Annotated in this window: 53 protein-coding genes (1 of these 53 running past the window's edge); 27 read left to right on the top strand and 26 right to left on the bottom strand. The window is 62.8% G+C overall.

Features of this window, described 5'->3' with window-relative positions; translation table 11 throughout:
* A partial coding sequence (locus J9885_RS13540) for a hypothetical protein (protein ID WP_210549772.1) occupies window positions 1–232 on the top strand: 232 nt, incomplete at its 5' end.
* Between the two features lie 132 nt (window positions 233–364).
* On the opposite strand, the gene hemG is transcribed toward J9885_RS13540, so the two are convergent.
* From hemG to pepQ, 4 genes are read right to left on the bottom strand one after another with little or no spacing between them, the layout of a single operon-like run.
* On the bottom strand, window positions 365–889 hold the full coding sequence (hemG, locus tag J9885_RS13545) for a menaquinone-dependent protoporphyrinogen IX dehydrogenase (RefSeq protein ID WP_210549773.1): 525 nt from the start codon (window positions 887–889) through the stop codon (window positions 365–367).
* A gap of 7 nt (window positions 890–896) precedes the next feature.
* On the bottom strand, window positions 897–2,354 hold the full coding sequence (locus J9885_RS13550; RefSeq protein WP_043763974.1) for a TrkH family potassium uptake protein: 1,458 nt from the start codon (window positions 2,352–2,354) through the stop codon (window positions 897–899).
* 36 nt (window positions 2,355–2,390) lie between these two features.
* Window positions 2,391–3,008 carry a YigZ family protein gene (locus J9885_RS13555; protein WP_210549774.1) on the bottom strand — a complete coding sequence of 206 codons (618 nt, stop codon included), beginning with the start codon at window positions 3,006–3,008 and terminating at the stop codon, window positions 2,391–2,393.
* The gene (pepQ, locus tag J9885_RS13560; RefSeq protein ID WP_210549775.1) at window positions 3,008–4,330 is read right to left on the bottom strand and encodes a Xaa-Pro dipeptidase; all 1,323 of its coding nucleotides are present in this window, start codon (window positions 4,328–4,330) and stop codon (window positions 3,008–3,010) included. Before pepQ ends, J9885_RS13555 begins: the two co-directional genes overlap by 1 nt.
* Before the next feature lie 196 nt (window positions 4,331–4,526).
* Between pepQ and J9885_RS13565 the strand changes: the two genes are divergently transcribed.
* From J9885_RS13565 to J9885_RS13590, 6 genes are all read left to right on the top strand, one after another.
* Window positions 4,527–6,464 (top strand): acetoacetate--CoA ligase, encoded by a 1,938-nt coding sequence (locus J9885_RS13565; protein WP_210549776.1) that lies wholly within the window; start codon window positions 4,527–4,529, stop codon window positions 6,462–6,464.
* 215 nt (window positions 6,465–6,679) lie between these two features.
* On the top strand, window positions 6,680–8,827 hold the full coding sequence (gene fadB / locus J9885_RS13570; protein ID WP_210549777.1) for a fatty acid oxidation complex subunit alpha FadB: 2,148 nt from the start codon (window positions 6,680–6,682) through the stop codon (window positions 8,825–8,827).
* Entirely contained in the window at window positions 8,828–10,012 is a 1,185-nt protein-coding gene (gene fadA / locus J9885_RS13575; RefSeq protein ID WP_210549778.1) for an acetyl-CoA C-acyltransferase FadA, read from the top strand.
* A 324-nt stretch (window positions 10,013–10,336) separates the two neighbouring features.
* The gene (locus J9885_RS13580; RefSeq protein WP_005307430.1) at window positions 10,337–11,059 is read left to right on the top strand and encodes a response regulator transcription factor; all 723 of its coding nucleotides are present in this window, start codon (window positions 10,337–10,339) and stop codon (window positions 11,057–11,059) included.
* 46 nt (window positions 11,060–11,105) lie between these two features.
* A complete protein-coding gene (locus J9885_RS13585; protein WP_043763968.1) occupies window positions 11,106–12,551 on the top strand; it encodes an ATP-binding protein in 1,446 nt (481 codons plus the stop codon).
* A 131-nt stretch (window positions 12,552–12,682) separates the two neighbouring features.
* Window positions 12,683–13,939 carry an ABC transporter substrate-binding protein gene (locus J9885_RS13590; RefSeq protein WP_210549779.1) on the top strand — a complete coding sequence of 419 codons (1,257 nt, stop codon included), beginning with the start codon at window positions 12,683–12,685 and terminating at the stop codon, window positions 13,937–13,939.
* A 44-nt stretch (window positions 13,940–13,983) separates the two neighbouring features.
* On the opposite strand, the gene J9885_RS13595 is transcribed toward J9885_RS13590, so the two are convergent.
* Window positions 13,984–14,175 carry a hypothetical protein gene (locus tag J9885_RS13595; RefSeq protein WP_043763966.1) on the bottom strand — a complete coding sequence of 64 codons (192 nt, stop codon included), beginning with the start codon at window positions 14,173–14,175 and terminating at the stop codon, window positions 13,984–13,986.
* A gap of 171 nt (window positions 14,176–14,346) precedes the next feature.
* Here J9885_RS13595 and tusA point away from each other — a divergent pair, with 171 nt between their 5' ends.
* Together tusA and J9885_RS13605 are read left to right on the top strand one after the other, a co-directional pair.
* Window positions 14,347–14,592 carry a sulfurtransferase TusA gene (gene tusA, locus J9885_RS13600; RefSeq protein ID WP_042074048.1) on the top strand — a complete coding sequence of 82 codons (246 nt, stop codon included), beginning with the start codon at window positions 14,347–14,349 and terminating at the stop codon, window positions 14,590–14,592.
* Window positions 14,593–14,611: 19 nt separating this feature from the next.
* Entirely contained in the window at window positions 14,612–14,959 is a 348-nt protein-coding gene (locus J9885_RS13605) for a RidA family protein (protein ID WP_210549780.1), read from the top strand.
* A gap of 110 nt (window positions 14,960–15,069) precedes the next feature.
* Here the strand turns inward: J9885_RS13605 and J9885_RS13610 are convergent, their stop codons facing one another.
* From J9885_RS13610 to J9885_RS13625, 4 genes are all read right to left on the bottom strand, one after another.
* Window positions 15,070–15,726, bottom strand: coding sequence for an OmpA family lipoprotein (locus tag J9885_RS13610; protein ID WP_043763963.1), 657 nt, complete (start codon window positions 15,724–15,726; stop codon window positions 15,070–15,072).
* 159 nt (window positions 15,727–15,885) lie between these two features.
* Window positions 15,886–16,128, bottom strand: coding sequence for a hypothetical protein (locus J9885_RS13615; RefSeq protein ID WP_210549781.1), 243 nt, complete (start codon window positions 16,126–16,128; stop codon window positions 15,886–15,888).
* A gap of 97 nt (window positions 16,129–16,225) precedes the next feature.
* Window positions 16,226–16,477: a hypothetical protein gene (locus tag J9885_RS13620; RefSeq protein WP_210549782.1), complete on the bottom strand. Its 252-nt coding sequence runs from the start codon at window positions 16,475–16,477 to the stop codon at window positions 16,226–16,228.
* Between the two features lie 166 nt (window positions 16,478–16,643).
* Entirely contained in the window at window positions 16,644–17,216 is a 573-nt protein-coding gene (locus J9885_RS13625; protein WP_210549783.1) for a DNA-3-methyladenine glycosylase I, read from the bottom strand.
* A gap of 188 nt (window positions 17,217–17,404) precedes the next feature.
* On the opposite strand from J9885_RS13625, the gene glyQ reads away from it, so the two are divergent.
* Window positions 17,405–18,328, top strand: a complete 924-nt coding sequence (glyQ, locus tag J9885_RS13630; protein WP_041212022.1) for a glycine--tRNA ligase subunit alpha — start codon at window positions 17,405–17,407, stop codon at window positions 18,326–18,328.
* 9 nt (window positions 18,329–18,337) lie between these two features.
* Window positions 18,338–20,407 carry a glycine--tRNA ligase subunit beta gene (glyS, locus tag J9885_RS13635; RefSeq protein WP_210549784.1) on the top strand — a complete coding sequence of 690 codons (2,070 nt, stop codon included), beginning with the start codon at window positions 18,338–18,340 and terminating at the stop codon, window positions 20,405–20,407.
* 68 nt (window positions 20,408–20,475) lie between these two features.
* On the opposite strand, the gene J9885_RS13640 is transcribed toward glyS, so the two are convergent.
* Window positions 20,476–21,273: a hypothetical protein gene (locus tag J9885_RS13640; protein WP_210549785.1), complete on the bottom strand. Its 798-nt coding sequence runs from the start codon at window positions 21,271–21,273 to the stop codon at window positions 20,476–20,478.
* 390 nt (window positions 21,274–21,663) lie between these two features.
* Here J9885_RS13640 and J9885_RS13645 point away from each other — a divergent pair, with 390 nt between their 5' ends.
* The 3 genes from J9885_RS13645 (at window position 21,664) to J9885_RS13655 (ending at window position 24,979) form a co-directional block, all read left to right on the top strand.
* Window positions 21,664–22,674: an AraC family transcriptional regulator gene (locus J9885_RS13645; RefSeq protein WP_210549786.1), complete on the top strand. Its 1,011-nt coding sequence runs from the start codon at window positions 21,664–21,666 to the stop codon at window positions 22,672–22,674.
* Window positions 22,675–22,814: 140 nt separating this feature from the next.
* Window positions 22,815–23,843: a histone deacetylase family protein gene (locus J9885_RS13650; protein WP_210549787.1), complete on the top strand. Its 1,029-nt coding sequence runs from the start codon at window positions 22,815–22,817 to the stop codon at window positions 23,841–23,843.
* A gap of 35 nt (window positions 23,844–23,878) precedes the next feature.
* The gene (locus J9885_RS13655; protein WP_210549788.1) at window positions 23,879–24,979 is read left to right on the top strand and encodes a polyamine ABC transporter substrate-binding protein; all 1,101 of its coding nucleotides are present in this window, start codon (window positions 23,879–23,881) and stop codon (window positions 24,977–24,979) included.
* Window positions 24,980–25,175: 196 nt separating this feature from the next.
* Here the strand turns inward: J9885_RS13655 and J9885_RS13660 are convergent, their stop codons facing one another.
* Complete coding sequence (locus tag J9885_RS13660) at window positions 25,176–25,730, bottom strand: hypothetical protein (protein WP_134697335.1); 555 nt, start codon at window positions 25,728–25,730, stop codon at window positions 25,176–25,178.
* Between the two features lie 309 nt (window positions 25,731–26,039).
* Between J9885_RS13660 and J9885_RS13665 the strand changes: the two genes are divergently transcribed.
* Window positions 26,040–26,441, top strand: a complete 402-nt coding sequence (locus J9885_RS13665) for a g-type lysozyme inhibitor (protein ID WP_210549789.1) — start codon at window positions 26,040–26,042, stop codon at window positions 26,439–26,441.
* A 61-nt stretch (window positions 26,442–26,502) separates the two neighbouring features.
* Here the strand turns inward: J9885_RS13665 and J9885_RS13670 are convergent, their stop codons facing one another.
* The 7 genes from J9885_RS13670 to norV all read right to left on the bottom strand — a co-directional run bounded on the left by J9885_RS13670 (window position 26,503) and on the right by norV (window position 35,492).
* Window positions 26,503–27,723, bottom strand: a complete 1,221-nt coding sequence (locus tag J9885_RS13670) for an aromatic amino acid transporter (protein WP_210549790.1) — start codon at window positions 27,721–27,723, stop codon at window positions 26,503–26,505.
* Between the two features lie 197 nt (window positions 27,724–27,920).
* The gene (locus tag J9885_RS13675) at window positions 27,921–29,135 is read right to left on the bottom strand and encodes an aromatic amino acid transporter (protein WP_210549791.1); all 1,215 of its coding nucleotides are present in this window, start codon (window positions 29,133–29,135) and stop codon (window positions 27,921–27,923) included.
* Window positions 29,136–29,205: 70 nt separating this feature from the next.
* Window positions 29,206–30,672 (bottom strand): tryptophanase, encoded by a 1,467-nt coding sequence (gene tnaA / locus J9885_RS13680; protein ID WP_210549792.1) that lies wholly within the window; start codon window positions 30,670–30,672, stop codon window positions 29,206–29,208.
* 453 nt (window positions 30,673–31,125) lie between these two features.
* Complete coding sequence (locus J9885_RS13690) at window positions 31,126–32,343, bottom strand: 4Fe-4S binding protein (protein WP_210549793.1); 1,218 nt, start codon at window positions 32,341–32,343, stop codon at window positions 31,126–31,128.
* 120 nt (window positions 32,344–32,463) lie between these two features.
* On the bottom strand, window positions 32,464–32,805 hold the full coding sequence (locus J9885_RS13695; protein ID WP_210549794.1) for a DUF1971 domain-containing protein: 342 nt from the start codon (window positions 32,803–32,805) through the stop codon (window positions 32,464–32,466).
* Window positions 32,806–32,856: 51 nt separating this feature from the next.
* Entirely contained in the window at window positions 32,857–34,008 is a 1,152-nt protein-coding gene (gene norW / locus J9885_RS13700; RefSeq protein WP_210549795.1) for an NADH:flavorubredoxin reductase NorW, read from the bottom strand.
* Window positions 34,005–35,492, bottom strand: a complete 1,488-nt coding sequence (norV, locus tag J9885_RS13705) for an anaerobic nitric oxide reductase flavorubredoxin (RefSeq protein ID WP_210549796.1) — start codon at window positions 35,490–35,492, stop codon at window positions 34,005–34,007. The genes norW and norV overlap by 4 nt, the downstream gene beginning before the upstream one ends.
* A 170-nt stretch (window positions 35,493–35,662) precedes the next feature.
* On the opposite strand from norV, the gene norR reads away from it, so the two are divergent.
* Window positions 35,663–37,189 carry a nitric oxide reductase transcriptional regulator NorR gene (gene norR, locus J9885_RS13710; RefSeq protein WP_210549797.1) on the top strand — a complete coding sequence of 509 codons (1,527 nt, stop codon included), beginning with the start codon at window positions 35,663–35,665 and terminating at the stop codon, window positions 37,187–37,189.
* 90 nt (window positions 37,190–37,279) lie between these two features.
* Here norR and J9885_RS13715 read toward each other — a convergent pair whose 3' ends face one another.
* Window positions 37,280–38,284 carry a substrate-binding domain-containing protein gene (locus J9885_RS13715; protein ID WP_042074022.1) on the bottom strand — a complete coding sequence of 335 codons (1,005 nt, stop codon included), beginning with the start codon at window positions 38,282–38,284 and terminating at the stop codon, window positions 37,280–37,282.
* 435 nt (window positions 38,285–38,719) lie between these two features.
* On the opposite strand from J9885_RS13715, the gene J9885_RS13720 reads away from it, so the two are divergent.
* The 6 genes from J9885_RS13720 to J9885_RS13745 all read left to right on the top strand — a co-directional run bounded on the left by J9885_RS13720 (window position 38,720) and on the right by J9885_RS13745 (window position 44,508).
* Window positions 38,720–39,841, top strand: a complete 1,122-nt coding sequence (locus J9885_RS13720) for a branched-chain amino acid ABC transporter substrate-binding protein (RefSeq protein WP_043763942.1) — start codon at window positions 38,720–38,722, stop codon at window positions 39,839–39,841.
* A gap of 64 nt (window positions 39,842–39,905) precedes the next feature.
* Window positions 39,906–40,832 (top strand): high-affinity branched-chain amino acid ABC transporter permease LivH, encoded by a 927-nt coding sequence (gene livH / locus J9885_RS13725; protein WP_043763940.1) that lies wholly within the window; start codon window positions 39,906–39,908, stop codon window positions 40,830–40,832.
* Window positions 40,832–42,100, top strand: a complete 1,269-nt coding sequence (locus J9885_RS13730) for a high-affinity branched-chain amino acid ABC transporter permease LivM (protein WP_210549812.1) — start codon at window positions 40,832–40,834, stop codon at window positions 42,098–42,100. The genes livH and J9885_RS13730 overlap by 1 nt, the downstream gene beginning before the upstream one ends.
* Window positions 42,097–42,870: a high-affinity branched-chain amino acid ABC transporter ATP-binding protein LivG gene (gene livG / locus J9885_RS13735; RefSeq protein ID WP_134696705.1), complete on the top strand. Its 774-nt coding sequence runs from the start codon at window positions 42,097–42,099 to the stop codon at window positions 42,868–42,870. Before J9885_RS13730 ends, livG begins: the two co-directional genes overlap by 4 nt.
* A gap of 11 nt (window positions 42,871–42,881) precedes the next feature.
* A complete protein-coding gene (locus J9885_RS13740; protein WP_043763936.1) occupies window positions 42,882–43,583 on the top strand; it encodes an ATP-binding cassette domain-containing protein in 702 nt (233 codons plus the stop codon).
* A 79-nt stretch (window positions 43,584–43,662) separates the two neighbouring features.
* Window positions 43,663–44,508 (top strand): AraC family transcriptional regulator, encoded by an 846-nt coding sequence (locus tag J9885_RS13745; protein ID WP_210549798.1) that lies wholly within the window; start codon window positions 43,663–43,665, stop codon window positions 44,506–44,508.
* On the opposite strand, the gene J9885_RS13750 is transcribed toward J9885_RS13745, so the two are convergent.
* The gene (locus J9885_RS13750) at window positions 44,487–45,080 is read right to left on the bottom strand and encodes a LysE family translocator (protein ID WP_246876957.1); all 594 of its coding nucleotides are present in this window, start codon (window positions 45,078–45,080) and stop codon (window positions 44,487–44,489) included. The genes J9885_RS13745 and J9885_RS13750 overlap by 22 nt on opposite strands.
* Before the next feature lie 164 nt (window positions 45,081–45,244).
* Here J9885_RS13750 and glpE point away from each other — a divergent pair, with 164 nt between their 5' ends.
* A complete protein-coding gene (gene glpE / locus J9885_RS13755) occupies window positions 45,245–45,568 on the top strand; it encodes a thiosulfate sulfurtransferase GlpE (RefSeq protein WP_043763931.1) in 324 nt (107 codons plus the stop codon).
* A 23-nt stretch (window positions 45,569–45,591) separates the two neighbouring features.
* Window positions 45,592–46,425 (top strand): rhomboid family intramembrane serine protease GlpG, encoded by an 834-nt coding sequence (glpG, locus tag J9885_RS13760; protein ID WP_210549814.1) that lies wholly within the window; start codon window positions 45,592–45,594, stop codon window positions 46,423–46,425.
* A 74-nt stretch (window positions 46,426–46,499) separates the two neighbouring features.
* Here glpG and J9885_RS13765 read toward each other — a convergent pair whose 3' ends face one another.
* Window positions 46,500–48,920, bottom strand: a complete 2,421-nt coding sequence (locus J9885_RS13765) for a VolA/Pla-1 family phospholipase (protein ID WP_210549799.1) — start codon at window positions 48,918–48,920, stop codon at window positions 46,500–46,502.
* Window positions 48,921–49,221: 301 nt separating this feature from the next.
* On the opposite strand from J9885_RS13765, the gene J9885_RS13770 reads away from it, so the two are divergent.
* Window positions 49,222–49,479, top strand: coding sequence for an accessory factor UbiK family protein (locus J9885_RS13770; protein WP_043763927.1), 258 nt, complete (start codon window positions 49,222–49,224; stop codon window positions 49,477–49,479).
* Window positions 49,480–49,609: 130 nt separating this feature from the next.
* On the opposite strand, the gene fre is transcribed toward J9885_RS13770, so the two are convergent.
* From fre to trxA, 5 genes are all read right to left on the bottom strand, one after another.
* Window positions 49,610–50,308 (bottom strand): NAD(P)H-flavin reductase, encoded by a 699-nt coding sequence (gene fre, locus J9885_RS13775; protein WP_210549800.1) that lies wholly within the window; start codon window positions 50,306–50,308, stop codon window positions 49,610–49,612.
* Window positions 50,309–50,463: 155 nt separating this feature from the next.
* Window positions 50,464–51,933, bottom strand: coding sequence for a 4-hydroxy-3-polyprenylbenzoate decarboxylase (ubiD, locus tag J9885_RS13780; RefSeq protein ID WP_210549801.1), 1,470 nt, complete (start codon window positions 51,931–51,933; stop codon window positions 50,464–50,466).
* A 33-nt stretch (window positions 51,934–51,966) separates the two neighbouring features.
* Window positions 51,967–52,971, bottom strand: a complete 1,005-nt coding sequence (locus J9885_RS13785) for a hypothetical protein (RefSeq protein ID WP_043763924.1) — start codon at window positions 52,969–52,971, stop codon at window positions 51,967–51,969.
* Window positions 52,972–53,079: 108 nt separating this feature from the next.
* Window positions 53,080–54,345, bottom strand: coding sequence for a transcription termination factor Rho (rho, locus tag J9885_RS13790; protein ID WP_042079206.1), 1,266 nt, complete (start codon window positions 54,343–54,345; stop codon window positions 53,080–53,082).
* A 204-nt stretch (window positions 54,346–54,549) separates the two neighbouring features.
* Window positions 54,550–54,876, bottom strand: coding sequence for a thioredoxin TrxA (gene trxA / locus J9885_RS13795; protein ID WP_042079207.1), 327 nt, complete (start codon window positions 54,874–54,876; stop codon window positions 54,550–54,552).
* A 113-nt stretch (window positions 54,877–54,989) separates the two neighbouring features.
* On the opposite strand from trxA, the gene rhlB reads away from it, so the two are divergent.
* Together rhlB and gppA are read left to right on the top strand one after the other, a co-directional pair.
* Window positions 54,990–56,279: an ATP-dependent RNA helicase RhlB gene (gene rhlB / locus J9885_RS13800; protein WP_043763923.1), complete on the top strand. Its 1,290-nt coding sequence runs from the start codon at window positions 54,990–54,992 to the stop codon at window positions 56,277–56,279.
* Between the two features lie 13 nt (window positions 56,280–56,292).
* Window positions 56,293–56,633, top strand: the beginning of a protein-coding gene (gppA, locus tag J9885_RS13805; RefSeq protein ID WP_210549802.1) for a guanosine-5'-triphosphate,3'-diphosphate diphosphatase. The gene runs 1,150 nt beyond the window's last position; the window shows 341 of its 1,491 coding nt (coding positions 1–341); it begins with the start codon at window positions 56,293–56,295; its stop codon lies beyond the right edge, outside the window.

Raw genomic sequence — 56,633 nt, forward strand, 5'->3', positions numbered from 1 at the left:
CACTTCATCAGACATTGAAAATCAAAAATTGTTTTTGATGCTCGATGCTGTGAGTGCCCACACAGATTGCTTGATTCAAATTGTTAAAGAGCGACGCAGCTTTTGGCTGCTGCGGGAGTGGCATTCTACTCAACCGCCCTCTCGAGTCAAGCCTTATTTTCACAGGCTTTTCGAGGCTACCGACTTGGCTGTTTACGTTGCCGCTTGCCGTGTCGATGGAGGCGCATTATAGGGAGCCGCGCCGCGATGGCAAGCGCAAAATTGCAAAAAATAGCGTTTTTTATCGTTTGATGATTCAAGAGCCTATTTATCAAACAAAAAGCCCTGCATCAGCAGGGCCCAAGCCAGTTTCAGCACATTGCTGCTATTTTTTTGACCAGAACTCCCTGGCGAAACTGCGCACTTTATCCCAGTCGGTAAACTCGAGGTCCTTGCTGGTATCCGTGCTCCCTCCGGTCATCTTCATGATCAACTGGATGATGCGGGTCTGCCACCAGTTGTAGCGGGAATACTGCAGCGCTCCGGCAAACACCCCCAGAGTTTTCGGCTTCCAGGGGGAGAGACGCAGGAACTTCTTCATATAGGCATTGGTCTGCGGCGTCTGCTTCTCGGGCTTGCGAGCCGTCAGGTTCACACAGAAGAAGGCGGCATTGGCCACTTCCAGCTGCTCCGCATGAGCATGGATAAAGCTGAACAGGCTGGGGTGGAAGTTGCCATAGCGAATAGAGGCGCCGATCAACACCTTGGCATATTTGCTGAGATTGCACATCGGCAGGCTGTGCAGATCATGCATGACTACTTCGCATCCTGATATTTCCTCCAGCATGACATCCACGATTTTCCGCGTTTGTCCGTCGCGAGAAGAATAAAGCACCAAAATCTTGTCCATACCAACCTCAACTACGCCAGAATGCAGGAGTAAACAGTACCAGAAGTGTGAAAATTTCCAATCGGCCAAACAACATAGCCAAGATCATTATCCATTTGGCGGCTTCAGTGGTATCAGCAAAGTGGGGCGCCACTTCCCCCAAACCCGGTCCCAGGTTATTGAGGGTCGCCACGACGGCTGAAAATGCCGTGAGTTCATCCATACCCGTCGCCATCAGCCCCAACATGCATAGAATGAAGATGATGGCATAGGCGGCAAAGAAGCCCCACACGGCCTCGATGACTCGCTCGGACAACGCCTTGTTGCCCAGCTTGATGCGATAGACAGCCTTCGGGTGGATCAGACGCTTGAGCTCCCTCATCCCCTGCAGATGCAACAGCATCAGACGCACCACCTTGATCCCGCCGCCGGTACTCCCGGCACAGCCTCCAACAAAGGAGGAGAACATCAGCAACACTGGCAGAAACAGCGGCCATTCGGCAAACCCGGCCGTGCTGAAGCCCGCCGTCGTGGCGATGGACACCGACTGGAACAGCGCATGATCCAGCGTCTCCTTCCAACTGGCGTAGTTGCTGTGTGCCATCAACACCAGGAAACAGATGAAGGTCAACACAAGCTGGATGGCGAGAAAGACCTTCACTTCGGGATCCCGCAGATAGACCCCGATCCGCAACGACCGCTGCGCGAATGCCGCAAAGTGCAGGGTGAAGTTCACCCCTGCGATCAGCAGGAAGATCACCGTGATGAGGTTGATGGTCGAGCTGTTGAAGTAGCCCATGCTGGCATCATGAGTCGAGAAACCGCCGATCGCGACGGTCGCAAAGGAGTGGCAGATGGCATCGAACAGCGTCATGCCCGCGCCCCAGAATGCCAGCGCACAGGCGATGGTGATGAACAAGTAGATATACCAGAGCGCCTTGGCCGTCTCCGCGATGCGCGGGGTCACCTTGTTGTCCTTGACCGGCCCCGGGATCTCGGCACGGTAGAGCTGCATGCCCCCGATCCCCAGCAGTGGCAGTATGGCGACGGCCAGTACGATGATCCCCATGCCCCCCAGCCATTGCAGCAACTGGCGATAGAACAGGAAGGCCTTGGGCAGCTCGTCCAATCCGGTCAGCACGGTTGCGCCCGTGGTGGTCAGCCCGGAGAAAGATTCAAAGAATGCCTCTGAAACCGACATGTCAGGCACGTCACCCAGCATGAACGGCAAGGCGCCGACGCTGCCGAGCACGGTCCAGAACAGCACGACGATGAGAAACCCCTCCCTGGAACCCAACTCCCGCTTCTTGTGACGGTTGGGAAACCAGAGTGCCACCCCGAGCAGCAAAGCAATCACAAAGGCACCGACAAATTCAGAACCGCCCCCATCCCGATAGCCAAACGCCACCAGCGCAGGCAGCAGCATGGTCGAGCTGAACAGCGCCACCAGCAAGCCAACAATGCGGATAATGCTCAGGATGTGCATTCCTGCTCCCCATCAAGAATCAAAGAGCGATGGATTCTAGCCATCTAAGGGACGAAGGGATACCCGACCCTGGGTTCGGTCGGTCAATTCTCGCGCCACCTGGGCCCACAGGGAGGCTTCCCATGCCACCCGCAGGGTGACGCTGGCACCATAGTCGGCGGCCAGCAACTGGCCATGATGGGCAGAGATCAGCGCCTCCACCGCCCCCATGTCGGTGTAGTCGCACTGGATGAGGGACGCCGTCTGCTGGCGTTTGATACGGGTCTCTAGCTGCTTCAGTGCCGCCCCCACCCCACCGCCATAGGCCTTGACCAGGCCACCGGTGCCGAGCAGGACGCCACCGTAATAGCGCACCACCACGGCGGCGACCTCGCCGAGGCCGGCGCCCATCAGCTGGGCCAGCATGGGTTTGCCCGCCGTGCCCGAGGGTTCGCCATCATCGCTGAAGCCATACACCTGGCTGTCCTGCGGGGACCCTGCGACGAAGGCCCAGCAGTGATGCCGGGCCCCGGGGTGTTGTGCTCTGATGTCATCGATCCAGGCCTTGGCGGCCGGCACTGTGGGTGTGTGGGCGATGAAGGTGATGAAGCGGCTCTTCTTGATCTCTTCACTCACCTCCACAGGCCCGACCGGTACGGGGTAATCCGCCGCCATCAGAGTCCTGCTTGCCTCGTCAGGTTCTCCACCCCGCTGGCGTGCAGGACAATGTTGTCTTCGATGCGGATGCCGCCATAGGGCCGCAGCGCCTCCACCTTGTTCCAGTTGACCCGCTTGCCCTGCTCACCCTGACGCAGGGGCTCCAGCAGGCTGTCGATGAAGTAGAGGCCTGGTTCGATCGTGAACACCTGGCCCACCTCCATCACCCGGGTGCAGCGCAGATAGGGGAACTGCTCGGGGGCAGGCAGATGGGTGCCGCGCTCGTCCTGCATGAAACCGCCGGCGTCGTGGACCTGCAGACCGAGGAAGTGACCCAGACCGTGGGGGAAGAAGACATTGGTCACGCCGGTGTGGATCATCTCGTCCACCGACATGTCCACCAGCTCGGTGGCTTGCAGCAGGCGCGCCAGCCTGTGATGCATCTGCAGGTGCAGTTCGCTGTAGCGGCGACCCGGCTTGATCTCCGCGATGATCTCCTGCTGCTGGGTGTCCAGCGCGGCGATGAGATCGGCAAACTCGCCCCGACGCCAGGCCCAGGTACGGGTAATGTCGGAGGCATAACCATGGACGTCCACCCCGGCATCGATCAGGAAGGAGTGGCGCTCCGCATCTGGCACCCGCTGGGTGGAGAGGTGGGTGTAATGCAGGATGGCCGCATTGCGGTTGATGGCGACGATGTTGCCGTAGGGCGCCTCATTGGCCCCCTGCCCGACCGCCTTCATGTAGGCCAGATTGATCTCGAACTCGCTCGCCCCCGCCATGAAGGAGTCCTTGGCCGCGATGTGACCGCGCACGCCGATGCGGTTCGCATCCCGCAGGCACTCCAGCTCATAGGGGGTCTTGTAGGCGCGATGATAGTGCAGGTAATTGAGCACAGCCTCCGGATTGGGTTGCCCCAGCCCCAGCAGCTCGGCCACCTCGAGGTGCCCTCCCAGATAGGCCCACTCCTGCTTGTTGGCAGGCAGGTGATCCGCCACCTGCTCCGGCCTCGTCAGGAAGCGGATATCGAAGAAGTCGACCCAGAAGGCGTTGGGCAGATCCGCCACTTTGTGCCAGAAGTCCACGGGCCGGTAGAACAGCAGCACCGGCTTGCTCACGCCGTCCACCAGCAACCAGCAGTGGGGGTTGTCGAGCACCGGCAACCAGGCCTTGAACTGGGGATTCACCTTGAACGGATAGTCCTGATCGTCGAGGAAGATGCGGTGGGTCTGACCCGAGTGGATGGCCAGGCCGCTGAGCCCCTGTTGTTGCAGTATGTCGCGGGTGCGCTGCTGCAGGGTATCGAGATGCTGGGCAAAAAGTTGACTGTAACTGCTCATGGCGTCCTGCTCCGGGCGAATGTGGGTTCAGCATAACATCAAGCGAATCAAGGCTCGAGCCACCAGGCCTTCGCTTCGTGAGGTAACGCATAGGTTACAGGGTTTTTGTTATTAAACGAAAACAGACAATTAACAAACAAAGAACAATTCAATACACTGCCCACAGACAGTAGATACCAGCCGTCAGGAACGACTCATGCAAAACCTTTGTCTGTGGACACCGGATCAGGACAGGATGCAGCACTCCAACCTCCATCAGTTCATGGCCGAGGTCAATCACTTCCACGGCCTGCAGCTGCGCAGCTATGCCGACCTTTATCAATGGTCGGTGGAGAAGACCACCCGCTTCTGGCCCCTGGTGTGGCAGCATTGCGGCGTCAAGGGGGAGCTCGGCAACATAGTGGCGGAGAACCGCCAGGAGATGCAGCGTGCCCGCTGGTTCCCGGACAGCCGGCTCAACTTCGCCGAAAACCTGCTGCGCCGTCAGGACGATAGCCCTGCCATCATTTCCCGCATCGAAGGAGGCCCGAGCCAGACCCTGAGTTGGCGCGAGCTGGGGGATCAGGTCGCCAGGCTGGCCCAATGGCTGCGTAGCCAGGGCATAGGCTGCGGCGATGTGGTGGCAGCCTATCTGCCCAATATTCCGGAAACCGTGGTGGCCATGCTGGCGACCACCAGCCTGGGGGCGATCTGGACCTCCACCAGCCCGGATTTCGGCGAAGCCAGCGTGGTGGAGCGCTTCGGCCAGACCCGGCCCAGGGTGCTGTTTGCAGTGGACGGCTACCGCTACGGTGGCAAGGCCATCGACATTCAGGAGAAGGTGGCCGGCGTGGTGAGCCAGATCGACAGCATAGAGCAGACGGTCATGATCCCCCTGCTGGACAACCCATTGCAGCTCGGTCACGACTGGCATCGGGTGCTCGCGAGCCAACCCGGGGCCCAGCTCGCCTTCGAGCCCATGGCCTTCAACGACCCGCTCTACATCCTCTATTCGTCCGGCACCACCGGCAAACCCAAGTGCATCGTCCACGGCATCGGCGGTACCCTGCTGCAACACTTGAAAGAGCACCAGCTGCACTGCGACATCAAGCCGGGGGAGCGCATCTTCTACTTCACCACCTGCGGCTGGATGATGTGGAACTGGCTGGTGAGCGCGCTTGCCTCCGGCGCCACCCTGGTGCTCTACGACGGCTCCCCCTTCTACCCGGACGGCAACGTACTCTGGGATCTGGCCCGTGACGAGAGCGTCGCCCTGTTCGGCACCTCCGCCAAGTATCTCGATGCCCTGCACAAGCAAGGCTACGCCCCGATCAAGACCCACTCATTGCCGCAGCTGCGCCTCATCTGCAGCACAGGTTCCGTGCTGTCGCCGGAGGGATTCGACTACGTCTATCAGGGCATCAAGGAAGATGTGCAGCTCAGCTCCATCTCCGGCGGCACCGACATCTGCTCCTGCTTCGTCATCGGCAATCCCTTGAGCCCCGTCTATCGCGGCGAAAGCCAGGGACGTGGCCTCGGCCTCGCGGTCCAGGTCTTCAACGAGGCAGGCCAGCCGGTACAGGGTGAAAAGGGCGAGCTGGTCTGCACCAAGCCGTTCCCGGCCCAGCCCATCGGCTTCTGGGGGGACGAGAGCGGTGACAAGTATCACGCCGCCTACTTCGAGCGCTTCGACAACGTCTGGTGTCACGGCGACTGGATCGAGCTGACCCCGACCGGCGGCATCCTCTTCTACGGCCGCTCCGACGCCACCCTCAACCCGGGGGGCGTGCGCATCGGCACCAGCGAGATCTATCGCTACGTCGAGCAACTGGACGAGGTGGAGGAGAGCATCGTCATCGGCCAGCAGTGGCAGCAGGACGAGCGGGTGGTGCTGTTCGTCAAGCTCAAGGCCGGTCTCAGGCTGGACGAGCCCCTGCGCGAGCGCATCCGCCAGCAGGTGCGCCAGCACTGCACCGCCCGTCACGTGCCCGCCCGCATCCTGCAGGTGGATGCCATCCCCCGCACCAAGTCCGGCAAGATAGTGGAGCTGGCGGTGCGGGAAGTGGTGCACAACCGCCCCGTCAACAACACCCATGCCCTCGCCGATCCCGAGGTATTGAACCAGTATCGCGATCGGCCAGAGCTGGCCAGCTGACACATGCCTCCTATCGGAAACAGGCGCCACAAGGCGCCTCTTTTTTGCCCGCGTTGGCCTGAGTAGTGGCAAAGGGCTTTTACTCTAAATGTGTTAAACGAATGTTTTAAATAGGTGTTGAAAATGTCTCCTTTTGGATCAATAGTGAGCCTCGCCCCCTGCTGGGGATAAAGGAGCACCACCCCCCCACCATGTGGGAACAAGGAGACACTCTCATGATCTACCAAGGCGAAACCCTGACGGTCAGCTACCTCGAAGACGGCATTGCCGAACTGAGGTTCGATGCCCCGGGTTCAGTCAACAAGCTGGATCGCGCTACCCTGCTCTCCCTGAGCGAAGCGATCGCCGCATTACAACAAGAACGTGAACTAAAAGGTCTGATCCTCACCTCCGGCAAAGACGCCTTCATCGTCGGCGCCGACATCACCGAATTCCTGGAACTGTTCGATCTGCCTCAGGAAGATCTGCTCGGCTGGCTGAAAAAGGCCAACGACATCTTCAACGCCATCGAAGATCTGCCGGTGCCGACCCTCTCCGCCATCAAGGGCCACGCCCTGGGCGGCGGCTGCGAGACCATTCTCTCCACCGACTTCCGGCTGGCCGACACCACGGCCAAGATCGGCCTGCCCGAGACCAAGCTCGGCATCATGCCGGGCTTTGGCGGCACCGTCCGTCTGCCGCGGGTGATCGGCGCCGACAACGCCCTGGAGTGGATCACTACCGGCAAGGATTACCGTGCCGATGACGCCCTCAAGGTGGGTGCCATCGATGCCGTGGTCGCCCCGGATGCGCTGCAGAGCGCCGCCGTGCAGATGATCAAGGACGCAGTCAAGGGCAAGCTGGACTGGCAGGGCCGCCGCGCCGCCAAGAAGGCCCCGCTGCGCCTCTCCAAACTGGAAGCCATGATGAGCTTCACCACCGCCGCCGGCATGGTTGCCGCCGTGGCGGGCAAACACTATCCGGCACCCATGGCCGCCGTGAAGACGGTGGAAGCCGCCGCCGGCATGGGTCGGGACGAAGCGCTGGCCGCCGAAGCCGCCACCTTCATCAAGCTGGCCAAGACCGACGTGGCCAAGGCGCTGGTCGGCATCTTCCTCAACGATCAGCACATCAAGGCACTGGCCAAGAAGGCCGCCAAGCAGGCAAACAAGGCCACCGGCCATGCCGCCGTACTGGGTGCCGGCATCATGGGGGGCGGCATCGCCTACCAGTCCGCCAGCAAGGGCATCCCGGCGGTGATGAAGGACATCAACGAGAAGGCGCTGGCACTTGGCATGGGCGAAGCCACCAAGCTGCTCAACGGCCAGCTCGAGCGCGGTCGCATCGACGGCATCAAGATGGGCCAGGTGCTCTCCGCCATCACCCCGACCCTGAGCTATGACAACGTCAAGCATGTGGACGTGGTGGTCGAGGCCGTGGTCGAGAACCCTAAAGTGAAGGCAGCCGTGCTGAGTGAAGTGGAAGGCGTGATCGGCGAAGACGCCGTGCTTGCCAGCAACACCTCCACCATCCCCATCTCCCTGCTGGCCAAGAGCCTGAAGCGCCCCGAGAACTTCTGCGGCATGCACTTCTTCAACCCGGTGCACCGCATGCCGCTGGTGGAGATCATCCGTGGCGAGCAAACCTCGGACGACACCATCAACCGCGTGGTGGCCTACGCCGCCGCCATGGGCAAGTCCCCGGTGGTGGTCAACGACTGCCCGGGCTTCTTCGTCAACCGCGTGCTCTTCCCCTACTTCTTCGGCTTCAACAAGCTGGTCGCCGATGGCGCCGACTTCGCCGCCGTCGACAAGGTGATGGAGAAGGAGTTCGGCTGGCCGATGGGCCCCGCCTACCTGCTAGACGTGGTCGGCATCGACACCGGCCACCACGCCGGTGACGTGATGGCGCAGGGCTTCCCGGCGCGCATGAGCAAGGAAGGCCGCACCGCCATCGACGTGATGTACGAAGTGAGCCGCTTCGGTCAGAAGAACGGCAAGGGCTTCTACGCCTACGAGGCCGACAAGAAGGGCAAGCCGAAGAAGGTGGTCGACGCTGCCAGCTACGAGCTGTTGGCCCCGATTGCCAAGCCGAAACAGGATTTCGACAAGGACGCCATCATCGCCCGCATGATGATCCCCATGATCAACGAGGTGGTGCTCTGTCTGGAAGAGGGCATAGTCGCCACCCCAGCCGAAGCCGACATCGCGCTGGTCTACGGTCTGGGCTTCCCTCCCTTCCGCGGCGGCGTGTTCCGCTATCTGGACACCATTGGTCTGGATCGCTACGTGGCCATGGCCGACCAGTATGCCGACCTGGGCCCGCTCTACCGCGTCAGCGACAAGCTGCGTGAGATGGCCGCCCAGGGCAAAACCTTCTACTGATTGCGGAAAGGAGATCCATTCATGAAAGACGTAGTCATTGTCGACTGTATCCGGACCCCCATGGGCCGGTCCAAGGGCGGCGCCTTCCGCAACGTGCGTGCAGAAGACTTGTCCGCGCACCTGATGAAATCCATCCTGCTGCGCAACCCCAACCTCGACCCGAACGAGATCGAGGACATCTACTGGGGCTGCGTGCAGCAGACCCTGGAGCAGGGCTTCAACATTGCCCGCAACGCCGCCTTGCTGGCCGGCATTCCGAAACAGGTGGGGGCGGTCACCGTCAACCGTCTGTGCGGCTCCTCCATGCAGGCGCTGCACGACGCCTCCCGCGCCATCCAGGTGGGTGATGGGGATATCTTCATCATCGGCGGCGTCGAGCACATGGGTCACGTGCCCATGAGCCACGGGGTGGACTTCCACCCCGGCATGGCCAAGTCGGTGGCGAAAGCCTCCGGCATGATGGGACTGACCGCCGAGATGCTCGGCAAGCTGCACGGCATCAGCCGTCAACAGCAGGACGAGTTTGCGGCCCGCTCCCACCGCCGTGCCCACGCCGCCACCGTGGAAGGCCGTTTCGCCAGGGAGATCGTCGGGCTGGAGGGGCACGACGCCAGCGGCGCCCGCTTCTTCTACGACTATGACGAGGTGATCCGCCCGGAGACCACGGTCGATGGCTTAAGCCAGCTGCGCCCGGTGTTCGACCCGGTCAACGGCACCGTCACCGCGGGCAGCTCCTCGGCCCTGTCCGATGGCGCCGCCGCCATGCTGGTGATGAGTGCGGACCGCGCCAAGGCCCTCGGCCTCACCCCGCGCGCCAGGGTACGTGCCATGGCCATCGCCGGCTGCGACGCCGCCATCATGGGTTACGGCCCGGTGCCGGCCACCCAGAAGGCGCTCAAGCGGGCCGGTCTGACCGTCGGCGACATCGATCTGTTCGAGCTGAACGAGGCGTTTGCCGCCCAGTCCCTCCCCTGCGTGAAGGATCTGGGTCTGCAAGACCTGGTGGACGAGAAGGTGAACCTGAACGGCGGCGCCATCGCCCTGGGTCACCCGCTGGGCTGCTCCGGCGCCCGCATCTCCACCACCCTGATCAATCTGATGGAAGAGAAGGACGCGACCCTGGGGGTGGCCACCATGTGCATCGGCCTGGGTCAGGGCATCGCCACCGTCTTCGAGCGGGTGTAGCACCATCTCTGACCGGATTGGTCGGAACACCAGACGCGGGCCCACCCCTCTTTGCGGCGTGGCGGGCCCTCTTGCCGGTGTCGGGATCGGCCCGCCGCTCCCGCTCTCGAGTCTGTGGAGCCCACCACACGGGGTGTGCTCCTGTCGTCGGAATCTGCGTATTGGCCGGCCCGTTTGGGTCGGCCTTTTTTATTCCTTTCCCGCGATCTGGGTCAATCCTGAGGCTATATTGCCCATAACTTCACATTAGAGGGGGGCCTTGCTTGCTTTTTGCTCCCCCGACAGGTTCAATCTGCACAAAAAAATGGGTGGATGCACATACATATGTCAACGAGCAAACAACTGCTTATCGTCGACGACGATCAGGAGATCCGCGAGCTGCTCAACGAATACCTGACCCGGGCGGGTTTCCAGGTGTTGACGGCGGCAGAGGGCAACGAGATGCGCCAGCAACTCGCCCAGCACAGCCCGGACCTCATCATTCTGGACATCATGATGCCCGGCGACGACGGCTTTACCCTCTGCCAGCAGATCCGTCGCGACTCCCAGGTCCCCATCATCATGCTGACCGCAGCCTCCGACGAGGCGGATCGGGTGATCGGTCTCGAGCTCGGTGCCGATGACTACATCGCCAAACCGTTCAGCCCGCGCGAGCTGCAGGCCCGTATCAAAGCGCTGCTGCGCCGCGCCGAATTCCGCCAGCCGGAGAAAGAGAAGGAACCGAGCCGCCGCCTGCGCTTCGCGGAGTGGACCCTGGACACCCTGAGCCACCAGCTGACCCACGAGGATGGCAGCCTGCTGGATCTCTCCGGCAGCGACGCCATGCTGCTCGGCATGTTCCTGCAGCAGCCCGGCGTGGTGCTCGACCGCGACACCATCTCGGACGCGACCCGTGGCCGCGAGAGTTTGCCGATGGAGCGCGGCATCGACGTGCAGATCAGTCGTCTGCGCCAGAAGCTGGGTGACAACGGCAAGAGCCCGCGCATCATCAAGACCATCCGCGGCAGCGGCTACATGCTGATCGCCGAGGTGCACGAGATCCCATGAGAGCCTGCAACGGCGGCATGCTGATCGACACAAGGCGAGAGACCCCATGAAGAGCGGGTGGTTCTGGCGAGCCCTGGTGCCGCGCTCCCTGCTGTCGCGGATGTTGCTGCTATTGCTGCTGGCCATCCTGCTCTCCCAGACCATACTCACCGGCATCTGGATGCAGCAGATCCAGAAGCGGGAGCTGGAGGGCATGCTCAGCACCACACGCAACCTGGCGCTGTCGGCCGCCTCCACCGTCAACTTCTTCAAGTCCCTGCCGCTGCAGTACCGCCACATCGCGCTGGATCAGCTGCGCAACATGGGGGGCAGCCGCTTCTTCGTCTCCCTGAACGAGGAGGAGATCCACATCAGCGCCATCCCCGACAGCGAGCGCAAGACGCTGGTGCTGAAGGAGGTGCAGGAAGTGCTGACCCGCAAGCTCTCCGACGCCATGGCGATCAAGGTGGATTTCTCCCGCCCCGAGGAGCTGCACGTCTTCAACAACGACACCCTGCTGGCGGATCTGCCCTCCTCCTGGGCCCGCTACACCCTGTCGCTGGAACCCCTCAACCCGCCGGTGCTGGTGACCCAGATAGAGATAGAACCGGGGGAGTGGCTCTACCTGGCGGCCCTGCTGCCCGCCCCCTACATGACCCTGGATGACACCGTGATGCCAAGCAACCAGGTGCGCTTCATCGCCCTGATGACGGTGTTCCTCTGCTTCTTCACCTTCATGCTGGTGCGCTGGCAGACCCGCCCCCTGCGCCGGCTCGCCAAGGCGGCGGTCAACCTCGGCAAGGACATCGACCAGCCCTCCCTGAAGGAGGAGGGGGCCTCCGAGATCGTCGCGGCCACCCGCGCCTTCAACATCATGCAGCAGCGCATCCGCCGCTTCATCGACGATCGGGAGCGGCTGTTCAGCTCCATCTCCCACGATCTCAAGACCCCCATCACCCGGCTGCGGCTGCGGGTCGAACTGCTCGACGATGAACAGCAGATCGCCAAGTTCAACAAGGATCTCGACGAGCTGGAGCTGATGGTCAAAGGGGCGCTGCAGACGGTGAAGGAGACCGACATTCACGAGAACCTCGAGCAGATCGACATCAACGCCCTGCTGGAGCAGATGGCGGAGTCCATGAACCTGCACGAGGACCTGCTCACCATAGAGGGGCACTGCAAGTGGCCCTACCGCGGCAAGCTGCTGGCCCTCAAGCGCTGCATCGGCAATCTGGTGGACAACGGCATCAAGTACGGCCAGCGCGTGCGCATCATCATCATGGATGACGAGGAGATGCTGATCCTCTTCATCATGGACGAGGGCCCGGGCCTGCCGGAAGACCAGTTCGAGCGCATCTTCGAGCCCTACTATCGCCTCAGCACGGATGCCGCCGGCACCGGGCTGGGCCTTGGCATCGCCCGCAACATCGCCCACGCCCACGGCGGCGACCTGGTGCTCGAAAATCGCCCCCAGGGCGGCCTGCAGGCCACCCTCTCCCTACCAAGGCAGTAATGCATGAAGTGGTTGTCTCTCTGTCGTCGCCCTGCTCGCTTCACCCGTTGCCGCCTCCCGGCGCATCGGGAACTGCACGGGTGGTGTGCGCTCGGCTCCGACCACTCTCCTTCAATCAAGGCAGTCACAGTATGAAGTTGTTCCCGTTTGCCATTGTCGCCCTGCTCTCCCTGCCCGCCGGCGCCTCCCAGGTGGAGGTATTGCACTGGTGGACCTCCGGCGGCGAGGCCAAGGCGGTGGAGGTGCTCAAGTCGGAGTGGGCCGAGCAGGGCAACCAGTGGAACGACTTCGCCGTGCAGGGCGGGGGCGGCAAGAGCGCCATGACGGTGCTGAAGAGCCGGGCTCTGGCGGCCAACCCGCCGGAGGCCGCCCACCTCAAGGGCTACGAGCTGCACGAGTGGGGCAGCCTGGGCTTCCTGCGCGACCTCACCCCCATGGCCGAACACCTCGGCTGGTACCCGCAACTGCCGCCCATGGTGCGGGAGACCCTGAGCCAGAACGGCGCCCTGATGGCGGTGCCCACCGGCATCCACAGGGTCAACTGGCTGTGGCTCAACCGCAAGGTGTTCGAGCGGCTGGGGCTCACGCCCCCCACAGACTGGGCCCAGTTCGTGGCGGTGGCGGACAAGCTCAAGGCAGAGGGGATCACGCCTGTCGCCATCGGCAACGAACCCTGGCAGCTCGCGGTGCTGTTCGAGACGGTGGCGCTGGGGGAAGGGGGCAAGGCCTTCTATCGCAAGGCCTTCCTCGAGCAGGACAGCGCCACCCTGACCGGCCCAGACATGGTGCGGGTGCTGACCCGCTTCCAGCAGCTGCGCGCCTATGTGCCGGAGAAATACGCCGGCCTGAAGTGGCACCAGGCCACCACCCTGCTGGAGAACGGCGGCGCAGCCATGCAGGTGATGGGGGACTGGGTGAAGGGGGAGCTGAGTGCCGGCAACTACCGCCCAGGGGAAGACATCGAATGCCTGCCGAGCCCGGGCAGCCAGGGGCTGTTCAGCTACAACCTCGACTCCATCGCCATGTTCAAGCAGCGGGACCCCGCCCAGCTGCAGGCCCAGGGCGAGCTGGCCAGGCTGCTGATGACGCCGAAATTCCAGGAGGAGTTCAACCGGGTGAAAGGTTCGATCCCGGCGCTCATCAAGCCGGACATGAGCAAGTTCGATCGCTGCGCCATCCGCTCCTATCGGGACTTCCTCCACGCCGAGCAGCAGGACAACCTGCTGCCCAGCATGGCCGAGGGGATGGCGGTGCCGACCAACATGCGCCAGGGGATCATGGACGTGCTGAGCAGCTTCTTCAACGACACCAGGGCCAACCCGCAGCAGACGGCGCAGCAGCTGGAGCGCGCCATGCGTTCGACCCGCTCCGGCGCGGAGCAGAAATGACAAAGGCGGACCCTGTCCGCCTTTGTGTGTCGAGAGCCTGACTCTCAGGAAGGATCGTTCTCGTCCTCATCCTCGTCGTAGTAGTCGCTGAGCTCGATCCAGAGCCCCAGCCCTATCATCACCATGGAGCCGAACCAGGTGCCGGTGTTTCCGATCGGGCTGCCCATGACTATCATGGCGAACGACAAGAACCCCATGCCCGCGTAGGCTTGCAATCTGCCGTAGGAGACCTGCATATTCACACCTCCTTGTTGAATATGGTTCATTTTTTATATTACTCATCGGGCGAGGCCTGGGTAGATCCTGTTCACACTTTGGTGGCATATGCTGCACAACCGCCCTCCGGTTTGATTATTTTTTCGCCTTGAGTATCATTGCTGGCTGAATTGGTTGAAGGTTGATTATTGATGAGTGCTTTATTCTGCGACGCAACTCATGAGTTGGACGCAATCGGGCTTCGTTGCCCGGAACCCGTGATGATGGTGCGTAAAAAAGTGCGGCTGATGGCCGAGGGCGAGACCCTGCTGGTCAGTGCCGACGATCCCTCCACCACCCGCGACATTCCCAGTTTCTGCCGCTTCATGGACCACACCCTGGTCGCCAGCGAGACCGAGCAGGCGCCCTACCGCTATCTGATCCGCAAGGGTCAATAACCCCCGTTTCGGAGCAAACATGACAACCATTACCCGTATCGGCACCACCCAGCGCTGGTCAGACGTGGTCATCCACAACGGCACCCTCTATGTGGTGGAAGTGCCCGCCACCGAGACCGCCGACATCCACCAGCAGACCCGCGAGGTACTGGAGAGTCTGCAGCGCCTGCTGGAAGCCAACGGCTCCGGCGTCGCCAAGATCCTGATGGCCAACATCTATCTCAAAGACATCGCTGACATCGCCGCCTTCAACGAGCAGTGGGATGCCTGGATCCCGACGGGCACCGCCCCCGTCCGTGCCTGCGTGCAGGCCCGTCTGGCCCACGAAGGTTACAAGGTGGAAGTGCAGCTGACCGCCGCCGTCTAAACCGGCGGGAAGTCTGCCACGCTACGGCAGGCATTCGCTGACCAGACAGATGACAAAAGGCCCCGCCAGTACACTGGCGGGGCCTTTTTCATGACTGCAGCGCAGACGGCTTAGGCGGTCGGGGTCAGGGTGATGGTCACCCGACGGTTCTGGGCCTTGCCTTCGGCGGTGCTGTTGGTGGCGACCGGCTGATCCGGGCCCACGCCGCTGGTGGCGATGCGGCTGCCGGTCACACCCTGGCCGATCAGCTGGGCGGCGACGGCGTCGGCACGCTGGGCGGAGAGCTTCATGTTCAGCTCGCGGGAACCGGTGCTGTCGGTGTGGCCGACCACGTTCAGGCGGGTCTTGTCGAACTCGGCGACCACCATGGCCACGCCGGACAGGGTGTTCGCACCGGCGGCCTTCAGCTGGGCGCTGGAGCTGTCGAAGGTGACGTTGTTCGGCATGTTCAGGATCAGCTGATCACCGTTGCGGGTCACGCTGACGCCGGTGCCTTGCAGCTTCTCGCGCAGCTTGGCTTCCTGCACGTCCATGTAGTAACCGATACCACCGCCCAGGGCTGCACCGGCGGCCACGCCGGTCAGGATGCCCTTCTTGCGGTCACCCTTGCTGGAGGAGAGCGCGCCCACGGCGGCACCGGTCGCGGCACCCGCCAGCGCGCCCCAGGCGCCCTTGGAGGTCTGGGATTCACCGGTATAGGGGTTGGTGGTGCAGCCAGTGATGGCGATGGTCAGGGCAAGTGCAGGAACCAGTTTCTTGAAATGCATGAAAAAACCTCTGAAAAAGAACGACTCTAGCCGATGGGCGCGCATTCTAACCCAGAGAGGCGCCAAAGTGTGACGCTGGGGATCGAGGAAGCGCCACAAGGAAACCGGGTCCCCTTGTGGCGCCCTATGACGGGATCGGCCTCGTTCAGGCGAGGGGCATCAGTACTTGATGTCGCGGGCCTGGTCGCGCCCCTCCTGCTTGTTGTCGCGGTGCTCCTGGCGGCAGTCGGCATTGCCGACCAGCCCCTCCCGACACTCCTGCTTGGCGTCACGGGACTCCTGACGGGTCTCCTGGCGCACATCGCGGGCTTCACGGCGCTCCTGGGCCTGCTTGGTAGCCTGTGCGGGCAGGGCGGCCAGCAAGGTGGTGACGGCAAGCAGCGCGAATACGGACTTCTTCATGATGGCTCCTTCGCCAGACCACAGGGATCGGTCTGGCGTCTCTCAATTATAGGGGCGGGGCAATGCGCCAGCGGCGCAGGGCCGGCCCCAGGCGAGCTCAGTATTTGATGTCGCGCGCCTTCTCGCGCACGTCCTGCTTCACCTCGCGCTTGTCCTGGCGACATTCATAGTTCTCTTTCTGATCGTTCTCGCGACACGCCTGTTTGGCATCGCGGATCTCGGGACGCACCTCCTGGCGCACGTCGCGGGCATCCTGGCGATCGGTGGCCTGGGCGGGCAAGGTCATCAGCAGGGTGCAACCGGTCAGGATCAGGCTGCCGAGGGAGAGGGTGCGGGCGTTCAGTGACATGGGATTTCCTCGTGATGGTGATCCCGATGGTGACCCCGTGTGACTGTATCCCGGCTGTACCGAGGGGCAAAAAGGCCCCCGGCAACGACGAATTGCCCGCCGGGCAAGAGCCGACAAAGAAAGAGGGAGGCATAAGCCTCCCTCTTTCATCTGACGTGCGCCCGCTCTACCCCTGCTGCTGGCACTCGGCGTGACAGGGGCAGGTGACGAGATGATCGTTCACCATGCCCACCGCCTGCATAAAGGCGTAGCAGATGGTGCTGCCGACGAAAGTAAACCCGCGCTTCTTCAGCGCCTTGGACATGGCGTCCGACTCGGGGGAGGTGGCCGGGATATCGCCGTTGCCCTGACGCTGGTTGACCATGGGGGCGCCCCCCACGAAGCCCCACAGGAAGTCGGCGAAGTCGATGCCTTCCGCCTCCAGCGCCAGATAGGCGCGGGCATTTTTGATGACCGACTGCACCTTGAGCCGGTTGCGGATGATGCCGGTGTCCTGCATCAGCCGCTCCACGTCCTGGTCATCGAACTGCACGATGCGTACCGGATCGAAGTCGGCATAGGCGCGGTGGTAGCTCTCGGTGCGCTTCAAGATGGTGATCCACGACAGCCCCGCCTGCTGGCCGTCGAGGCAGAGCTTGGCAAACAGCTCCCGCGGGTCACGGACCGGCCTGCCCCACTGCTTGTCATGGTATTCGATGTATTCCGGGTCCCTGGTCACCCAGGCGCAGCGCAGTTCCATTTCCTCTCCCCTGTCATTTCATCGGCCATCGGCCGGTCGCTTCCGTCGGCCACATCATAGGGCAAGCGGCAACATAGCCCCACTAATCCCCTGTAATTTCGCCTATTATCCGACCATGCCAGACGGTATACTCCCTCGGTTCACATTCAGCAAATCTTGCTCTGATTTCATTTCGCGCGAAAAACACTATGCAAAAATTCGATGTCAAAACCTTTCAGGGCCTGATCCTGCAGTTGCAGGACTATTGGTCCCGCCAGGGCTGTACCATCATTCAGCCGCTGGATATGGAAGTGGGTGCCGGTACCTCCCACCCCATGACCTGCCTGCGCGCCCTGGGCCCGGAGCCCATCGCCTGCGCCTACGTACAACCGTCCCGCCGTCCGACTGACGGCCGCTACGGTGAGAACCCGAACCGCCTGCAGCACTACTACCAGTTCCAGGTGATCATCAAGCCCTCCCCCGACAACATTCAGGAACTCTACCTGGGCTCCCTGAAAGAGCTGGGTATGGATCCCGAGATCCACGACATCCGCTTCGTGGAAGACAACTGGGAAAACCCGACGCTGGGTGCCTGGGGTCTGGGTTGGGAAGTGTGGCTGAACGGCATGGAAGTGACCCAGTTCACCTACTTCCAGCAGGTTGGCGGCCTCGAGTGCAAGCCGGTCACCGGCGAGATCACCTACGGTCTCGAGCGTCTGGCCATGTACATCCAGGGCGTAGACAGCGTCTACGACCTGGTCTGGTCTGACGGCCCGCTGGGCAAGACCACCTACGGCGACGTCTTCCACCAGAACGAGGTGGAACAGTCCACCTACAACTTCGAACACGCCGACGTGGAGTTCCTGTTCCACTGCTTCGAGCAGTACGAGAAGGAAGCCCAGAACCTGCTGGCACTGGAAAAACCGCTGCCGCTGCCTGCCTACGAGCGCATCCTCAAGGCCGCTCACTCCTTCAACCTGCTGGATGCCCGCAAGGCCATCTCGGTCACCGAGCGTCAGCGCTACATCCTGCGCATTCGCACCCTGACCAAGGCCGTGGCAGAGGCCTACTACGCCTCCCGCGAAGCGCTGGGTTTCCCCATGTGCCAGCGCACTGAGAACAAGCAAGGTTAAGGAACGGACATGGCACAACATACATTTCTGGTAGAGATCGGTACTGCTGAGCTGCCGCCCAAAGCCCTGCGCTCCCTGGCCGAAGCCTTTGCCGACAACTTCAAAGCCGAACTGACCAAGGCCGATCTGGCCTTCGGCGACGTTGAGTGGTTTGCCTCCCCGCGCCGTCTGGCGCTGAAAGTGAGCGAGCTGGCTGGCGAGCAGCCGAGCAAGAGCGTCGAGAAGCGCGGCCCGGCCGTGGCTCAGGCGTTCGATGCCGACGGCAAACCGACCAAGGCCGCCGAAGGCTGGGCCCGTGGCAACGGCATCACCGTTGAGCAGGCCGAGCGTCTGGTCACCGACAAGGGCGAGTGGCTGGTTCACAATGCCCGCGTCGAAGGCCGTCCCGCCAAAGAACTGCTGGGCGAACTGGTTGCCTCCGCACTGGCCAAACTGCCTATCCCCAAGATGATGCGCTGGGGCGACAAGACCATCCAGTTCGTGCGTCCGGTCTTCACCGTGACCCTGCTGCTGGACGGCGACTTGGTTCCCGCCCACATTCTGGGTATCGACTCTGCCCGCACCATCCGCGGTCACCGCTTTATGGGCGAGAGCGAGATCACCATCGACAACGCCAGCCAGTACCCGCAGATCCTGCAGGAGCGCGGCATGGTGATTGCCGACTTCATGGCGCGCAAGGCCAAGATCAAGGCTGACGTCGAAGCGGCCGCAGCTGCCTTCGGTGGCGTGGCCGATCTGGACGACGCCCTCCTGGAAGAAGTCACCGCCCTGGTCGAGTGGCCGGTGGTGCTGACCGCGAACTTCGAAGAGAAGTTCCTGGCCGTGCCGGCCGAGGCCCTGGTGCACACCATGAAGGGTGACCAGAAGTACTTCCCGGTCTACGACAAGCACGGCAAGCTGCTGCCGAAGTTCATCTTCGTCACCAACATCGAGTCCAAAGACCCGAGCCAGATCATCAGCGGCAACGAGAAGGTGGTGCGCCCCCGTCTGTCTGACGCCGAGTTCTTCTTCAAGACCGACCTCAAGCAGACCCTGGCCTCCCGCCTGCCGCGCCTTGAAACCGTGCTGTTCCAGCAGCAGCTGGGTACCGTCAAGGCCAAGGTTGAGCGTATCGAGACCGTCGCCGGCTTTATCGCCGAGCGTATCGGCGCCGATGTCACTCAGGCCAAGCGTGCCGGTCTGCTCTCCAAGTGTGATCTCATGACCAACATGGTCGGCGAGTTCACCGACACCCAGGGTGTCATGGGGATGCACTACGCCCGTCACGATGGCGAAGACGAAGCGGTGGCCGTGGCCCTCAACGAGCAGTACATGCCGCGCTTTGCCGGTGATGCCCTGCCGTCCGGTCTGGTTGCCTGCGCCGTGGCCCTGGCCGACAAGTTCGACACCCTGGCCGGTATCTTCGGCATCGGCATGCTGCCCAAGGGTGACAAGGATCCGTTCGCCCTGCGCCGCGCCGCCATCGGTGCCCTGCGCATCATGACCGAGAAGCAGCTGGATCTGGATCTGGTTGAACTGGTTGAAGAGGCGGTACGCGTCTACGGCGACAAGCTGACCAACCAAACCGTCGTCACCGACGTGGTCGACTTTATGCTGGGCCGCTTCCGCGCCGCCTATCAGGACGAAGGCATCGGTGCCGACGTGGTGCTGGCCGTACTGGCCCGCCGCCCGACCCGTCCGCTCGACTTCGATCGCCGCGTCAAGGCCGTGAGCCACTTCCGCACCCTGGATGCCGCCCTGGCCCTGGCTGCCGCCAACAAGCGCGTGAGCAACATTCTGGCCAAGGTCGAAGGCGAACTGCCCACTGCCGTCAAACCGGAACTGCTGGTCGATGCCGCCGAGAAGGCGCTGGCCACCCAGGTTGCCGCCCTGCAAGCCGAACTGGCCCCGCTGTTCGCCGCCGGTGACTACCAGGCTGCCCTCACCCGTCTGGCCGCCCTGCGCGAGCCGGTCGATACCTTCTTCAACGAGGTGATGGTGATGGCCGACGACGAAGCCCTCAAGGCCAACCGTCTGGCGCTGCTGAACAACCTGCGCAACCTGTTCCTGCAAGTCGCGGATATCTCCCTGCTGCAGTGATCCTGGTTGGGTTGATTGATATAAAAAACGGCGCCTTAAGGCGCCGCTTCTATGACAAACTATTCCTATTACGATGCACTGATGTAAGGTAATAATCCCTTACCTACTTCAGCAATTACACATTTAGCCTGTCCACTTTCTACACGATGAGCTTCAATAAGCCGAGAGCTAATTAATTCATTTATCGAATGCTGAACCCTATTTCTTGTACCTTGGTCATGAATTCCTTTTGCTGCACAATATGCTTGAGTAAACTCAAAAAGCCAGTCTGACGTTATCTTGGTTCCCGTTGATGTAGATGAACCCAACGATATCAAAGGCCAATTATTAAAATCGGCCATAATAGTTAACGCTTGAGGAGTGAGTTTTTCTATCTGTGATAGGGAATATTTATGCTGCTCAAATAATTTCGCAAAATCATTTCTTACAATATAAATTAGCGCAGAAGAGAGATGGGAAGACAGTTCTATATCTGGAGGTGTATCATCAAGAATCCTCAGTATTTTATTGAAAATAGTATTACCCTGAGGGCTTGATAAAAACTCTTTTAGTTGCGTTAGAGCCATTTCATGCTGGTCATTTCTATCAAAATATTGAGCCAACAGAAATTCTTTTTTTGCCTCTTTCAAATCCTCATCTACAGACTCATTCCAATTTATTATCTCAGAAACTATTTCACCGACTTTAAAAAAACCTAACACTTTATCTCGTATAAATTTTTTTACGTGTGTAGAGGAAATTTCATCGAGTTGCTCTTTTTTTAATTTTACGTTTTCAATCCTAGCATCTAGAGTTTTAGCTTGCGCATTAAAATAATGATCTGGATAATTTATTATTTCCTTTTTAATTAATTGACCTTTTGTCATATATAAACCCTCAATACTAAACATCTAAGAATATTTTTAACCAGATTATCATAAATAGGATTTATACGAAGCTTGTTTTCCAAGAAATGTGACCCACTTTTCTGGTATCTCTAGCCTCCAGCTAGAGCAACCAGTTCCCCCCTTCCGGCTGGCCCCGCAGACTCACGGCAGCAACTGCAATCAAAGCTTCCCGTGCGTCCGATTACGCTGCGCTAATCGAACCTACAGGGGCGGTGGCTTGCGGTGCATTCGACTTAGCTTCAATAGGCGCCATTTATTTCAGCCTGCGTTGACAAGGCGGCGATGGATGCAGGGATCCTTGGCGCTTGGGCGGTTTTTCCGGATACAGTGGTTCCTTGCCATTTCCATTCAAGGATGAAGGAATTTGCCATGCTGGAATCTCAGCTGACGACCCTGCACGTCGTCTCGCTGGCGCTCGAGTACCTGTGCCAGGAGGCCTCCCCCCCGCAGCAGGAGCGGGTCACCGCCGCCCTGCTCGCCCACAGCGGTATCGAGGCGGCGGACGTGCACAACAACGACGCCCGCATCACCCGTCACCAGGAGCTGACCGTGTGCGCCAACGGCCTGTCTCGCTGCCCGGATCTCGGGCTGAGGCTGGGGCAGCGCATGCACATCTCGGCCTATGGCCTGCTCGGCTATGCCGCCATCTCCAGCGCGACCCTGGGGGAGGCCCTGCAACTGATGTTCGCCTACCCCTCCCTGCTCGGCACCTACTTTCATCTGCAGCTGCGCATCGAGGGCGATCTGGCCTGGATCTGTGCCAGCGACTATCGCCAGCGGGAAGATCTGCGCCGCTTCAATATCGAGATGTGCCTCGCTTCGCTCCGCCAGACCTGCAGCGATCTGGTGGGCCATCCGCTGCCGGTGCGCCGCGCCGAGTTCAGTCAGTCCGAGACCGCCTACTCCGGCAGCTACCGCACCAGTTTCGGCCCGCACATCCGCTACGACGGCGAACAGGATGGCTTTGCCATCGATACCCGCGCCCTGGCGACGCGGCTGCCGCTCGCCAACCCGGTCACCCACAACGAGATGCTGGTGCGCTGTCGCAAGCTCAACGCCGAATTCAACACCCGCCAGCGCTGGCTGGAGCGGGTACGCGAGCTGCTCGGCACCCAGCTGTCAGCGCCGCCGCGGCTGGAGGCGCTGGCCGACCAGATGCACTGCTCCGCCCGCACCCTGCGCCGCCACCTCTATGAGATGGGCACCAACTATCAGGAGTTGCTCGACGAGCTGCGCTTCGAGCGCGCCAAGCAGCTACTGGCAGAGAAGCGCCACGCCATCTACCAGATTGCCGAGGAGCTGGGGTTCAGCGAGAGTGCCAGCTTTCGCCACGCCTTCCAGCGCTGGAGCGGGGTGCCCCCCAGCCAGTTTCGCCACTGAGGTGCGCATAAAAGGGACAATCAGGCCGCCCAGATTGGCCTGATCTATCCCCTTTTGGCCGCTGCCAGCATTCACAGTTTTGCAACACTCCCCAACAATGGTGCCGTCACTTCCGTAAACCCAGCAAAAGGAGAGCCGGAATGCTCACCATCTACAGCGATGATCACCATCTGCACCACGGACGATGCGAGCTGATCGACGGTCAGTTGATGCCCTGCTTCGAGAAGCCGGAGCGGGCCGATTTCATCCGCGAGCGCGTGCTGGCACGCCAGCTCGGGCCCATCGAACCGGCCAGGGACTGGGGGCTGGCGCCGATCGCCCGGGTGCACGATCAGGGGATGCTCGACTTCCTGCAGGGGGCCTGGGCACGCTGGGCGGCCCTCGGTCAGGAGGGGGATCTGCTGCCCTACACCTGGCCGACCCGCACCCTGCGCCAGCAGAAACCGGACAGCGTGCACGGCCAGTTTGGCTACTACAGCTTCGATGCCGGCGTCCCCATCACCGCCGGCACCTGGCAGGCGGCCTACAGCTCCGCGCAGGTGGCGCTCACCGCCCAGCACCATGTTGCGTCCGGCGCCACCAGTGCGTTTGCCCTGTGCCGCCCCCCGGGCCACCACGCGGCCGCCGACCTCATGGGCGGCTACTGCTATCTCAACAACGCCGCCATCGCGGCCCAGGCCTTCCTCGATCAGGGTTATCGCAGGGTGGCCATCCTCGACGTGGACTACCACCACGGCAACGGCACCCAGTCGATCTTCTATGAACGCAGCGACGTGCTGTTTGTTTCCATTCACGGCGACCCAGCCATCGAGTTCCCCTTCTTCCTCGGCTATGCCGACGAGACAGGCTCTGGGGCGGGTGAAGGGTACAACCTCAACCTGCCCCTGCCCGCCGGCAGCGACTGGCCGGTGTGGAGTGCGGCCCTGGAGCAGGGCTGCCAGGCCATCGACGACTACCAGCCCGAGGTGCTGATCGTCTCTCTCGGGGTCGACACCTTCGAGCTGGATCCCATCTCCCGCTTCAAGCTGACCAGCCCGGACTACCTGAAGATGGGCGAGCGCATCCGGGCCCTGAACCTGCCGACCCTGTTCGTGATGGAGGGGGGTTATGCGGTGGAGGCCATCGGCATCAATGCCGTGAATGTGCTGGAAGGGTTTGAACAACGCTGACTTGCGACCGTTTTTGCAACATGGAGATCACTGTCATGAAGACACTCACCCGCCTGTTTGCCACCAGCCTGCTGGCTGGATCCCTGCTCTCTCCCGCCGTCCAGGCCAGGACCGGAGAGCTGCATGTCTACAACTGGTCCGACTATATCACCGACCAGGCGCTGACCGATTTCAAGGCCCAGACCCAGATAAAACTCTCCTACGACGTCTTCGATACCAACGAGGCGCTCGAGTCCAAGCTGCTGGCCGGCCGCTCCGGCTACGACGTGGTGGTCCCGTCCAACATGTTCCTGGCCAAGCAGGTGCAGGCGGGGGTGTTCCTCAAGCTCGATCGCAGCAAGCTGCCCAACTGGCAGCACCTCGATCCCAAGCTGATGCAGCTGCTGCAGGAGAACGACCCCGGCAACGAGCACGCCGTGCCCTACATGTATGGCACCGTGATCATGGGGTACAACGTTGACAAGGTGAAGGAGGCGCTCGGTGACCAGGCGCCGGTCGACAGCTGGGATCTCATCTTCAAGAAGGAGTACGCCAGCAAGCTCGCCAAGTGCGGCATCACCCTGCTCGACTCCCCCGCCGAGATCATCCCTATCGCCCTCAACTATCTGGGCCTGCCCCCCAACAGCACCAGCCCGGCGGACTACGAGAAGGCCAAGGAGCTGCTGCTGTCGGTGCGGCCCTATATCCGCTACTTCCACTCGTCCAAGTACATGAACGACATCGCCAACGGCGATATCTGCGTGGCGGTGGGCTACTCCGGCAGCTTCTACCAGTTCGGCAACATCGCCAAGGATGCCGGCAACGGGGTCAAGGTGGCCATGCGCCAGCCCAGAGAAGGGGCCCCCATCTGGTTCGACATGCTGGCCATCCCCAAGGATGCCCCCAACGTCGACGAGGCCTACCAGTTCATCAACTTCCTGCTGCAACCCAAGGTGATCGCCCCCATCAGCGACAAGACCGGCTACCCCAATCCCAACAAGGAGGGCATCGGCCTGGTGAAGAGCGAGATCCGCGACAACCCGGACCTGGTGCCCACCGCCGAGGGGATGGCACACCTCTTCCCCCTCAAGCCGCTGCCCGCCAAGGCAGAGCGGGCACGCACCCGCATCTGGACCACCATCAAGTCGGGAGTCTGATCCGACCGATGCAAAGAGGGGCCGTCAGGCCCCTTTTGGCATCTCCTGCCACCCGATCAGTCCACGCCTGCCATAGGCGCAGGGTGATCGGTCATCAGTGTCAGTGACGCTGCCACCACCCCGCCACAAAAAAAGCGCCTTTGGAGGGCGCTTTTGGTGATCGAACGTTGCCGATCCCGCAATGGCACGACAACCGCTACTCCACCGGCGCCATCAGGTGCTGATAGGGGGTACCCGACCACATGATGTAGGGGGCCGAGGTGTCAGGGGAAGGGCCTTTCGGATACTGATCGTAGAAGGCGTCCTCGGCGCCGACGATCATCACGTGGGGCCCGGTCTGCAACCAGTTGTTGCTGGCGGTGGGCTGGGTCGCATAGGGGTCGGTATTGCTGGCATCGGTACCGCCCTTGAGCATGTACATGAAGCCGATCTTGCCCTTGGGCGGGGGCTCGTGGCTGATCCAGGCGTGGGCCCAGGCCATCGCGGCCGCGTCCATGCACATGGGGTCCGGCCCCGGCGTGGCCGGGTTGTCGGGCATGCAGGTAAAGCCGTTCTTGCCCTCGCGCAGGGTGCGCATCTTGCCATCGGCGCCCATGGCAACGATGGCGGCATTGGCGCCGACCTTGGCGGGGGCCGCCGCCATGGCGCTGGCGATCATCGCCTCGTCTGTCATCGCCGCGCCATCGGCCATCTCTTCGGCCTGCGCCAGGCCGGCCAGGGCAATGGCCGCGAGCGCTCCAAGGGTGGACATGTGCTTGCACATAACGTCTGTCTCCCGGTTGGTTGGAGGGATCACACAGGGCCTGACTACCATGGCGGCCATGCTGCCGGGCAGCAGCTGTCTGGTGGGGGACGGGGTGATCGACAGATGACGTCACGGGATCGCAGCCCGGGGGACTGCGTTGAACCCGGGGCGCCATCTGTCTGACTATAGCCCCTCCCGGCCCTTCCCCTGGACAACCTGGCCACAGGAGCAGACCTCTGGCTCCCTGGCCCCCCTGGGGCTATCTTGTCACCAGGCCCCGGCGAGGGGATCCATTGAACGAACAAGGGGGATTGAATGAAAAGAGCCATCACGGCGGCCCTGCTGACCATGGCCATCGCCGGCGCACAGGCCGCCGACAAGATCACCACTGTGCCCGTGCAGTTTGCCAAGGGGGCCCACAGCGCCCAGGTGAAGGGCAACTTCTCGGGCTACGACACCATCCACTACACCCTGGTCGCCAAGGCCGGGCAGACCATGCAGGTCACCATCGCCGGCAGCGACAACGCCAACTTCAATGTCTACGCCCCCGGCGCCATCCCGGGTCAGGCCGAGGCCATGGGCTCCGGCTATGTGGGCGAACAGTGGCAAGCCACCCTGCCCAGCTCCGGCAAGTACCTGATCCAGGTCTACCAGATGCGCGCCTCCGCCCGTCGCGGCGAGCAGGTGCCCCACACCCTGTCGGTCAGCATCCAGTAACCGTCTTGCCCCCATGAGAAACGGCGCCCGAAGGCGCCGTTTTGCTTTATCACCAGACGAGTCAGCCCTTGTAGGCGGGCAGCAGGTCCACCATGTTGAGCAGGTGGAAGGCGGCGGTCAGCACGCCGAACAGGATCACCAGGACGATCATGAAGACGCCGCCGGGGGCGCGGAAGCCCTCGCCCTCTTCCTCGCGCCGGGCCGCCCGCACCTTCCAGGCCAGCAGGGGCGGGATGATGCAGGTCCACAGGGTCGCCACGGCGCCCGCATAGCCGATGGCCACCAGGAAGCCGAACGGGAACAGGAGCGACAGCACCAGGGGTGGCAGGAAGGTCACCGCCCAGGACTTGGCGCGGCCACCGCGGCTGTTGTCGAACTTGAACAGATCCGCCAGGTAGTCGAACACCCCGAGCCCCACCCCGATGAAGGAGGAGAGGATGGCCGCCATGGAGAAGGCGTTGAGGGCGCTGGCCACCGCCCTGGACTCAGTCACCGAGCCCAGCGCCTTGAGCAGGGCATCCACGTTGCCCCCTTCTGCGATCACCGGGCCGAACTCGCTGCGGGGCAGGTTGCCAAAAACGCTCACCAGCCAGATGAGGTAAAACGCGAGCGCGATCAGGGTGCCCCCCAGGATGGCACGGCTGGCACGCTTCTCCTCGCCGTAGTAGGCGCGCATGGAGGAGACGGAGTGGTGGTAGCCGAAGGAGGTGAGCGCCACTGGCAGCATCACCAGGGCATAGGGGGCATAGCTGACTTCACTGCCCACCCGGTCGAGCAGCAGATCGAGGCGTACGTTCATCGACAGGCCCGAAATGCCGAAGGCAAAGCTCAGCCCCATCAGGATCACCAGCAGCACGGAGATGCGATCCACCGCCCGGGTGGAGTGCCACACCAGCAGGGAGAAGACCAGGGTGAAGAGGATGGAGGATAACTGGCTGCCCATCCCCGTCATGCCGTCGATGATGAGGCCGGCCGAGGTGATGTAGGCGTAGAGCAGGATGCCGCCGACGAAGTAGACGCTCAGGTTGTTGAGGGCGTTGACCTTCTCCCCCAGCAGATCCCGGGTCACGGTATCGAAGGAGACGCGCAGGGGATAGCCCCGATAGGATTCCAGCAGCATCCAGCCGGAGACCGTCATCACCACCATGGTCAGTGCCACCGCGAGCATGGACCAGAGGGTCCAGGCGCCCGCCCCCGCACTCGGCAGCCCCAGCATGCCGGCCCCCACACAGACGCCGGCAATGATGCATGCCCCGCCCACCAACGATGGTTTCTGTTCCATTACTCCCCCAAACGGATTGTCGACTGGTCACGGCACACCGCCGTGCTTCTCCTGCGTTCGCCATTGCTGGCGCGGGGGACTTTACCCTGCATGCCTCCGGGTATCAAATCCGGAGGGAAAATGGGGGGAAACGAGCCGGATCCTGCGCCCCATCCCCATGACATGTCCGGGATGGGGCCAGGTTCAGACCACCCGGGTCATCCGGTGTAGACGGGCAACAGGTTCGCCATGGCCATCAGGTGGAAGATGGCGGTCAGCACCCCGAAGACGATGACCGCCAAGATCATGGGCTGGCCGCCGGGGGCCCTGAAGCCCACCTCTTCCGGAGCCAGCTCCCGGGACTTCTTCGCCAGCAGGGCGGGGATGATGCAGGCCCAGACGGTCGCCGCCGCCCCGGCGTAGCCGATGGCCACCACGAAGCCGAACGGGAACAGCAGAGAGAACGCCAACGGCGGCAGGAAGGTCACGGCCCAGGACTTGGCGCGCCCCTGGCGGCTGTTGTCGAACTTGAACAGATCCGCCAGGTAGTCGAACACCCCGAGCCCCACCCCGATGAAGGAGGAGAGGATGGCCGCCATGGAGAAGAGGTTGATGGCCTGGGAGACCTGCCTGGACTCGATCACCGAGGCCAGCGCCCCGAGCAGCACGTCCACGTCGCCCCCCTTGGCGATGACGGGCCCGAAGGCGCTGCGGGGCAGGTTGCCGAAGATGCTCAGCAGCCACAGCAGGTAGAGGGCCAGCGCGATCAGGGTGCCCCCCAGGATCGCCTGCTTCGCCTTGTGCTCCTCGCCGTAGTAGGCGCGCATCGAGGCCACCGAATGGTGGTAACCGAAGGAGGTGAGCGCCACCGGCAGCATGGCCAGGGCGTAGGGGGCCTGGCCCAGCTCCTCGGCGACCGTGCTGAACAGCATGGCGGTGTCGATCTTGCTGGCGAGCCCCGAGACCCCGAACACGAAGCTCAGCACCATAAAGGCGATCAGGACCACAGAGATGCGATCCACCGCCCGGGTCGAATGCCAGACAAACCAGGAGAACGCCAGCACGAACAGGACGGAGGCCAGCTGGCTGTCAATGCCGAGCAGGCCGCCCAGGATCAGCCCCGACGAGGTGATATAGGCATAGAGCAGGATGCCGCCTACGAAATAGACGGTCAGGTTGTTGAAAACATTGATCTTGTGACCGAGCAGATCCTTGGTCACCGAGTTGAAGGAGGCGGTCAGCGCATAGGGTTTGAAGGCTTCCAGCAGCATCCAGCCGGAGACCGTCATGATGACCATGGTGAGAATGATGGCCAGCGATGACCAGGTGGTCCAGGCCCCGGCTCCCGCACTCGGCAGCCCCAGCATGCCGGCGCCGACACAGACGCTGGCAATGATGCAGGCCCCCCCGATGACGGACGGTTTTGATGTCATGTGTGTCACTCCCGAAACTTCACAAAGCTGCGAAAAAAAAGGGCACAGAAAAATCTGTGCCCCTGACTCGTTATGCTTCTATCAATTTTTTCTGCGCCTTGCCGGCTGACGGGTCGTTATGCTCGACCTCTTTCAATCTGGCGGTGAAGTGGCGCAGCACCGCCGGCTCGTAAATGAAGTCGAGCCCCTTCACCCGATGGGCGTTCTTCTTCACCTCGCCGAAGGCCTCGATGACAAAGTCCATGTGGGTCTGGGTATAGGTGGCGCGCGGAATGGTCAGGCGCAGCAGCTCCGCCGGGCAGGGGTGCTGCTTGCCGGTGGCCGGATCCCGGCCCAGCAGCAGGGAGCCGATCTCCACCGCGCGGATGCCGGCGACCTTGTAGAGCTCGCACGCCAGGGCGTGGGCCGGGAACTGATCCGCCGGGATGTGGGGCAGCAGCTTGCCCGCATCGACGAAGGCCGCATGACCCCCCGCCTGCTGGCACACCACGCCGATGGCTTCCAGCCCGTCCACCAGGTACTGCACCTGGCCGATGCGATAGGCCAGCCAGTCCTGGCGCATGCCGTCACGCAGACCCACCGCCAGGCGCTCCATGGCGCCCCCTTCCAGGCCGCCATAGGTCGGGAAGCCTTCCTGCACCACGCACAGGGTGCGGCACTCGGTGTAGACGTCCAGCATGCTGTCGTCCTTGAAGCAGAGCAGGCCCCCCATCTGCACCATGGCATCCTTCTTCGCCGACATGGCGAGGCCGTCTGCGTACTTGTAGGACTCCTTGGTGATCTCCTCTATGGTCCAGTTCGCGTAGCCGGGTTCGCGCTGCTGGATGAAGTAGGCGTTCTCGGCGAAGCGGGCGGAGTCCATGATGACCGGGATGTCGTACTTCCTGGCGATCTCGTAGACCGCCTTCAGGTTGGCAATGGACACCGGCTGGCCGCCGGCGGAGTTGCAGGTGATGGTGCTGACGATGTAGGGCACGTTGGCCGGGCCAGCCTCCAGGATGGCCGTCTCCAGCTTGTCGAGATCGAAGTTGCCCTTGAAGTCGGCGGTCACAGAGGTGTCGAACGCCTCCTTGGTGTAGACGTTCTTGGCGACGCAGCAGTTGATCTGGGTGTGGCCCTGGGTGGTGTCGAAGAAGTAGTTGGAGAGCGCCACCATCTTCTTGCGATCCAGCCCTTTCTCCTGCTCCCGCTTCTTGATGAGCACCGGGATGTAGATCTGCTCGGCGCCACGTCCCTGGTGGGTGGGGATGGTCAGGGAATAGCCGAAGATCTCCTGTACCGCCTGCTGCAGCGCATAGTAGCTGCGGCTGCCGCTGTAGGCCTCGTCGCCGCGCAGCATGGCGGCCTGCATGTCCTGGGTGATGGCGCCGGTGCCGCTGTCGGTCAGCAGGTCGATGAAGACGTCCTCGCTGTCCAGCAGGAAGGGGTTCATGCCCGCGCGGACGATGGCCTCCTCCCGGTAGGCGCGGGTGGTGCGCTTGACCGGCTCGATGACACGAATGCGGAAGGGTTCGGGCAGATGCTTGAAGTTTTCCATAATATAAACACCCCAGAGTTAAATATTCAGAATGTGTCTCTTCCCCCGCCGAAAATAGAATATCCGGCAGGCAGAAAATATTGAGAATGGGTGCACGACATCGCCTCGCCAAATAATGTGGCGAAGACCGGTGCAGCTTATTTCAGATTAGGTATTCAGACGGGCTCGTTGCATTGCGGGAATGCAGCGGCGCCGCGGGATATTACAGCGGGAAGAAGAACGCGATTTTATGGTCCAGGGTAAACCACTTGGGATAGCTGACCTTGATATTCATGTTGTTGCTCATCTGGTTGGAATTAACAACGCCAAATAACAGGGTTCATTATGGTGAGCCCTTGAATATGATCAATTGCAACATGAGCAATTTGGGATGGCGATAACAATTTGGCGGGGGAAATTTATACAGGCCGTCGCAACGGGGCGGCCCTGTCCCACCCCGATGCACCCGGTGACTCAGTGGCTCAGCCAGGGTAACCGTTGCAGCAGCTCATAGCGGTCGGCCAGCGGTGTCTGGCTGACCCAGATCTCCAGCAGGCCGTAGGAGAGCAGCGGCAGCACCAGCAGCAACAGACAGAGCAGCCCCAGCAGCCGGTAAGGGGCGAGTCTGCGCTCTTGAGTACCAAGGTGCAGCGCATCGGCCCGCTTCGGGCAGGCGGCCATACAGCTCAGACAGCTGGTGCACTCGAGACTGCGCACCGCGATGAGCTGATGCACCTGGATGCGCGACGGGCAGGCCCGGCTGCACTTGTCGCAGTCGTGGCCCGCGCTTCGCAGACAGCGGGCCGGGTCGCGGCGGAGGCGCAGGGGCGTCAGCAACCCCAGCAGGGCGAGCCAGGCGCCATAGGGGCAGAGGTAGCGGCAGAACCCCTGGCGGAAGGTGACGGTGAGCAGCAGCACCCAGCCAAGGCAGAGGCCCGAGATCAGGGTCAGGTTGAAGAAGAAGGCCCCCATCTTCATGTCCGCCGCCTGATGGTAGGGGCTGGCGAGGTAGCCGGGCAGGGCGGCGCCTGGCACCGCGATCAGTACGATGAAGAGCAGAAAGCCCAGCACCAGAAACTTCTGGCCACGCAACACGACATCGAACCAGCGCGGCGGGGTCCACTCCCCCGGCAGCAGGCGCGAGCACAGGCCGTGCAGCCACTCCCCCACCAGCCCGAGCGGGCAGAACCAGGCACAGAAGGCCCGCCCCAGCAGCAGAGCCGACAACGAGAGCACCAGCACGGTGACGGTGGCCGCCGGATGGTGCGGGTCCACCAGCCCCTGCCCGAGCCAGGCCCGCAGCCCGAGCCCGCCAGCGATGGGCAGGAAGGCGTCCACCACGTCCGGGCGCCCCAGCCAGGGGCTTATCCCCTCCCCCAGCTGCCAGACATGCAGGCCGTACTGCAGCGTCACCAGCCCCCAGCAGAGCAACAGCAGCTGGCGCGTGTACGCCCGCAGCCGCTGGCCGTCGAGCGCCCCGAGGGCGGGCAGCGGCCGATAACGGTGCCAGAGGGCGAGCACGGCGCTCACCCCGCCCAGGGCGAGCCAGAGCAGGCTGTCCGCCGCCAGCAACCAGAGCATAAGCAGCAGGCCGAGGGCAAGGCGCCACTGCCAGCCCGATCGCGCCTGCCACGCCAGCAGCACCAGATAGGCCAGGCCGGCGGCCATGGTCACGGCTTCGATCACGCTCATGTTTCCCTCACTGCCTCATCCACCACTGGCGGCAAGGATAACGGACATCTGAGTTGACTGTTTTGATCTGCATGGGCAGAGGGGACATTCGCGCCCGATGCCCCTCCCCATGTTTGGCCCTTATGCCTTGCGGCTGTTGAACAGCGGCTGGTCGGATTCTGCCTGCTCGGTCCAGAAGTGGATGTTGAAGCGGGCATCCTCCGACAGCTCGACCCTGTGCCAGTACCGGGGCGGGCTGATGGCAAACTCCCCGGCCCGGATCACCATGGTGAGCTCAGGCTGCTCGGCCTGCTCGTCGGCGAAGCCGTGGTAGGTGACGGTACCCGCCATCACGCAGAGCTGGCCGAACACCCCGGCCGCGGTGTTGTGGTGGCTCAAGAGTGCCGCGGGCACGTTGTCACGGGTGAAGAAGGGGGTGGAACGGCGCACCACCCAGTGAGACGGTATCAGTTGCATGGACATAGAAGTTCTCCTCAGGTGGCCGGGCTGACCCGGCCGGTGCAATGAAAGGGGTTAACGGGGCAGCTGACGCAGCAGCGGGAAGGCGGCGCTCATCTGATCGCCCCCCACCACGAAGCCACACAGATCGCCGGCTTCATCACGCGCCTCGGCCACCATGCCGTGGCTGTTCCAGCGGCACTGCCAGGCAAGATCCTCGCCCTTGGTGCGGCCGGCCAGTTGCAGCGGGTAGCGCGGCGTCTTCACCTTCACCAGCATGGGGGGCAGGGTCAGCGCCGTCGGTGTGCCGAGCAGGGTCTTGGCAAGGGCGTTGGCCCCCAGCAGGATGGGTTGCAGGAAGGGGAGCAAGCGCCCCTGCCACTCGGCGCAATCCCCCAGGGCGAAGATATGGGGGTCGCTGGTCTGCAGCCGATCGTCGACCCGGATGCCGCGCTCCACTGCCAGCCCGGCCTGCCGGGCCAGGGCCAGATTCGGCCGAAGGCCGATCGCGGCGATCACCAGATCCTGCTCGCAGTTTCGCCCGTCGGTCAGGGTGACGCACCAGCGCTCACCCGGCTGGGCGTCAATCCTGGCGAGACCCGTCCCGAACTGCAGGCTGACCCCCTGGCTGCGCAGCGCCTGTTGCAGTGGCTGGGTCAGGGCGGCGGGCAGCAGGGCGCTCAGCGGGCTGTCGGCCAGATCCACCAGCGTCACCTCCTTGCCCGCACTCGCCATGTCCATCGCCAGCTCGCAGCCAATCAACCCCGCCCCCAGCACCAGGATGCGGCGCGCCTGCTGGATTGCCCCCTCGGCGGAGGCGTACTCCTGCTGGCTGTTGAGGGTGACGAGGGATTCGCTGCCCGGCAGATCGGGCCGCGCCGCACTGGCCCCGGTGGCCAGCACCAGCTTGCCGTAGGGGAATTCCCCTCGTTCGGTCAGCACCAACCGCCGGGCAGGGTCGATGCCATGCACCGGGCAGTGGGGCAGCAGTGCGATGCGCTGCTGCTCGGCAAAATCGCTGCCGCTCTGGCGGGTCATGGCCGCGGCAGGGCAGCCCCGGCTCACCACGTGGCTCAAGTCCGGCTTGTTGTACTCGTCGCCGCTGTCGGCGGTGATGAGGCGGATGGGCTGCCCGGCGTCCAGCTTGCGCAGGCTCTTGACCAGCTGCTGGGCGGCAAAGCCGCTGCCGATCACCACTATCTCGTCACTGCTGGGGACGGCGCTCATACGCAGGCCTCCACCGCACAGGGTTCGAATACCTCCTTGCCGATGCCGCAACCCGGGCAGAGGAAGCTGTCCGGCACCCGGGCCCAGGGGGTGCCCGGCGCCACCAGCTGATCCGGCTCGCCCTGGGCTGGGTCATAGACCCACTGGCAGACGGTGCAGAGCATGGCCTGGTCATCATCCCATTCGGCAGCCGCCGCTGCGGCTTGCGGCACCGCAGTCACGGCAGCAGGCATCTCGGGGGCAGGCGTCGCCTGAGTGGTGGTAATCGGGCGGGGCGCGTCCAGGGGGTGCAGCGCCCACTGGCGGGCCAGCTGACGGCCATGCTCGCGGCACTCGGCCAGCGCCGAACCATCCGGCCGCCACTTGGCCTTGAGGGAGAGGCTGATGTCGAAGCCCGCGTCCATCAACCGGGTCTGGATCCGGTCCACGGCGCCACCGGTCCAGCCGTAGCTGCCGAAGGCCGAGGCACGCTTGTTGCGAAAACGCAGGCCGGTGATCTCTTCGAGCATGCCCGCCACCTTGGGCATCATGACGTTGTTCATGGTGGAGGAGCCCACCAGTATCCCCTTGGAGCGGAACACCTGGGTCAGGATCTCGTTCTTGTCGTGGCGGGCCACGTTGTAGATCTTCACCGCCACGCCCGGGTCCACCTCGTGGATGCCCTGGGCGATGGCATCGGCCATCATGCGGGTGTTGTTGGACATGGAGTCGTAGAACAGGGTGATGCGGTCTTCCTGATAGTGGTCGGCCCACTCCAGGTATTTCAGGATGATCTGGGTGGGGTCCTCGCGCCAGACGATGCCGTGGGAGGTGGCCACCATGCTCACCGGCAGGTTGAAGCCCAGCACCTCCTTGATCTTGGCGGTCACCAGGGGGCTGAAGGGGGTGAGGATGTTGGCGTAGTAGCGCTGGCACTGCTCCATCAGCTCGGTCTGGTCCACCTCGTCGTTGAACAGGTGCTCGTCGCAGTAGTGCTGGCCGAAGGCGTCGTTGGAGAACAGCACCGCATCCTCGGTCATGTAGGTCATCATGCTGTCGGGCCAGTGCAGCATGGGGGTCTCGATAAATACCAGCTGCTTGCCGTTGCCGATGTCCAGGCTGTCACCTGTCTTGACCGGGTGGAAGTTCCACTCAGGGTGGTGATGGTGGCCGGTGATGGAATCGATGGCGTTGTGGGTGCAGTAGATGGGGGTGCCGGGGATGCGGGCCATCAGCTCGGTCAGGGCGCCGGCGTGATCCTCCTCGGCGTGGTTGATCACCACATAGTCGATGGCGGCGAGATCGATCTCGGCCGCCAGGTTCTGCACGAACTCCCGGCTGAACTTGTGATCCACGGTGTCGATCAGCACGTTTTTCCCTTCGCGGATGAGATAGCTGTTGTAGCTGGTGCCCTTGTGGGTCTTGTACTCGGTGCCGTGGAAGTCGCGCACCTCCCAGTCCCGTTGGCCGACCCAGTGGATGTTGTTCTTGACGTGAATGCTCATCAGGCAGTTCCTCGAATGCAATAGTGGATGTTCGACTGAACCAGCTATTGCAGCGGACGTGCCAAGTCATAACTCATTGATTTTTATCGACACCAATTTCAATCATTGTCATTTAGACACTCACCACATATAGTCAAAATCACAAATACACTGTCATTTGGACAATTCTCGTGATCTCGACCGACAGCCTGGCGCGCATCGCCCTCGACCTGCAACTCGGCATCTCCCATCAGGACCGCTTCCACCGCCTGATCCAGAGCGTGCGCAGCCTGCTGAACTCGGATGCCTCGGCCCTGCTGCGCTACGAGGGGGGCCAGTTCATCCCGCTGGCCATCGACGGCCTGATGCAGGACGTGCTGGGGCGCCGCTTCGCCCTCAAGGATCACCCGCGCATGGAGGCCATCGCCCGCGCCGGCGACGTGGTGCGCTTCCCCGCCGACAGCAGCCTGCCCGACCCCTATGACGGCCTGCTGCCGGATCACGACGACTTCAAGGTGCACGCCTGTGTCGGCCTGCCGCTGTTCTCGGATCAGGCGCTGATCGGCGCGCTGACCATAGACGGCATGAACCCGACCCAGTTCGACGGCATCAGCGACGAAGAGCTGCGGTTGGTAGGCGCCCTGGCCGCCGCCGCCCTCAACAATGCCCTGCTGCTGGAGCGGCTCGCCCGCCAGAGCAGCGAGCCGCTGGTCCCCGGCACCCGGCCCGGCCCTGAGCAGCCGGAGATGATAGGCCACTCCCCCGCCATGGCCCGGCTGCGCCACGAGATCGAGGTGGTGGCCAGCTCGGAGCTGAGCGTGCTGATCCTGGGGGAGACCGGGGTCGGCAAGGAGCTGATCGCCAAGGCGGTGCATCAGGGTTCACCCCGCGCCAGCGCGCCCCTGGTCTACCTCAACTGCGCCGCCCTGCCCGAATCCGTGGCCGAAAGCGAGCTGTTCGGCCATGTGAAGGGGGCCTTCACCGGCGCCATCCACAATCGGGCGGGCAAGTTCGAGCTGGCGGACAAGGGCACATTGTTTCTCGACGAGATCGGCGAGCTGTCGCTGGCGCTACAGGCCAAGCTGCTGCGGGTGCTGCAGTACGGCGATCTGCAGCGGATCGGTGACGACACCCCCCTCAAGGTGAACGTGCGCATCCTGGCGGCCACCAACCGGGATCTGAAGCAGGCCGTGGTCGAGGGGCAGTTCCGGGCCGATCTCTACCACCGGCTGAGCGTCTTCCCGATCCACGCCCCGGCGCTGCGCGAGCGCCCCGGCGACATCCCCCTGCTGGCCGGTTATTTTTGCGAACGCTGCCGGCTCAGCCTGGGGCTGGAGCGGCTGCGTATCCAGCCACAGGCGCTGCGACTGCTCGAGCACCACGACTGGCCCGGCAACGTGCGCGAGCTGGAACACGCCATCCACCGCGCCGCCGTGCTGGCCCGGGCCGAGCAGGGCAGCCCCTCGCCGACGCTGGCCCCCCACCACTTCAACCTGGGGGGGACGGGTTTACCCCCGCCCGTCGGCGCCGTTAGCCAGGCCGCCTCCCCGGTCGTTGCCGGCCTGGGCCTTCGCGCCGCCACCGATCTGTTCCAGCGCCAGCTCATCGAGCAGACCCTGACAGCCTACCAGGGCAACTGGGCGGCTACCGCCCGGGCGCTGGATCTGGACGGCGGCAACCTGCACCGGCTCGCCAGGCGGCTCGGCCTCAAGGAGTAACGCCCCCAGAGACGAGAAGCGCCCAAAAACAAAAACCCCCTCGGGATGGAGGGGGTTTTTCATGGGCCAGCCTCGCGGGCGGCGCAGGGATCAGCGCAGGGATTTGACCGAGCGGCGAACGATAAGCTCTGGCTGCACCGTCATGGACTCCACTTCCAGCTCCTTGTTGCGGATCCGGCTCACCAGCTGTTGCACCGCCAGCAGGCCGAGTTCGGCCTTGGGGTGGCGGATGGTGGTGAGCGGCGGGCTGGAGAAGCGCGCCATCTCCACGTCGTCATAGCCGATCATGGAGATGTCGTCCGGCACCTTGACCCCGGCTTCCCAGGCGGCACAGATGGCGCCGATGGCCATGGGGTCATCGAAGGCGAACACCGCTGTCGGACGTGGGGTGAGGGCCAGGATGCGCTGCATGGCATCAAAGCCGCTCTGGCTCTCGTAGTCCCCTTCGAAGATCTGCTCGTCCTTCAGGGTCAGGCCCTGCTCGGCCAGGGCATCGCGCACCCCGTCCAGACGCTGCTGGGTAGTCGGCTTGGCGAGGTGACCCGTGATGCAGACGATGTCGGTGTGGCCCTGCTCCAGCAGATGGCGCACGGCCAGACGCGCGCCGATGCGGGCGTTGTCGTTGATCACGTTGGCGAAGTCGCACTCGTTGCCCCAATCCAGCACCACCTGCGGCACGTTCTTGTGGATGCGCAGCATGTCCCTGAACTGGGTATCGATGTCGGTTCCCAGCACCAGCAGACCGTCGACCCGCTTCTCCATCAGCATGCGCAGATAGTGCTGCTGGCGGGGAGGCTGGTTCTCGGTATTGCAGAGGATCAGGCTGTACCCCTGCTCGAAGCAGTACGCCTCGACCCCCTGCACCACTTCCGCGAAGAAGGGGTTGGCACTGGTGGTCACCAGCATGCCGATGGTCTTGGTTGCATTGATCTTGAGGCTGCGCGCCACCGAGTTCGGCGCGTAGTTGAGTTCGGCCACCGCCTCAAGCACTTTCTGGGTTGCATCTTCGCTGACCCGACGGGTGTGATTGAGTACATGTGAGACGGTGGAGATGGATACGCCTGCCCGTGAGGCGACATCTTTGATAGTGGCCATCTCTGTCTCCTGAATAACAAAAGCGGAACAGTAGCAGATTTCCCGAATAAAGGCTTGGTTTTAACGAGAGCTGCCAGTGAATTGTCAATGCTGGCTAATCTAGGCGGTCATTTCTATTTGCGCAAACGAAATTTGGTCAAAATGAGAGCAGACGCAGAATGAAATATCGTCAGCTTTTTACTCTGATTTTCTGCCAACCAGCCCTGTGTTGTTAATATGTTAACCAAACAAAACAGGATTAAATTCCAAAACGACAAACATGGCAGGTTGTTTGCTCCACAAAACGCCCCCCCACCCCCGTCCGGTTAGTATCTTTAACATCTTGTTATTGCACGGTGAGGAATGATAGAACCTTATCTATCGCCGGGCTGGCGGGACACAGGCTCGGAATGACGTGCATAAAATGAAACATTTCACTGATTAAGGGACGAATCAATGCATAACTTCAGCAAAATGGCAGTCAGAGCAGCGGTTTCTTTGGCTCTGTTTGGATCAGTCTCCATGGCCAATGCGGCCGACACCATCAAGATCGGCATCGCCGGCCCCCTGACCGGCCCGGTCGCCCAGTACGGCGACATGCAGTTCACCGGTGGCAAGATGGCGGTCGAGCAGATCAACAAGGCCGGTGGCATCAAGGGCAAGCAGATCGAAGCCGTCATCTATGACGACGCCTGCGATCCCAAGCAGGCCGTTGCCATCGCCAACAAGGTGATCAACGACGGCGTCAAGTTCGTGGTCGGCCACCTCTGCTCCGACAACACCCTGCCCGCCTCCGACATCTATGAAGATGAAGGGGTCCTGATGGTCACACCGGCCTCCACCAACCCCAAGATAACCGAGCGCGGCTATCAGCTGACCCTGCGCACCATCGGCCTGGACAGCGACCAGGGCCCGACCGCCGCCAAGTACATCATCGAGCAGGTCAAACCCCAGCGCGTGGCCGTCATCCACGACAAGAAGCAATACGGTGAAGGCATCGCCTCCAGCGTGAAGGCCGCCCTGGACAAGGCTGGCGTCAAGGTTGTGGCCTATGAGGGCATCACCGCCGGCGACAAGGACTTCTCCGCCCTGATCGCCAAGCTGCAGAAAGAGAACGTGGACTTCGTCTACTACGGCGGCTACCACCCGGAGCTGGGCCTGATCCTGCGCCAGGCTGGCGAGAAGGGCCTGAAGGCCAAGTTCATGGGTCCGGAAGGCGTGGGTAACAAGGACATCTCCGCCATCGGCGGCCCGGCTTCCGAAGGCCTGCTGGTCACCCTGCCGAACAAGTACGACCTGGTCCCGGCCAACGCCCCCATAGTGGAAGCGTTCAAGGCCAAGGGTCAGGACTCCTCCGGTCCGTTCGTCTGGACCACCTATGCTGCCATGCAGGCCCTGGCTGCCGGTATCGCCAAGGCGGGTGAGGATGACCCGGCTGCCGTGGCTGCCGCCATCAAGGCTGCACCGATCGACACCGTCATGGGCCCCCTGACCTGGGCACCGAACGGTGACCTCAAAGGCTTCGAGTTCGGTGTCTTCCAGTGGCACGCCGACGGAACCTCCACCCAAGTCAAATAATCTGCCGACCGGGGTGACGTGAGTCACCCCTCCTTTCTTTACGGGCAAGTACAGGGAACGCAGTATGTCCGAACACTTTCTCTATCTGGTTCAGCAGTTGCTGAACGGATTGACCATAGGCAGCACCTATGCGTTGATCGCCATCGGCTACACCATGGTCTATGGCATCATCGGCATGATCAACTTCGCCCACGGCGAGGTCTACATGATCGGCTCCTATGTCGCTTTCATGGTGATGGCGGGGCTCATGATGATGGGCATCGACAGCACAGTGCTGCTGCTGGGGGGCGCCTTCCTCGTCAGCATCATCATCACCGGCAGCTATGGCTGGACCATAGAACGGGTGGCCTATCGCCCGCTGCGGGGTGGCAACCGCCTGATCCCCCTCATCTCCGCCATCGGCATGTCGATATTCCTGCAGAACATGATGCGGATGGCACAGGGCTCGCGCGACATCGCCATGCCCACCCTGATCTCCGGGGGCTGGTCCCTCGGCGGTGAGGACGGCTTCCAGGCCAGCCTCTCCTACATGCAGCTCATCATCTTCGTGGTGACCTTCGTCACCATGCTGGCCCTGACCCAGTTCATCGGCCGCTCCCGCATGGGCCGCGCCTGCCGCGCCTGCTCGGAAGACATCAAGATGGCGAACCTGCTGGGGATAGACACCCACGTGGTCATCTCCATCACCTTCGTGCTGGGGGCCGCCCTGGCCGCCGTCGCCGGCGTGCTGCTCGGCATGTATTACGGCGTCATCAACCCCTACCTCGGCTTTATGGCAGGGCTGAAGGCCTTCACCGCCGCGGTACTGGGTGGTATCGGCAGCATTCCGGGCGCCGTGATCGGCGGCCTGCTGCTGGGGGTGGTCGAGGCACTCACCGCCGGCTACCTCAGCACCGAATACAAGGATGTCATGGCCTTTGCCCTGCTCATCTTCGTGCTGCTGTTCATGCCGACCGGCATCCTGGGTCGTCCGGAAGTGGAGAAAGTATGATGAAACGCCAATTCATCCATGCCTGCATCGCCAGCCTGATGCTGCTGGTGCTCTCCTTCTGGCTGCTCGGCTTCAAGCTGGAGACCGAGGGCTCCCGCCTGCTGGTGGTGAGCCGCCTCGATGTGTCGCTGGCCTGGCTGCTGGGGGGCGCCACCATCGTGTTCTGGTTCCAGATGCTGCGCGGCCAGATCGCGCGCCTGTTCCAGGCCTCCATCAGCGGCTTCTCCGTCGGCTTCACCAAGCTGGTGCTGCCGAGCCCGGAGGAGGCGCCCAAGCTCTATAACCTGACCGCCGTGCTGGTGCTGATGTTCGCGGTGAGCTGGCCCTTCATGGCCTCTCGCGGCGCCATCGATCTGGCCACTCTCACCCTGATTTACATCATGCTGGGGCTGGGCCTGAACGTGGTGGTGGGCCTCGCAGGCCTGCTGGACCTCGGCTATGTCGGCTTCTACGCGGTCGGTGCCTACAGCTACGCCCTGCTCAACAGCTACTTCGGCCTGAGCTTCTGGGAGTGTCTGCCCATCGCCGGCCTGATGGCGGCCACCTTCGGCTTCCTGCTCGGCTTCCCGGTGCTGCGGTTGCGGGGGGATTATCTGGCCATCGTGACCCTGGGCTTTGGCGAGATCATTCGCATCCTGCTCAACAACATGACCAGCCTGACCGGCGGCCCGAACGGGATCTCCGGCATTCCCAAACCGACCCTGGGGGGCCTGGAGTTCAACCGCACCGTGAAGGATGGCGGCTTCGAGACCTTCCACGAGTTCTTCGGCATCGCCTACAACGCGAATCACAAGGTGATCTTCCTCTACCTGATGGCGCTGGTGCTGGTGATCGCCACCCTGTTCGTCATCAACCGCCTGCTGCGCATGCCGCTCGGCCGCGCCTGGGAGGCGCTGCGGGAGGACGAGATCGCCTGCAAATCCCTGGGGCTCAACCCCACCATCATCAAGCTGACCGCCTTCACCATTGGCGCCTGCTTCGCGGGCTTCGCCGGCAGCTTCTTCGCCTCGCGCCAGGGCTTCATCAGCCCGGAGTCCTTCGTCTTCATCGAGTCGGCCATTGTGCTGGCCATCGTGGTGCTGGGGGGCATGGGCTCCCAGATCGGGGTGGTGCTGGCGGCCATCGTCATGACGGTGCTGCCGGAGCTGGCCCGCGAGTTCAACGAATATCGCATGCTGATGTTCGGTCTCTTGATGGTATTCATGATGATCTGGCGGCCGCAGGGGCTGCTGCCCATGAGTCGACCCCATATGGAGCTTCGTAAATGAGCAACAATCACACATTGTTGGATGTCTCAGATCTGTCGATGCGCTTCGGCGGCCTGCTCGCGGTCAACGGCGTCAAGCTGGATGTGAACAAGGGGGAGGTGATCTCCATCATAGGCCCCAACGGCGCAGGCAAGACCACCATCTTCAACTGCCTGACCGGCTTCTACCGCCCGAGCGGCGGCGTCATCCGCTACAAGGGCGAGGAGATCCAGGGGCTGCCCGGCCACCTCATCGCCCGCAAGGGAATTGTGCGCACCTTCCAGCACGTGCGCCTGTTCAAGGAGATGACGGCGGTGGAAAACCTGCTGGTGGCCCAGCACAGGCACCTGAACACCGGCTTCCTCGCCGGCCTGTTCAAGACCCCCTCCTTCCGCCGCGCCGAGAAAGAGGGGCTGGAGCAGTCCGCCTTCTGGCTGGAGAAGGTGGGGCTCAAGGATCTCGCCAACCGCGCCGCCGGCAACCTGGCCTACGGCCAGCAGCGCCGCCTCGAAATAGCCCGCTGCATGGCGACCCGGCCCGAGCTGCTGATGCTGGATGAACCGGCCGCCGGCCTCAACCCCCACGAGACGGACGAGCTCAACGAGCTCATCTCCAACCTGCGGGACGAGTTCGGGGTCTCCGTTCTGTTGATCGAACACGACATGAAGCTGGTGATGGAGATCTCCAACCGCATCTTCGTGGTCAACCAGGGCACGCCCCTGGCCCACGGCAAGCCGGACGACATTCGTAGCAACCCGGCCGTGATCAAGGCCTATCTGGGCGAGTCATAGGAAGAAGCAAGATGTTAGAACTTCGCAACGTATCGACCCATTACGGCAAGATCCAGGCGCTGCACGACGTCAGCGTCGAAGTGAAAGAGGGTGAGATCGTCACCCTGATCGGTGCCAACGGCGCCGGCAAGACCACCCTGCTGATGACGCTCTGTGGCGAACCCAAACCCAGCAGCGGCAGCATCTGGTTCGAAGGGGAGCAGATCAACGACCTCAGCACCGCCCGCATCATGCGCAAGGACATCGCCGTGGTGCCGGAGGGGCGTCGCATCTTCGCCCGCCTGACGGTGGAGGAAAACCTGCTGATGGGAGCCTTCTTCGTCGACAAGGCGGAGCAGCAAGGCCTGCTGGATCAGATCTTCACCCTGTTCCCCCGGCTGCACGAGCGGCTGGATCAGCGGGCCGGCACCATGTCCGGCGGCGAGCAGCAGATGCTGGCCATCGGCCGTGCCCTGATGAGCAAGCCGCGCCTGCTGTTGCTGGATGAACCCTCCCTGGGGCTGGCCCCCATCGTCATCCAGCAGATCTTCGACACCATAGAGCAACTGCGCCAGAAGGGGATGACCATCTTCCTGGTGGAGCAGAACGCGAACCAGGCGCTCAAGCTGGCGGATCGCGGCTATGTGCTGGAGAACGGCCGCGTGGTGCTGCAGGACACCGGGGAGGCCCTGCTGGCCAACCCGGCCGTCCGCCAGGCCTACCTCGGCGGCTAAGCGTGCATTGCCACCCCATCTCCCCCGACCGCGCCCACCCGGCGCGGCCGGGGGAGACTCCCGCCCGGGGGCTCACCCCTTGAGCCGGTCGAGGGAGAGACAGGATCACCACCACTTCTGGCACGACCCTGCCCTGCCCTTCATCGAGGCGCGTGCGGTACAGGACGGTCGCCGCGTCTGCTACGACAAGCACAGCCACCCCCACTTCTCCATCGGCGCCATCACTGGCGGCCACAGCCACTACCTCAATCAGCGCAGCCGGCAGGAGGTCGGTCGCGGCAGCCTGGTGCTGATGAACCCGGAGGAGGTGCACGCCTGCAACCCCATTGCCGACCAGCCCTGGTCCTATCTGATGTTCTACCTGGATACCGGCTGGCTGCAGCGCCAGCAGGAGGAGGCGGGACTGGGGGCCGAGTTTCGCCCCTTCGACATGACCGCGAGCCGGGATCCCCTGCTCTATCCGGGGCTGTGCCGGCTCCATCGGCAACTGGTGCAGGAGCCGGATCCCCTGGCTCGCGAGGTGGCCTGCCACCTCTTCAGCCGACAATTGCTGGCCAGGCTCACCCCGGCCAGCTGGGACGATCGCCCGCCCCAACACCTGCAACGGGCCGCCGAGCTGATGCAGGACGAGAGTGCCTGCCCCCTCAGCCTGTCACAGCTGAGCACAGTGGCAGGGCTCACCCCCTCCCACTTCGTGCGCGCCTTCAGCCGCCACTACGGCATGACGCCCCACGCCTACCTGCTCGATCAGCGCATCCGCCACGCCCGCACCCTGCTGCGCCAGGGGCAGCCCCTGGCCGACGTGGCCCTGGCGAGCGGCTTCGCGGATCAGGCGCACTTCCAGCGCCAGTTCAAACGTCGGGTCGCCGCCACCCCGGGGCAGTACCGCGCCGGGCTCGCTCCTCAGGACGAGCGCACCAGATAGACCGCGCTGAGCAGCAACAGCAGCGCCATGGCCCGGTTGAACCCGCGCAGCCGACGGGGCGACACCAGCCACCCCTGCAATCGACTGCCCGCATAGGCCCAGCAAGCGATGGAGCCGAGGCAGATCACCAGATAGAGGGCGGTGAACAGCATTATCTGCCCCACCCCGCCCGCGATCCCGTAGGCCTCCATCCCCATGCTGGCCGCCAGCCAGGCCTTGGGGTTGAGCCACTGCATCAGGGCACCGTACCAGAAGGCGGGCGGCACGCCGTCCACCCCCTCCACCCGACCGGAGTCCACCAGCAACTGCCAGGCCAGGTAGCACAGAAAGAGCACGCCGCCCCAGTGCAGGACGCCGGCCACCAGGGGCCAGCGGGACAGGGCGCCGCCAAGCCCCAGCCCCATCAGCAGGAGCAGCAGGATGAAGCCGAGGGTGGCCCCCACCACGTGGCGCAGGCTGGCCAGGAAGCCGTAACGGGCGCCGGCGCCGAGGGCGACCAGGTTGACCGGGCCGGGGGAGATGGACATGGCCAGGGCAAACCCGGCCATGGACAACAACAGACTGATTTCCATGGGTGATGCTCATACAAGGGAGTGAGCCATCAGCCTATCCAGCCCGCGCTGACCGATATTGAAGAAAATTGCGATCCCCCCGAATGCGGGGCGCATTGCGCACTTAGCGCCAGCCCCGGCTTGCGGTAAACTGCCCCTCAATCCTCCATTTTCAGGACATCTCAATGGACCAGTTTGCCCATATCAGCGCCCATGATGCCCACCAGAAGCTGAGCGCCGGTGAAGCCCGTCTCGTGGACATTCGCGACCCCCAATCCTTCGAGACCGCCCATGCGGTCGGCGCCTTCCACCTGACCAATGGTTCTTTGGTTCGCTTTATGAACGAGGTGGACTTCGACACCCCGGTCATCGTGATGTGCTATCACGGCAACAGCAGCCAGGGGGCGGCCCAATACCTGCTGCAGCAGGGCTATGACGAGGTGTACAGCCTGGATGGCGGCTTCGAGGCCTGGCGCAGGGAGTTCCCGATCCAGGCGGGCGATGCATGACGGGTGACCAGGCCCCCTCCGGCATGATCCAGCTGCTGGTGCTGGGCGACGCCCGCATGGCCCAGGCGCTGGTGGACTACCTCGCCACCCTGGGCATCCCGTGCGAGCTGACCCAGTCCGAGCTCGGCGTCTCGGTCTGGCTGGCGGACGAGCGACGCCTCGCCCAGGCCCAGCAGGAGGTCAAACGCTTCCTGGCCGAGCCGAGCCATCCCCGCTACATGGAAGCCTCCTGGCAGTCCGGCCGGGCCGACGCCCGTATCGACTACAGCAAGGGGATGACGGATCCGGTCACCGATTTCCTCCACCAGGCGGGCCCCCTGACCCTGGTGGTCATCATCGCCTGCCTGGCCATCTACGCTCTGGATGCCATCGGCCTGCCCATCTTCGACGAGCTCGCCTTCCACCCCACCCTGGCCCAGTTCACCGACTGGCAGGCCTGGCGCTACATCACCCCGGCCTTCATCCACTTCTCGGTGCTGCACCTGGTGTTCAACCTGCTGTGGTGGTGGTACCTCGGGGGCCAGATCGAGCAGCGCCTCGGCAGCGGCAAGCTGTTCATCCTGCTCATCGTCGGGGCCGCCCTGCCCAACATCGCCGAGTTCTTCGCGAGCGGCCCGCGTTTCGGCGGCCTCTCCGGGGTGGTCTATGCCCTGCTCGGCTACAGCTGGCTGCGCGCCAGGCTGCAGCCGGCCTGCGGCCTCGCCATGCCGCCGGCCCTGATGGGCTTCATGCTGGTCTGGCTGGTGCTCGGCTTCTTCGACATGCTGGGCACCAGCACCGCCAACATGGCCCATCTGGTGGGCCTGCTGGTCGGCCTGGCTCAGGGCTGGCTGGACAGGCACCACAGGCCAGCCTGACGATCCCTGTCTCCATTAATTGCCAGAAACGAAAACGCCGCCCCGAGGGGCGGCGTTTTTATTGGCCAACAGGCTTACTGCTTGAGCAGGGTGGGATCGGTCACCTTGACCGCAGTGCCGCCGCTCATGAAGAAGCTGGCAAACTGGGTCTGCATTTCTGTGGTGACGGCGCCGGTCGGATCGAAGTTCTCGTCCGGTGCCAGCAGCGAGCTGTGACCACCGGCCACGAAGCGGGCGGCATGGTGATTGGCCGCGCCGGTCGCCGTCAGCGGCTGCAAGGCCAGCACCTTGAACAGCGGCTCGGTACCACCCAGCGGGGCGGTGGCGATGCTGTTCGGGATCACCCGGTCAGACAGGCTCAGGGCACCGTCGCCGACCACTTCAGTGGCAAACAGTGGGAAGCTCGCCGCGATGCCGCTGCCGAGGTTGATCGGGTCAGCCGAATCCAGCACTGACTGGGCCGCGAAACCATAGCTCTGCAGGGTGCTGGCGGCGCTCGCCTGGGTGGCGGCATCCAGGCTCGGCAGGAACTCGTTGACGAAGCAGGTCGGTACCGCCGTCTTGCAGTTCGGGGCGTAGGCGGTGAAGGCCGTCTTCAGGGCGGCGCTGCCAGAGGTCAGCACGCTCATCTGGATCGTCGGGCCGAAGGTCGGCGAATTCAGCAGCAGCGGCGCTATGCCGCCACCCGGCATGGCCAGGCCACCGGTGTCGAACCTGAACAGGGCGTCCGCCGTCGGGTTGCCAACAGACTGGTTCGCGACCCCCAGCAGGCTGGCCCCTGCGATGGCCCCCAGGGAGTGACCCAGGAAGTGGACCTTGAGGCCAGCACCACCCAATTTTCCACCTGCATTTGCCAGGCCCACCGCCAGACGCAGGCCCAGCAGATCCGCCACGCTCTGTTTCAGGTTGTCACGGGCTACCGTCAGGTAGCTCAGGTTCAGGTAGGGGGTCGGGTTGTCTGAGGTGGTCACCGAGTCCATGCTGCCGGTCAGGGCGAAACCGCGCTCACCGTGCAGGGGATGATCGATCACCACCACGGCCACGTTCTTGGTCGCCTTCATACCGGCACCGATCTGGCCCAGCGCCAGAGCGTAGGCATTCTCCTTCACCGAGGTGACGCCGTGCTGATAGATGATCACGTCGGTGATGCTGGTCAGCGGTGCGGCGGCGAAGACGCGCATCGGCACGGACTGCACCTCTTCCAGCGCCGGCAGCGGGTTGAAGCGACCCACGTTCATCTCGGGATCCAGCGCCTTGCCACCGGAGGTGAGAGTCACCCCGATAAGCTTGCTCGCCTCCGCCAGCAGCTCGGCCTGACGGGTCGGATCGGCAATGAGCTCACCCAGCAGGGCCGGATCCACGCCCGCCCCCACCAGACCGCCGATCACCTCGGTGTCGCCCGCCTTCAGGGCGTTGGCGATGGCGTACAGGCTGGGAATGGCACCGTGCCAGGACTGGGTCTTCGCCTTGTCCCAGGAGCCGGCGGTGGCCGGGGAGGAGAGGAAGTAGGGCAGCTTGACGGTGCCGGTATAGACCTGAGTCATGCCAGCCAGGCCTTTCAGTTGCGGGTTGGCGTCAACGGCGGCGGCAATTGCATCCTTCTGCTCCTGGGGCAGGAAGTTCTCGGCGTCCAGCTGGGTCAGGAAATCATTCTTGCCCGTCACGCCCAGGGTGTAGGTGCCGGGCAGGCTGGTATTGCCCAGGGCATCCTGCTTCCATACCTTGGCGGCATCCAGAGTGGCCGGATCGGCCTTGAGCACGGCCGCAGCCGCCCCTTTCACCGCCACCAGCACGTCGGCACCGGACTGGGTACCAAACCAGTCGGAGAAGATGACGTGGTCGCTGGTGATGCCGGTGGCCGCCTTGAACAGCCCTTCCTGCAGCGCGATCAGGCCGCTGATGGTCTGCTCCTGGGCAGTGCCGCCCGTGCTGGTCTTGTAGGTGCTGTAGTCGCTGCCCGGACGCAGGGGGTTGCCCGTGCTGTCTTTCAACGAGTCGGTTGCGACGATCATGTAGTAGGAGGAGGGGTTGAGCGGCTTGAGCGGCACCAGATTCAGCTTGCCGGCCGACTCGGCGACCACGAAGTCCACCCCGTAGGTCAGGACCTTCTTCACGCCGTTCGGGCGCAGGGCGGTGCTGTCAAATTCCAGCTCCATCAGATAAAGCGGTGCCACAGAGGCGGCGAATTCGGCCGCAGCCGGCGCCTTGACCTGGATGCCGGAGGCCGTCACGGGCACGATCTGGATCGCCTGGGTGGTAGACCAGCCGTCCAGGGTAGAGAGTGCGGAGACAGGGTTGGAGAGATCGGCCGTTTCCGTCGAGAACTTCAGGGTGCCATCGGTGGCACGGGCAGCCAGGGCGCTGGGACGCACCGCATTGGAGCCGCTCAGCAGATAATCGAGATAGCTTGAGGTATCGCCAGTGTTGTCGTCACTGCCACCACAACCGCTCAGCAGCGCACTGATGACGGCGGCATAAATTAGCTTTTTCTTCATATCCTTATCTCTTTTATGTTGTTATCCATGATGAGCCTGACGGGGTAGGGTTCAAACCCGACCGAGCCATATTAACAGCATCGCAACAATTAATAAGCCTCTGGTCGGTCATCTGATCTGATTTTTTTGTGTACAGCATCAAGGAATTGGAATCGAGCCCAGGTGCCAGAGGGTAGCAGCATTGCCCTCGCCACCAGACCCGACCAGAGCCTCATTTCCCCCGTGGCGCAAAAAGCCGCCCCGATCTCGGCAAAGGGGGGCATTTGTCGGTAGAATGGCGCCATTGCTTAAGGAGACCCCCATGATCGACCCGAAAAAACTGGAAGAGATCGCCAAACAGATTCACAACTCCCTACCGCCCGGCATCCGCAGCATGGGTGAAGAGGTGGAGAAGAAGACCCGCCAGGTGCTGCAGGCCCAGCTGAACAAGCTGGACCTGGTCAGCCGCGAAGAGTTCGACGTGCAGACCAAGGTGCTGCTGCGCACCCGGGAGAAGCTGGCCGCCCTGGAGGCCAAGCTGGCCCAGCTGGAGCAGCAGCTCGCCGCCAAGGGCGAGTGATCCGGCCTGACCCGGCAGTAGATAGCACAAACCCCAGCCTGGCTGGGGTTTGTTGTTTCTGACGATCAGCGTAGGGCCGATTAGGCCGTGACATGCCGTCAGCGCTTATTGGCCGCCTGCATGTTCGGCGTCAGATAAACTCGTAGGCGTCCCCGAAGATGCGCTCGGGCTCGGCACCCAGCACCTTGAACTCTTCCCGGGCGGCGCCCGCCATCTCGAAGCGGCCAGCCACATAGATGTCGTAGTCATGCAGGCTGACGAAGTCATCCATGATGGCCTTGTGCACCAGGCCGGTCTTGCCGGTCCAGTCACTCTCGGGCTCCTGCACCACGGGGATGAAGGTCAGGGGGGCATAGTCGCGCTCCCACTGCTGCACCTGCTCCAGCTCGTAGAGCCAGTGCGCCTGACGCACGCCCCAGTAGAGGAACACGGGGCGCTTGCTGCCGCTGTCGATCAGATACTCCAGGATGGCGCGGGCGTAGGAGAAGCCGGTGCCACCCGCCATCAGGATCAGCGGACGGGGAGACTCGTCGCGCAGGAACGCCTTGCCGGCGGCGAGTTCGACCTCGATCTCGCCCTGTTCGCGCATACGGGCCAGCACCTGGCCGGCATAGGCGTTTTCCGGGGTGGCGCCGATCTGCAGCTCCAGGCGACCGGCACGGGTCGGCGAGTTGGCGATGGAGAAGGGGCGCTTGTCCGAATCGCTCATCACCACCAGCAGATACTGGCCTGGCTTGAAGCTCACCTCCTGCTGCGGCGTCAGGGCCACGTGCCAGATGGTGTCGACATATTCGCGCAGTTCCTCTACGCGGCACTTGATACGTTGCATTCTTGTCCTTGTGAGGGGCCTGCCCGGCCCGCTTCGCTCATGGTTTCACTATTGTTGTGGCGACCAGTCGAGTGGTCAGGTCAGTCGAGCATACCCAATTCGGCACGGCAATACCGCACTTTTGCGTCGGCATGGCCGCCCACCGGGGAGATCCCTCAGTCGAGGATCTTCAGCTCGTCCCAGATGGCGTCGATCTTCTGCTTCACCGCTTCGTCCTGGACGATGGGCTGACCCCACTCCCGATTGGTCTCCCCCGGCCACTTGTTGGTGGCGTCGAGCCCCATTTTGGAGCCGAGCCCCGACACCGGCGAGGCGAAGTCCAGATAGTCGATCGGGGTGTGCTCGATCAGGGTGGTGTCGCGCGCCGGGTCCATCCGGGTGGTGATGGCCCAGATCACATCCTTCCAGTCCCGGGCGTTGATGTCGTCGTCGCAGACGATCACGAACTTGGTGTACATGAACTGGCGCAGGAAGGACCAGACCCCCAGCATCACCCGCTTGGCGTGGCCCGGGTAGCGTTTCTTGATGGTGACCACCGCCATCCGGTAGGAGCACCCCTCCGGCGGCAGATAGAAGTCCACGATCTCGGGGAACTGCTTCTGCAAGAGCGGCACGAACACCTCGTTCAGCGCCACCCCCAGCACCGCCGGCTCATCGGGCGGACGGCCGGTGTAGGTGCTGTGATAGATGGCATCCCGCCGCTTGGTGATGTGGGTAATGGTGAAGACCGGGAACTCGTCCACCTCGTTGTAGTAACCGGTGTGATCCCCGTAGGGGCCTTCCGGAGCCATCTCGCCCGGCTCCAGATACCCTTCCAGCACGATCTCGGCGCTGGCGGGCACCTCCAGGTCGCAGCTCAGCGCCTTCACCACCTCGGTGCGGCTGCCCCTCAGCAGACCTGCGAAGGCGTATTCGGAGAGGGTATCCGGCACCGGCGTCACCGCGCCGAGTATGGTCGCCGGATCGGCGCCGAGCGCCACCACCACCGGGAAGCGCTCGCCGGGGTGCGCCTCCTGCCACTCGCGAAAATCGATGGCCCCACCGCGGTGATCTAGCCAGCGCATGATGAGCTTGTTCTTGCCGATCTTCTGCTGGCGGTAGATGCCGAGGTTCTGGCGCTTCTTGTAGGGACCGCGGGTAATGGTGAGGCCCCAGGTCACCAGAGGCGCCACGTCCCCCGGCCAGCAGTGCTGGATCGGGATCTGGTCGAGATCCACCGCCTCCCCTTCCAGCACCACCTGCTGGCAGGGGGCGGAAGAGAGGCGCTTGGTCGGCATGTTGAGCACCTGCTTGAAGATGGGCAGCTTCTCCATCAGCTCCTTGAGCCCGCGGGGAGGCTCCGGCTCCTTCAGATAGGAGAGCCAGGTCCCCACCTGACGCAGGGCGCCGACGTTGGGCTGCCCCATCCCCATGGCAACCCGATCCGGCGTGCCAAACAGGTTCGTCAGCACCGGCATGGTGTAGCCCTTGGGGTTTTCGAACAGCAGGGCCGGGCCACCCGCACGCAGGGTACGGTCGCTGATCTCGGTCATCTCCAGATAGGGGTCTATCTCGCGACTGATGCGCCTGAGCTGGCCGTTTTGTTCCAACTGCGCGATGAAATCACGCAAGTCCTTGTATTTCATGCAGGTACCCTAGCGGGATCAGGAGGTCCCGCATTATAACCCTGGCCGCGTATCCGGTGTACCCGTATCGGACATCATGACGGACGAGGCGTGACGCCGCTCCTGCCGGGTGAGCCTGTCCGCCAGTTGTCCCAGCAGCCTGGGCTCGTCCATCTCCAGCAGCAAGCCGGCCACCAGCCCCCCATATTGATGCTTGCCGAGCTCTGCCAGCAGGTATTGCTGGGCCCCTTCCGGCAGCGGCGACAGCCGGCTGAGCTGGCGCAGGGCGGGTACCATCAGGCGCTCGTTGCGGCTGGCGGCGATCAGCAGATCGCTCGCCTCCTGGCCTGTGTAGAAGCGTGGAATGGCGTGCAACGCCGCCAGGCTGTCGTGATCCACGGGCTGGCGCCACAACTTGAGGTAGAGCGCCGTGTCCCCGGTCTGCTCGATGAGGTGCAGCAGCAGCTGGTTGTCCGGCAGGAAGAGGTTGAGGGTGGCGAGCCGACCCGCCTCGCGCCGCAGCACGACCGGGGGCTGCCCATCGAGCACGGCCAGCAGCGCCTCCTGCTGCTGGGGCAGGTCCGGATTACTGCTGTAGTAGATCTGCTTGAAGTCGAAGCGATCCTGTTCCAGCAGCTGGCGGTAGTTGCCCTGCCAGGCCAGCTGCTGCCAGTGCTGCAGCACCAGCCTGGCCTCGGCCGCAAAGTCGTAGGCGGGCAGCTGGACCAGGAAGCCGTCCACCTTCCCCTCCACCAGCCATTGCGGCGCCTTGGCGGCCTGCGCCCGCACCCAGGCCTGCAGCGCCGGGCTGGGAGCGGATGCCGACTTGAGATCGCTCAGCAGCTGGAACAGCAGGTACTCCCGCTGCCCCACGGACAGCGTCTCCAGCAGCGAATCCATGGCATCAAACTGCCCCTGTGCCAGCCGGCTGTCCAGGTATTCACGGTGACCCTGCAGCCCCTCGTCTGCCACCAGCGGCCCCTGCAGCTGCGGCGGCGTGTCGGCGTAGACGGGAGCGGCCAGCAGCCAGCCAATCCATATGAGTAACACTAGCTTCATGACGTCCCTGTCCTTGTGACATCTAGGCTCACATACTACTAAGCCAGCCGTGAAATAGATAAACAAAAACCGCGACCTGAGCCGCGGTTTTGTCATGCCAAGAGGCAGTTACTTCTGCTGACGCTTCATGGAGTCGAAGAACTCGTCGTTGGTCTTGGTCGCAGACAGCTTGTCGATCAGGAACTCGATGCTGTCGATCTCCCCCATGGGGTGGATGATCTTGCGCAGGATCCACATCTTCTGCAGCTCGTCCGGCGCGGTCAGCAGCTCTTCCTTGCGGGTGCCGGAGCGGGTGATATCGATGGCCGGGTAGGTGCGCTTCTCGGCGATCTTGCGCGAGAGGTGCAGCTCCATGTTGCCAGTACCCTTGAACTCTTCGTAGATGACTTCATCCATCTTGGAGCCGGTGTCGATCAGCGCGGTGGCGATGATGGTCAGGCTGCCGCCTTCCTCGACGTTGCGGGCCGCACCGAAGAAACGCTTCGGACGGTGCAGGGCGTTGGCGTCCACACCACCGGTCAGTACCTTGCCGGAGGAGGGGATCACTGTGTTGTAGGCACGGGCCAGACGGGTGATGGAGTCCAGCAGGATCACCACGTCCTTCTTGTGCTCGACCAGGCGCTTGGCCTTCTCGATCACCATTTCGGCGACCTGGACGTGACGGGAAGCAGGTTCGTCGAAGGTAGAGGCAATCACTTCGCCCTTCACCATCCGCTGCATCTCGGTCACTTCTTCCGGACGCTCGTCGATCAGCAGGACGATCAGTTCGCAGTCGGGGTGGTTGTAGGCGATGCTCTGGGCGATGTTCTGCAGCAGCATGGTCTTACCGGCCTTGGGCGGTGCGACGATGAGGCCACGCTGGCCCTTGCCGATGGGAGACGCCAGATCCAGCACGCGGGCGGTGATGTCTTCGGTAGAACCGTTGCCACGCTCCATGCGCAGACGCTCGTTGGCATGCAGGGGGGTCAGGTTCTCGAACAGGATCTTGTTGCGGGAGTTTTCCGGGCGGTCGTAGTTGACGTCGTTGACCTTGAGCAGGGCGAAGTAGCGTTCACCCTCTTTCGGCGGCCGGATCTTGCCGGAGATGGTATCGCCGGTACGCAGGTTGAAGCGACGGATCTGGCTGGGGGAGACATAGATGTCATCCGGGCCAGCGAGGTAAGAGCCGTCTGCACTGCGCAGGAAACCGAAACCATCGGTCAGGATTTCCAGCACACCGTCGCCAAAGATATCCTCGCCACCCTTGGCGTGCGCCTTGAGGATCGCGAAGATGATGTCTTTCTTGTGCGCCCGAGCCAGATTTTCCAACCCCATGGATTCGCCAAGCTGTACCAGCTCGGACACAGGAGTGTTCTTTAGTTCAGTCAGATTCATAGTGGTGAAAGTCTGTAAGCAAGGATTGAAATGAGGAGACAGTCTGCTGGATTGATGCTGATCGGATTTGACTTGCCAGGCTTGTGAAGCAAAGAGTCAGGCAAAAAGGTTAGCAAACGAGCGATAAACTAGCACCAATCGGGATGAGCGTCTAGGTGATAAAACACAAGGAGCGCATTATTGCAATGCGCTCCTTCTTGATTATTACAGGTTACCGTCCAGGAACTCTTTCAGCTGAGTCTTGGACAGGGCGCCGACCTTGGTGGCTGCCACTTCGCCATTCTTGAACAGCAGCAGGGTCGGGATACCGCGAATGCCATACTTGGGCGGAGTGTCGGCGTTATGATCGATGTTCAATTTCGCCACGGTCACGCGACCTTCGTATTCCTGAGCAACCTCGTTCAGGATCGGGGCGATCATCTTGCACGGACCGCACCATTCAGCCCAGAAATCGACCAGAACGGGGCTGTCGGCTTTGATTACATCGGCCTCGAAGCTGGCATCGCTCAGCTGAACAATCTTGTCACTCATCTCCAACTCCAGTCAGTAATTAAGGCTTTATTGATGCTTCAACAAAGGCAATAGTTGCCCTATTTGAAATGATCCTGTTTATTATTGCAAGCCTAACCTGATAACCTACCGCCATGAGCAAAACACATCTAACGACCGAAAAATTCGCCCAAATGGGCCTCGAACCCGAAGTTCTGGCTGGTCTGGAATCAAAGGGATTTCATTATTGCACGCCCATCCAGGCACTCTCCCTGCCCCTGCTGGTAGAAGGTCATGACCTCGCCGGTCAGGCCCAGACGGGGACCGGCAAGACCTTGGCTTTCCTGGCGGCCACCTTCAACTATTTGTTGACCCATCCGCTGACCAAGCCGCGCCTCATCAATCAGCCCCGCGCCATCATCATGGCCCCGACCCGGGAGCTGGCCGTCCAGATCTACAACGACGCAGAGAGCATGTCAGCCTCTACCGGGCTCAAGCTCGGCCTCGCCTACGGCGGCGAAGGGTACGACAAGCAGCTGGCCGTGCTGGAACAGGGTGTCGACATCCTGATCGGCACCACGGGTCGCATCATCGACTACTTCAAGTCCAAGGTGATCGATCTCGGCAACATCCAGGTCGTGGTGCTGGACGAAGCGGATCGCATGTTCGATCTCGGCTTTATCAAGGACATCCGTTTCCTGTTCCGCCGCATGCCCCCCGCCACCGAGCGTCTGAGCATGCTGTTCTCCGCCACCCTCTCCCTGCGGGTACAGGAGCTGGCCTACGAGCACATGAACCACCCGGAGCATGTGCAGGTCGAGCCGGAACAGATGACAGGCGTGCGGATCAAGGAGGAGCTCTTCTACCCCTCCAACGAAGACAAGATGTTGCTGCTGCTCTCCCTGATGGAAGAGGAGTGGCCGGAGAAAGCCATCGTCTTCGCCAACACCAAGCATGTCTGTGAGGACGTTCACGCCTGGCTGGAAAACGACGGCCACCGCGTCGGCCTGCTGACCGGCGACGTGCCGCAGAAGAAGCGGATGAAGATCCTGGACGAGTTCACCAAGGGCACGCTGGATATCCTGGTTGCCACCGACGTGGCCGCCCGTGGTCTGCACATCCCCGACGTGACCCACGTCTTCAACTACGACCTGCCCGACGATGCCGAGGATTATGTCCACCGCATCGGTCGTACCGGCCGTGCCGGCAGAAGCGGCCACTCCATCAGCCTGGCCTGTGAAGACTATGCCTTCAACCTGCCGGCCATCGAGGAGTACATCCACCACCCCATCCCGGTCAGCAAGTACGACCGCGAGGCACTGCTGGATGACGTGACCGCGCCGAAACGGGTGTTCCGCAACCGTCAGCCGGTGAACCGCAACATGCGGGATCGCCAGGGCGGTGGCAACAGCAACAACCGTCGTCGTCCCCCCCGCAAGAACTGAGGGACAGGCCCAGTTGCACAACTCGCCTCTCTATGCCGCCATCGACCTCGGCTCCAACAGCTTCCATATGCTGGTGGTGCGCGAGGTCGCTGGCGCTCTGCGCACCGTCACCAAGGTCAAGCGCAAGGTTCGCCTCGCCGCCGGCCTGGATGCCGATTTTCGCCTGAACCGCGCCGCCATGGAGCGGGGCTGGGACTGTCTGCGCCTGTTCTCCGAGCAGCTGCAGGACATCCCCTCCGACAACATCCGGGTAGTCGGCACCGCCACACTGCGCCTGGCCACCAACGTAGACGACTTCCTGCAGGAAGCGGAACGGGTTCTCAACCACAGCATCGAGATCATCTCGGGTGAGGA

This window comes from Aeromonas sp. SrichE-2G (genome assembly GCF_017939565.1).
GTDB classification, from domain to species: Bacteria; Pseudomonadota; Gammaproteobacteria; order Enterobacterales; family Aeromonadaceae; genus Aeromonas; species Aeromonas taiwanensis.

Bases quoted from the DNA above. Each gene is read 5' to 3' on its own strand.
- hemG (WP_210549773.1), bottom strand. From the start codon at position 889: ATGGACAAGATTTTGGTGCTTTATTCTTCTCGCGACGGACAAACGCGG.
- J9885_RS13550 (WP_043763974.1), bottom strand. From the start codon at position 2,354: ATGCACATCCTGAGCATTATCCGCATTGTTGGCTTGCTGGTGGCGCTG.
- J9885_RS13555 (WP_210549774.1), bottom strand. From the start codon at position 3,008: ATGGCGGCGGATTACCCCGTACCGGTCGGGCCTGTGGAGGTGAGTGAA.
- pepQ (WP_210549775.1), bottom strand. From the start codon at position 4,330: ATGAGCAGTTACAGTCAACTTTTTGCCCAGCATCTCGATACCCTGCAG.
- J9885_RS13565 (WP_210549776.1), top strand. From the start codon at position 4,527: ATGCAAAACCTTTGTCTGTGGACACCGGATCAGGACAGGATGCAGCAC.
- fadB (WP_210549777.1), top strand. From the start codon at position 6,680: ATGATCTACCAAGGCGAAACCCTGACGGTCAGCTACCTCGAAGACGGC.
- J9885_RS13580 (WP_005307430.1), top strand. From the start codon at position 10,337: ATGTCAACGAGCAAACAACTGCTTATCGTCGACGACGATCAGGAGATC.
- J9885_RS13585 (WP_043763968.1), top strand. From the start codon at position 11,106: ATGAAGAGCGGGTGGTTCTGGCGAGCCCTGGTGCCGCGCTCCCTGCTG.
- J9885_RS13590 (WP_210549779.1), top strand. From the start codon at position 12,683: ATGAAGTTGTTCCCGTTTGCCATTGTCGCCCTGCTCTCCCTGCCCGCC.
- J9885_RS13595 (WP_043763966.1), bottom strand. From the start codon at position 14,175: ATGCAGGTCTCCTACGGCAGATTGCAAGCCTACGCGGGCATGGGGTTC.
- tusA (WP_042074048.1), top strand. From the start codon at position 14,347: ATGAGTGCTTTATTCTGCGACGCAACTCATGAGTTGGACGCAATCGGG.
- J9885_RS13605 (WP_210549780.1), top strand. From the start codon at position 14,612: ATGACAACCATTACCCGTATCGGCACCACCCAGCGCTGGTCAGACGTG.
- J9885_RS13610 (WP_043763963.1), bottom strand. From the start codon at position 15,726: ATGCATTTCAAGAAACTGGTTCCTGCACTTGCCCTGACCATCGCCATC.
- J9885_RS13615 (WP_210549781.1), bottom strand. From the start codon at position 16,128: ATGAAGAAGTCCGTATTCGCGCTGCTTGCCGTCACCACCTTGCTGGCC.
- J9885_RS13620 (WP_210549782.1), bottom strand. From the start codon at position 16,477: ATGTCACTGAACGCCCGCACCCTCTCCCTCGGCAGCCTGATCCTGACC.
- J9885_RS13625 (WP_210549783.1), bottom strand. From the start codon at position 17,216: ATGGAACTGCGCTGCGCCTGGGTGACCAGGGACCCGGAATACATCGAA.
- glyQ (WP_041212022.1), top strand. From the start codon at position 17,405: ATGCAAAAATTCGATGTCAAAACCTTTCAGGGCCTGATCCTGCAGTTG.
- glyS (WP_210549784.1), top strand. From the start codon at position 18,338: ATGGCACAACATACATTTCTGGTAGAGATCGGTACTGCTGAGCTGCCG.
- J9885_RS13640 (WP_210549785.1), bottom strand. From the start codon at position 21,273: ATGACAAAAGGTCAATTAATTAAAAAGGAAATAATAAATTATCCAGAT.
- J9885_RS13645 (WP_210549786.1), top strand. From the start codon at position 21,664: ATGCTGGAATCTCAGCTGACGACCCTGCACGTCGTCTCGCTGGCGCTC.
- J9885_RS13650 (WP_210549787.1), top strand. From the start codon at position 22,815: ATGCTCACCATCTACAGCGATGATCACCATCTGCACCACGGACGATGC.
- J9885_RS13655 (WP_210549788.1), top strand. From the start codon at position 23,879: ATGAAGACACTCACCCGCCTGTTTGCCACCAGCCTGCTGGCTGGATCC.
- J9885_RS13660 (WP_134697335.1), bottom strand. From the start codon at position 25,730: ATGTCCACCCTTGGAGCGCTCGCGGCCATTGCCCTGGCCGGCCTGGCG.
- J9885_RS13665 (WP_210549789.1), top strand. From the start codon at position 26,040: ATGAAAAGAGCCATCACGGCGGCCCTGCTGACCATGGCCATCGCCGGC.
- J9885_RS13670 (WP_210549790.1), bottom strand. From the start codon at position 27,723: ATGGAACAGAAACCATCGTTGGTGGGCGGGGCATGCATCATTGCCGGC.
- J9885_RS13675 (WP_210549791.1), bottom strand. From the start codon at position 29,135: ATGACATCAAAACCGTCCGTCATCGGGGGGGCCTGCATCATTGCCAGC.
- tnaA (WP_210549792.1), bottom strand. From the start codon at position 30,672: ATGGAAAACTTCAAGCATCTGCCCGAACCCTTCCGCATTCGTGTCATC.
- J9885_RS13690 (WP_210549793.1), bottom strand. From the start codon at position 32,343: ATGAGCGTGATCGAAGCCGTGACCATGGCCGCCGGCCTGGCCTATCTG.
- J9885_RS13695 (WP_210549794.1), bottom strand. From the start codon at position 32,805: ATGTCCATGCAACTGATACCGTCTCACTGGGTGGTGCGCCGTTCCACC.
- norW (WP_210549795.1), bottom strand. From the start codon at position 34,008: ATGAGCGCCGTCCCCAGCAGTGACGAGATAGTGGTGATCGGCAGCGGC.
- norV (WP_210549796.1), bottom strand. From the start codon at position 35,492: ATGAGCATTCACGTCAAGAACAACATCCACTGGGTCGGCCAACGGGAC.
- J9885_RS13715 (WP_042074022.1), bottom strand. From the start codon at position 38,284: ATGGCCACTATCAAAGATGTCGCCTCACGGGCAGGCGTATCCATCTCC.
- J9885_RS13720 (WP_043763942.1), top strand. From the start codon at position 38,720: ATGCATAACTTCAGCAAAATGGCAGTCAGAGCAGCGGTTTCTTTGGCT.
- livH (WP_043763940.1), top strand. From the start codon at position 39,906: ATGTCCGAACACTTTCTCTATCTGGTTCAGCAGTTGCTGAACGGATTG.
- J9885_RS13730 (WP_210549812.1), top strand. From the start codon at position 40,832: ATGAAACGCCAATTCATCCATGCCTGCATCGCCAGCCTGATGCTGCTG.
- livG (WP_134696705.1), top strand. From the start codon at position 42,097: ATGAGCAACAATCACACATTGTTGGATGTCTCAGATCTGTCGATGCGC.
- J9885_RS13740 (WP_043763936.1), top strand. From the start codon at position 42,882: ATGTTAGAACTTCGCAACGTATCGACCCATTACGGCAAGATCCAGGCG.
- J9885_RS13750 (WP_246876957.1), bottom strand. From the start codon at position 45,080: ATGGAAATCAGTCTGTTGTTGTCCATGGCCGGGTTTGCCCTGGCCATG.
- glpE (WP_043763931.1), top strand. From the start codon at position 45,245: ATGGACCAGTTTGCCCATATCAGCGCCCATGATGCCCACCAGAAGCTG.
- glpG (WP_210549814.1), top strand. From the start codon at position 45,592: ATGATCCAGCTGCTGGTGCTGGGCGACGCCCGCATGGCCCAGGCGCTG.
- J9885_RS13765 (WP_210549799.1), bottom strand. From the start codon at position 48,920: ATGAAGAAAAAGCTAATTTATGCCGCCGTCATCAGTGCGCTGCTGAGC.
- J9885_RS13770 (WP_043763927.1), top strand. From the start codon at position 49,222: ATGATCGACCCGAAAAAACTGGAAGAGATCGCCAAACAGATTCACAAC.
- fre (WP_210549800.1), bottom strand. From the start codon at position 50,308: ATGCAACGTATCAAGTGCCGCGTAGAGGAACTGCGCGAATATGTCGAC.
- ubiD (WP_210549801.1), bottom strand. From the start codon at position 51,933: ATGAAATACAAGGACTTGCGTGATTTCATCGCGCAGTTGGAACAAAAC.
- J9885_RS13785 (WP_043763924.1), bottom strand. From the start codon at position 52,971: ATGAAGCTAGTGTTACTCATATGGATTGGCTGGCTGCTGGCCGCTCCC.
- rho (WP_042079206.1), bottom strand. From the start codon at position 54,345: ATGAATCTGACTGAACTAAAGAACACTCCTGTGTCCGAGCTGGTACAG.
- trxA (WP_042079207.1), bottom strand. From the start codon at position 54,876: ATGAGTGACAAGATTGTTCAGCTGAGCGATGCCAGCTTCGAGGCCGAT.
- rhlB (WP_043763923.1), top strand. From the start codon at position 54,990: ATGAGCAAAACACATCTAACGACCGAAAAATTCGCCCAAATGGGCCTC.